We start from the raw sequence: 57671 nt of genomic DNA, 5'->3' as shown, positions 1-57671 counted from the left end.
ACGACGACCGGCTCACCGTCCAGCTCACCGATGGCCACGCACGTCACCACATTCGTATGGCCGGTGAGGACTCCCAGCGCCGCGCCCGAGAACGGATCCCACAGTCGGACGGTGGTGTCGGCACCGCCCGTCGCCGCGATCACCCGGCCGCCGCTCGTATGGAGCGCGACGGCCTGGACCGAGCCGGAGTGGCCTTCCATGGGAGGCCCGGCCTGATGGCGCGTACGGAGATCCCAGAACCGGGCGGTACCGTCCTCCGCTCCCGTGATCAGCAGCGGACGGCCCCGGACATCGCAGTACGCCATCTCGACCACCTCGCGGATATGCCCTTCCTCCGGCTGCTCCGTGGTGAGATCCCAGATACGGGCGGTACGGTCCCCGCTGACAGTCACCGCCAGGGAGGCATCCGCCCGGTCGACGAGCGCGGCGGCCATGATGTGCTCGACATGGCCGCGCAGCGGCTGTCCGATCTGCTGAAGGCTGTTCAGGTCCCACAGCCGGACATCCTCGGAGCCGCAGGTCAGCGCCACCGCCCGGGCCTTGAACCGGCCGGTGACCACCGAATGGACGCCACTGGCCGTATAGGAGTTGTGGGCCACGACCGGCTCACCGAGCTGACGCCGGTCCAGCAGGTCCCAGCAGCTCAGCAGACCGGTCGAGTCACCGACGAGCGCCACCGTCCGGTCGCCGCGCCGCGCCACGCTCACCGCGGTGACAGCGCCCGCGGAGCCGAGCAGCGGGCTGCCGTCGACGCGCGCGTCACCTCCGTCGAGCAACCCGCTCAAGTCCCATACGTACACGGCCTGGTCGTCGCCGCCGGTGATCGCGACCGGACGTCCGTCCAGCTCGCCGAGGTCCGCGTCGTTGACCGTACGCCGGTGTGCGCTGAGCGGCTTCCCGAGCTGTCTCCGGCTGCCGAGGTCCCAGATACGGGCCGTGCCGTCCGCGCTCGCCGTCAGCACCACCGGATGGTCGCCGAGCGTGCCGACGGCGATGCTCTCGACCCGGTTGGTGTGACCGGTGAGCGGGCGGCCGTACTCCTGGCCCGCGGAGAGGTCCCAGATCCTGACGCTGCCGTCCTCGCCGCCGGTGAGGACGACCGTATAGTCGCCGAGGTCACCGATGGCAATGGCGCTCACCGCGACGCCCACCGGCAACGCCTCGCCGATCTTCCGCTGCGAGACGAGGTCCCACACCAGCGCCGTTCCGTCGACACTGCCGGTCACGGCGACGGGCCGGCCGTCGAGCTCGCCGACCGCCGTGCACTGGATCCAGTTGGTGTGGCCGCTGAGCAGCCGGTGCACTCCGCTGGTGGACCACCATGCCCAGCTCGCCGACCAGGGCATGGCGACACCGAGTTCACCGATGCGGTCGGCCAGTTGGTTCGCCTCGCACCGCCGCGCGGACAGTTGCAGATCGGCGGCCCGTTCCCCGAGCGGGCGATCGGCCGTGAGCCGGTGCGCGACCTGCTCGTACGCACCGCGGATACGCCGTGCCTCCGCGCCCTCGGCGGACGCGAAGGCCCGCAGCAGTGCCAGCGGTTCACAGGCGAGCAGGAATCCGGGATCCGCCATCAGCCCGGAGAGCATCCCGGCCGCGGCGGCGTGCGTGGCCAGATGCTGGCGTACGTACGGCGCCGCCGCGAACCAGTCCGGGCGACCGCCCGCGGATACGGGTACGAGCGAGACGAGGGCCTCGACCACCGAGCGCTGGATGTCCTCCGAGGGACGGTCCGCGGTCGCGCGCAGATGCTCGGCGAGCGCCTTGTGGTAGAGCCGGTAGGCCAACCTCCGGTCGTCGTCGATGACTTCGGCGATATACGCCTCGGCCACATCGAGTGCCCAGGAGACGTCCGCCTCCGTACAAGGCACACCCGAGATCACCGAGCTCAGCTCTGTCCAGACCCGGCCGCGAGGCAGGCCTTTGCCCTCGGAGAAGGCCAGGGCGAGCAGCATGCGGCGGACTCTCGGCTCGTCCGTACCGAAGCGTTCGAGGTAGTCGTCAAAAGCGCCGCCGATCTCGCTCGGTAACTTCTCCGCCCAGCCGGGACTGCGCACATCCACCGGCGCGAGGTCCGAACGCAGAGTCCGCGCGGTGGTCCTGGCGTAGAGATAGACGCCCGCGGCCTGGCCGCGACTCCTCGGGCGACCGTGCGGGCCAGGTCGGGCAGTCCGCGGTAGGGAGTGCGTATCTCGGGCTCCTCGGCCGCGAGCAGCACCCGGGTGACATAGCCCGTCACATCGTCATCGCCCGCGCGGTACTCAGGCCGGTCGAGGTCCATCCGGCTGAAGGTGGGACCGAGAGGCCCGACGAGTTCATGGCGCGTGCCCACGAGAAGCCGTACGCCCTGGATCTCCGACATGGGACGCAGCAGTTCACGGCTGATACGGCGCGGCTCGCCGTGACCGCCGGCGTCCGCCGCGGTGTCCGATCCCGCCTCGTCCACGGCGTCCACGACGATCACCAGCGGCGGTCCCTGGCGGCTGCGCCGGGTCAGTTCCTGGAGGAGTGCCGCCGCGCCGTCCGCCGGTGCGCCGAGAGCGGAGCCGATCCGTTCCACGACTTCTTCGAGCCGCTTGTGCCGCGCGTGCACGGCAGCCGCGACGCATCCTTCGGGCACGACGGTCGCCGGATCGACACCGGAGAGATCGAGCCTCGACCGGTAGCGGCCGTCCGAGAGGGCCACGATCCTGCCGAGGACGGCAGATTTACCGCAGCCCGGACTTCCGGTGACGATACGGCCTCGCCCGTCGCCGTCCTCCGCCGTCAGCCAGTCGACCAGCTCGGTGAGTACGGTGACGCGCCCGCTGAAGTACAGGCCCTGCTCCGACTCGAACTCCACACCGCGCGAGCGTGGCCCGAAGTGCTCGGTGAGATCGCGCTCGGCGACCCGGCGCTGGATTTCGAGATCGGTGCCGATCGGCGGCAGTTCGGGGTGGTAGCCGGCATTGCGCAGGAAGGGCGCCAGTCCTGTGACCAGACCGCTGGCGAGTTCGGCGCGCTGTCCCCGGCCGTCCGCCTCGAAGCGCTCGTTGACCGCCTTCACCAGTTCGGTGAGGTCGAGATACTGCTGGCGCTGCCCAGTGCGTTCCGTCGTCGTCGCCACCGCCTCGCCGAGCGCGGTCACGAAGCTGCCGTCCTCGGCGATGTCCTTGCGGCGGGCGGAGGCCAGAAACCACAGTCCGGCTCCGGCGGAGGCCGCGCCGCCGGGACTGCGGTAGGCGAGCCGCTGGAGGGCGACCACGGCCGCCTCCGCGCTGCCCGCGCCGCCCGCACAGGTGTCGAGGATCAGCAGCAGATGTCTCAGCTCGCCCTTGCCCAGGATGCGGACCAGGTCCTCGGTGGCCAGGGCCGTGGCGGCGAGATCGTCGGGAGCCGAGTCCCAGCAGAACAGATAGTGCCGGTCGTGCGCTTCCACGGCGCCGTGGCCGGCGAAGTACAGGACGACCACGTCGTCACCGGTGAGCGCGGTGTCCGCCGACCAGTGCCGCAGCTTCTGCCGGATCTGGTCGGCTCCGTCGTACTCACCGAGTCCCGGGAGCACCGGCTGGTATCCGAAGGCGGCGAACAGCTCCGTCATCACGCGTATGTCGCCGGGCACGGAGCCCAGTTGCTCGTCCTCAGGAAGGTGACAGTACCGGCCACTCCCCAGCGCGATGAAGAATCGCCGTCCCACGAAACCGCCCCACCGCTACGTAACACGCGTACCGGACGACTGTAGCGACACGGTCGCTCACCGCACCGGTCAAACCGTAAAACGGGATGTCATGCGAGGCGTGCGAGAACCGTTGACAAACCGGTGACATGATTGGAACCTTTGACTCGCAAAAAGCTGGATAACTAGCTCAATTTTTTTGCGCTCTTCGTGCAACTTCACAGCAGGGCCTCTCACCGGCCTGCTGCGATCCGTCACCGCACCGCGTCCCACGTACCTCCTGCACCAGGCACCAGGCACGCCACGCACCTCACGCACCCGCTAGACGCGTGACGCGGGTCCCGCGCGTCGCACGGCCGGTCCGGATCCGCGGGCCGCCGCTCTCTCGTTCCGCCGATCCGACGAACAGAGGACACCATGAAACGGAAACAGCTCCGCTGGCGGCTGATCATCGGCGCGGTCATAGCCGCCATGATCTCCGTCGGGCTCCTGCCCGTCTCCGCCTCCGCGGCCGACCGTCCCAATCTCTCCCTCGGCAGGTCCGCCTCGGCGAGCGGATCCGAGGGAAGCCATCCCGCCTCCAATGTCACCGACGGCAATCAGGCGACGTACTGGGAGGGACCGAACAACGCGTTCCCGGCGTGGATCCGCGTCGACCTGGGCGAGGACACCGATGTCGACCGGGTGGTGCTCAAGCTGCCGACGACATGGGAAGCCCGTACACAGGCCCTCAGCGTGCAGGGCAGCACCGACGGGATCACCTTCGGCACGCTCTCGGCGTCGGCGGGACGTGGCTTCGCTCCGGCCGCGGGCAACACCGTCACCATCGACTTCACCGTCGCGAGCGTCCGTTACGTACGGCTGAACATCACCGGTAACACGGGCTGGCCCGCCGGGCAGGTCTCCGAGTTCGAGATCTACGGTCCGGAGAGTGACGGCGGAGGCGACGGCGGAGACGGCGGCGGTGGCGAGGAGCCCACCGGCACCAACCTCGCCCGTGGCAAGGCCATCGAGGCCTCGTCCTCGGTCTTCAACTTCGTCGCCACCAACGCCAACGACGACAACACCGGCACCTACTGGGAGTCCGCCGGCCATCCGTCGAACCTGACGGTGAAGCTCGGCGCCAACGCCGACATCACCGGAGTCGTGGTCAAGCTCAATCCCGACGCGGTCTGGGGCACCCGTACCCAGAGCATCCAGGTGCTCGGCCGTGACCAGGCCGCCACCGGCTTCACCTCGCTGGCGGCCCGCGCCAACTACACCTTCAACCCGGCGACGAACCAGAACTCGGTGACCATCCCGGTCACCGGACGCGCCGCCGACGTCCAGCTCCAGATCTTCAGCAACACCGGCGCGAGCGGCGGCCAGGTCGCCGAGCTCCAGGTCATCGGAACACCCGCGCCCAACCCGGACCTGACCGTCTCGGCACTCTCGTGGAGCCCCGCCTCGCCCGTGGAGAGCGACACGATCAGGGTGAACGCGACCGTACGGAACGCCGGAACGGCAGCCTCCGGTGCGACCACCGTCAATGTCAGCCTCGGCGGAGTCGTGGCCGGCAGCGCTCCGGTGGGCGCGCTCGCCGCGGGCGCCTCGACCACGGTCGCGGTCGAGACCGGCAGGCGTGCGATGGGCAGTTACCGGGTCACCGCGGTGGTGGACCCGACCGACACGATCATCGAGCAGGACAACGACAACAACAGCTTCACCGCGACCTCGGAGCTGGTGGTCGCGCAGAGCCCCGGCCCCGACCTCCAGGTGTTCGGCATCGAGTCCAGCCCGCAGAATCCGGCCGTGGGCGCGGCGGTCCGCTTCACCGTGGCGGTGAAGAACCGCGGCACCACCGCGACCGGCGCCACCACGGTCACCCGGGTGGCGGTGGGCGGCACCACGCTCAACACCGACACGCCGTCGATCGCCGCCGGCGCGACGGCCAATGTGAGCATCAACGGCACCTGGACCGCCACCAACGGCGGAGCCACCATCGTCGCCACCGCCGACGCGACCAACACCGTCGCCGAGACCAACGAGACCAACAACACGTTCTCGCACTCGATCGTGGTCGGGCGCGGCGCGGCGGTCCCGTACACCGAGTACGAGGCCGAGTCGGGCCGGTACCAGGGCACACTGCTGGAGGCCGACCCGCTGCGCACCTTCGGGCACACCAACTTCGCCTCCGAGTCCTCCGGGCGTAAGTCGGTTCGGCTGGGCAGCACAGGCCAGTTCGTGGAGTTCACCTCGACCAACCCGGCGAACTCGATCGTGGTGCGCAACTCCATCCCCGACGCCCCGAACGGCGGCGGTACGGAAGCCACCATCAGCCTCTACGCCAATGACACCTTCGTCAGAAAGCTGACGCTCTCGTCCAAGCACAGCTGGCTGTACGGCGACACCGACGGTCCCGAGGCCCTGACCAACACGCCTCAGGCCGACGCCAGGCGGCTGTTCGACGAGTCGCACGCGCTGCTGTCGACCACGTACCCGGTCGGTACGAAGTTCCGGTTGCAGCGTGACGCGAACGACTCGGCGTCCTTCTACATCATCGATCTGATCGATCTGGAGCAGGTGGCGCCGCCCGCGAGCAAGCCGGCCGAGTGCACCTCGATCACGGCGTACGGCGCGGTGCCCGACGACGGCAACGACGACACGGAAGCCATCCAGCGCGCGGTGACCGCCGACCAGGAAGGCGCCATCTCCTGCGTGTGGATCCCGGCGGGCCAGTGGCGCCAGGAGAAGAAGATCCTCACCGACGACCCGCTGAACCGCGGGCAGTACAACCAGGTGGGCATCAGCAATGTCACGATCCGCGGCGCGGGCATGTGGCACTCCCAGCTCTACACACTGACCGAGCCGCACCAGGCCGTCGGCAGCATCAACCATCCGCACGAGGGCAACTTCGGCTTCGACATCGACAACAACACCCAGATATCCGACATCGCCATCTTCGGCTCCGGCACCATCCGCGGCGGCCCGGGCGGCGCCGAGGGCGGAGTCGGCCTCAACGGGCGCTTCGGCAAGAACACCAAGATCGCCAACGTCTGGATCGAGCACGCCAACGTCGGTGTCTGGGTCGGCCGTGACTACGACAACATCCCCGACCTCTGGGGTCCCGGCGACGGGCTGGAGTTCAGCGGGATGCGTATCCGCAACACCTACGCCGACGGCATCAACTTCACCAACGGCACGAGCAACTCGCGGGTGTTCAACTCCTCGTTCCGCACCACCGGTGACGACTCGCTGGCCGTCTGGGCCAACCGGTATGTGAAGGATCCGTCGGTCAACATCGCGCACGACAACCAGTTCATCAACAACACCGTGCAATTGCCCTGGCGTGCGACCGGTATCGCGGTCTACGGCGGCTACGGCAACAAGATCGAGAACAATCTGATCTACGACACGGCGAACTACCCGGGCATCATGCTGGCGACCGACCACGATCCGCTGCCCTTCTCCGGGCAGACCCTGATCGCCAACAACGCCCTCCACCGCACCGGCGGCGCCTTCTGGAACGAGGATCAGGAGTTCGGCGCCATCACACTGTTCCCGCAGGCCAGAGATATCCCAGGCGTCACGATCCGGGACACCGACATCTACGACTCGACGTACGACGGCATCCAGTTCAAGACGGGCGGCGGCAATATGCCGAACGTCGTGATCAGCAATGTGAAGATCGACAAGTCCAACAACGGCGCCGGAATCCTGGCCATGAGCGGCGCGCGCGGCAACGCGACGCTGTCCAACGTGACCATCACGAACTCGGCCGACGGCAATATCGTCACCCAGCCGGGATCGACCTTCGTGATCACGGGCGGAGCCGCCGCGGCGGCACGTAACCGCAGGTGAGCGACTGACCGGCACCATCTCCGCACCACGGCCGGTGCGACGGCTCCACTCCTTGACGGAGGGAGCCGCCGTACCGGCTTTGTCAGTCTCTCGATGGCAGGATCAACGGCGTGAGAAATCTCGTCATAGGTGCGACAGGAACGATCGGCAGCGCGGTCGTCGGCGCGTTGAGCAACGCTCCTCACGAGGTGATCGGCGTGTCGCGGAGCAGCCGGATACGGGCGGATCTGGAAGTATCCGTCTTCCTTGGACGCGCTGTTCGATGCGGTCGGGGATCTTGACGCGGTGGTGTGCTGCGCCGCCAACGGCCCGCTCGTGGACTTGAATTCGGGCACCGACGAGGAGATGGCGACCGGGACGCGCGGCAAACCGCTGGGTCAGGTGGCCCTGGCCGGACGTGCCGTACAACATCTGCGCGACGGCGGCTCCATCACACTGACAGGAGGCACCTTCGCCGCCCCGCTGCCGGGCGGTTCACCGGGCGCCCTGATCAACTTCGGGCTGGAGGGCTTCGTCCGCAACGCGGCGAGCGAACTCCCTCGCGGTCTGCGTGTCGAACGGAGTGAGCGCGACGGTGGTGCTCCGGAGGTAACGGCATGAAGTGCCACAAACACAAGTGCTGGACTGCGACGTCAGCAGCCCAGCACCCCGGTGGTTCCGGTCAGACACTCACCATCTGCATCATCTCTGTCGCCCGCACTATGTACGGCATGCAAACAAGTGTTATCGCGGCGAGCACTCCACCCTCAGCGAAACGCATCTTGGCGAAGCTGCTGGAGCCAGAACCTTTTGAATCGTTACGCGGCACGCTTGATACCCCTGGATTATCGACCATTGGGAGTGGACAGGAGGACATGACCGAATTCCGCAGAGATGCGGAAACGTCACCGTCCGGCCAGAAGGAATGTTAGCCTGCCGCAGCACCCCGCACGCCCAGGGCTCTGCCCGTCATGACGCCCAGAGATCGCCGAACCCAGCCCAGGACAGGCACACCATCAATTGAACATGCCCGCAACGGCATCGACGCCCGAACGACAGGTCGCTAGCCCTTGCCCCTCAGCTGTCGGAGTTGCGTCAGCGCCCGCAAAGCCCGAGCCTCTTCGGAGCGAGCTCCTAGCCGTCGGCTGATGGCCAGGCTCTCCTCCAGGTGCGCCGCAGCCTGATCCAATCGCCCCGTGTCCTGCTCGGCCTGGGCCAAATCGTAGAGGACACCAGCCTCCTCACCTGCGGCTTGGATCCGTCGCATCACCGCGAGGGCAGCAACGTGCTGAGACAAGGCCTGCTCACTGCGGCCAGCCATCCGATAGGCCTTGCCGGTCCCGTTGAGGGCGATTCCTTCTCCTCGCATATCGCCGACGCTACGCAGGGTCGGCAGGGAATTCCCATAGAGAACGAGGGCTTCATCCGTTTTTTGGAGAGAAGTCAGCAAGCTCGCGAGATTCATTTGAAGGGTGGCGTGATCGCCCTTGCTGCCCATTGTATTTGAGACATCTATCGCTTCTCGATAAGCCCGCTCTGCCGCTTCAAGATTGCCAATTTCTTGATACACCTCGGCAAGGTTGTTCAGGGCGCGATATCTACCCCTGTCATCAGAGGAATCGGCGAAGCCGGCGAGCGCTTGCAGGAAACATTCGATTGCCTCCTGATTCCGACCCAGGTGAAGATGGGTTATACCGAGTAAATTATAGCTACGGGCTATCTGTAAGCGATCAGGAAATCTTAATCGCAAAGCCAAGGACCGTTCCTGAAGAGTCTGAGCCAGTACGTACTGCCCGGTATGCCACAACGGAATCGACAACTGGTGAATGGATTCGTTCTCCAGCTCAGAATCCTTCAGGGATCGAGCAATGCCCAGAGCTTCACTCGCTGTCGAGTGCCCCTCTTCGTACTGACCGCTGTGGGCACAGACCGCGCTCAGGTCGAGCAGGGCCCGCGCCCGCGCCGCATCGTCGCCGACAGCGCGCCAGTGGGCAACGGCGCGGCGCAGAAACGGTTCGGCCGTGACCAGATAGCCCTCCACGTCCAGAAACCCCGCCAACACGTGCGTATACAGGGCTAGTTGGCCCTCGGAACCATGGCGTCGGATCCAGTCCAGCGCCGCAAGCAAATTGGCACCCTCGGTGATCAGCCATTGCTCGGCTGCATGTGCGTCGGCAATCTCCGGCCTCGGCATGACGTGGGGATCTTCGGCGTCGACAGCGATGCGCGAGCGGAATGGATAGGCCAGCCGGTCGGCACGATCGGCGACACGCAAGTAATGATCCACCAGACGCTGGAGTGCCTGCCTGGAGTCGTCTGCGGCGTCCAGGTCGGCTTCGACTCCCAGTTCGCCGACGACCTCAGAAGTGGAACCGGAATCGGAAATGTTGTCGATCAACGTACGGGCGTACGCACGCAGAAGATCATGAATGGTGAACCGATGCGGAGACGGCTCGGAAATGAGGTGGTGGGCCAGAAGCTCTTCCAATGCCCGTTCGGTCACCTCGAAAGAGAGTCCGGTCAGCGCCGCGACCGCATACGGCCCGAACTCCGACCCGAAGTGCAGGCCGATGCGGCGGAAGACGAACCGCTGCAGGGGAGTCAGCGCGCGATAAGAAAGCGAGAAAACATGTGACACTGTTCGCTCGCCATCACGCAACTCGGACAGCTTTCCGCTACCTCCGTTCAATTGTTTGAGCAGGTCGGACGTCGTCCACGAAGGTCGGGCCAGCAAACGACTCGCCACGAGCTCGATGGCCAGCGGCAGATATCCGCAAATATGGACGATCTTTGCTATATCCGACTCTCGGAGAGCGCGTCTCCCGCCGAGTCGCTGATTGAAAAGAGCAACGGCGTCCTCGCGCGGCAGCACATCAAGGGAGACGGGCCGCACACCCGGCAGGCCGGGAAGCCGCTGGCGGCTGGTCACGATGACCGCCGTCGGGGAGGCGCCGGGGAGCAGAGGCCGGACCTGGCCGGGGCCAGCGGCGTCGTCCAGGATCACCAACATGCGGCGATCCCGCACGGTGGTGCGCCAGAGAGAGACCAACTCGTCCAGACTCTGGGGCAGTTCCTTGGGCGGCTTGTCGACCAGGCGCAACAGCTCGGTGAGTGCATGGGCCGCTGTCAGGGGCGCCCGGTCCGCGGCGTGCCCACGCAAATGCAGATATATCCGGCCATCTGGAAACCGATCACGCAATTGATGTGCGAGATGCACGGCCATCGCGGTCTTGCCGATGCCGCCCATGCCATCGATGGCCTCGATGGTGACGACCGGAGCGGACTCACCACTCGCTTCCGAGAGAGCCTCCGTAAGACGCCGCAGCTCATCACCCCGCCCGACCCACGGAATATCGCGCGGTAAATTGTCCGGAATTCGCCCTGCCGGTCGGGCAACGGTTCGCTTACCGATACCGGCCTGCTCAAGCAGCGCTGCCGCAGGCGTCCCCGCGAGAATTCCCTGATGAACGCGGTGCAGCCGACGGCCCGCGTCGAGGCCTATGTCACGAACAACGCGCTGTCGCGTTCTCTGCAACAGCTTCGTGGCCTCGGCAGCCCGGCTGCTGCCGTAAAGGGCGAGAGCAAGCTGTTCGGCCAGGGCTTCATGAACGGGACGCTCCTCGACCAGAGGGAGCAGTACGGTAACGGCTTCCCCGAACTTCCCCGCTCCCATGAGGATTTCGGCTCGCAGCATGGCGGCGGCGAGACTTCTCTCGCCGATGGTGTCACGCAGGTGACCGGCCCAGTAGGCCGTGATCCCGGCCAGGGGCTCTCCACGCCAGAGGCTCGCAGCGTGGTCCAGCAGGCGGATGGCTTCGCCCTCGTCGTCGCTGTCCTTCAGGGAACGGGCCCGGTCGACGCAGCTTGTGTAGCGGCGCAGGTCGACCCGATCAGGATCGATGTTCATCATGTATGAGTTCGTGCGGCTGACAACCGCAGGCGCGTCACCCCCCGCGATCCGCAAAGCTTTGCGGATACGCGAAACGTGCGTGTGCAGCGCTTCTCTGGCTTTGGCCGGCGGATTCTCGTCCCAGATCCGGTGAATCAGCGTATCAACGCTCACTGTGCGACTGGCATCCCAAGCCAGAGCAGCGAGTGCCAGACGCGTTTTGGTGGAACCGAGATCGTTGCGTCGGCCGGCGGCCCGTACTTCGACTGATCCTGAAAGTCGAATCTCGAACTCCACCAGCGTCCTCCCGCCGGTCCGGCCCTCCACTGGCCGGGTATCCAAGGGTGTCATGAAGTAGCGCCATGTGGCTATGCAGGCATCCTCGAAGTCCGAAACTGACTCATGAATGAACGATTCTGTTCATCCGCGGTGTGGAGTGGGGAAGGACTCTATAGCCGGCTGATGACGAGGAATTCCTGATGCATATGCTGATGGCATGATCCAGGCGCTGGCGAAGGGGGGTACAGACGTGGCAATTCAGGAATCCGGCCGAGCGGAAGCGCTGTTGTCGGCCATGTTCGCATGCGGCACTGACCCGGAATCTCCGGCATGGCGGGAATTGGCCCACATCGTGGAGGCGGCGGCTCCAGTGGATCACGCGGTGGCCCGACTGTGGCCCATGGTGGAGGCAGGAACGGCTATCCCCGCTGAACCGGCGAGTACGGCGGGTGCCACCCGGACGATGAGGCAACTGGCGGTAGCGCTCGACACGTCGGCCTTACGCGACCCGGCCATGGATGCCGTCCTGACCGACTGGTTACGACGCCACTCGCCGCCTACGGAACGCCCGACGCACACGAACTCGATCGGTGGAGCAGCCATTCTTCACGGCCCGAGCGTGCAGGCCCGCGACATCCACGGCGGCATCCACATCTACCAGCCGCCCCGCCAGGACAGCCCCCGGCCCCCGGTGCCGCGTCAGCTTCCTCCGGTGCGGACACAATTGGTGGACCGTGACAGAGACATGCGAGCCTTGGACATCCTCCGTGAGCAGGGCACCACGCACGCACCCCAGCTGCTTGTGGTCACCGGATTCGCGGGGGTCGGAAAGACAACACTCGTCTCGCACTGGCTCCACAAGAACGCGAGCAACTTTCCCGACGGTCAGTTGTACGCCGATCTGGGCGGACATTCCGCCGCCGGGGAGGGTAGTCCCGTACGCGCCGCCGCCGTCCTGGAAGGATTCCTCTACGCACTCGGAGCGCCCTCCGTGCCGGTGGACACCACACAACGGATAGCCCTGTGGCGCTCGTTGACGTCAGGGCTGCGGCTGGCCGTATTCCTGGACAACGCGTACACCGCAGCGCAAGTGCGGCCGCTACTGCTCGGTACACCGACCGGGCTAACTGTAGTGACCAGCAGAAATCACCTCACCGGGCTGCTCGTCGACGGTGCGGCCGTACACCGGCTGAGCGCCCTCACGCCGGAGTCGGCCGTCGAACTCCTGACTCTCGGCGGTGGTGGGAAGCGCGTCGCGCAGGACCCGGAAGCAGCGCGCGAAGTAGTCACCTTGTGCGCCTGTCTGCCCCTCGCGGTCTGTCTGGCAGCTGCCCAACTCGCCGTCCGCCCGCACCGTTCCTTATCCGCCCTCGCCGAGAGCCTGGCCCAAGGACAAGGGTCACTCGACGCCTTACGTGTTGACGGAGAAGCCGTTGTGCGTACGGCGTTGGACGTGTCGTACGGTCTGCTCCCGCGCGATAGCGCGAAGCTCTACCGACAGATGGGGTTGGTGCCCACGGATCGCTACGACCTTTTCATGCTGACCGCAATCGGTGGCGGCGGAACGACCGACACGGACGCCGTCGACAGGGCCGTCGACAACCTCATAAATGCAAATCTTCTGGAGGAGACAGGTCCGGAGACCTACCGCTTCCACGATCTCGTACGCCCCCATGCGCGCCGACTGGGCGAGGCGAAGGAGAGTGCTTCGCAGCGCGAACGCACACTCCGCCGCTTTGTCGACTGGTGCCTGTCCACCGCGACGACGGCGGAAAGTATCCTCACCCCCAGCCATCGCATGCCGATGCGTGACTCCGCCTCACCGGCCGTCGTACCCACTCCGCTCGCGGGCCCGGCCGAGGCACTGGACTGGCTCGACACACACCGCAACGGTCTGATGGGCGCTGTACGGCACTGTGCCCACGCGGGATGGCATGATTCCTGTTGGCAGCTGGTGGATGCCATGTGGCCGCTGTTCTTGCGCTTGCGTCCATCAGGCATGTGGATCGAGGCACACTACACAGGCCTGTCGGCAGCGCGCACGAGCGGATCCAGGGTCGGCGCGGGCCGCATGTTGACCTCGGGAGCGATCGGCCTGCGCGACGCCGGTCGTTATGCGGAGGCTGCCGACTGGTACGTCCAGGCTCTGGAGCAGGCCACGTCCGATGGCGACGTACGGCAGCAAGCACAGGCCGTCAACGGGCTCGGGCATATCAGTCTGTTGACCTCGCGGCTCGACGAGGCTCGTGAGCACTTCGAACACGCTCTGCGATTGCGGGAGTCGATCGGCTACCGGCGCGGCGCCGCGCTCTCCCGCAGACGTCTCGGCGAAACCGCCTTTGCGACCGGCGACTACCGTACGGCGGCCCGGCACTTGGCACAGGCGTATGCCGAGCTGGAGGTGCATGGGGAAGCCTACGAGGCGGCCCGTACCCTGGCCCTCCTCGGCCATGTCCTGGCATGCGACGGAGATCACGAAGGGGGCACGAGGCGGCTGCGCGAGGCGCTGGGGATGTTCCGGGCGCCAGGTGCGCGGTCCGAGCACTGGGAGGCACGTTCTCTGGAATGGCTCGGACAGGCTGCACAGCGACAGGGGGACACAGAGCATGCAGGTCGCTGGTACGAAGCCGCCCGGGATCTCTTCCGACGGCTGAACCCCACCGACACGCAGCGCCTCGACGACCGACTGCGGCAGCTGTGAGCTCTGCCGCAGCCGGTCATTCGCCCCGTGACCATCTTTGATCAGCAGCAACCGCCAGGCCGGTGCAGGCGGACGGACCGGAGGGATTCCAACGAACCTCCGGCCACCAGCCAGGTGTGCACCACCGAAGCCACGGCCTGTGGTGGAGCCGGGCAGCAGGACTTGCCCGCTCCCAGCCACGCCGACAGGGTGCCGTTCCCGCTGCCCCGTACTGCGAGTACGCACCCATTCTCGGAGTCCGGTACGGCCACGACGAGGGCCCCCGGATAACGCGCGATCAGTTCGTCCGCGCTGCGGCGGGCCGCCGCCGGCGGCAGCGGTGCGTGAGCCACGAGCACATCGGCGTGCTCCGCCCGGCCCACGGCGCTCGGAGCGTCCGGATCCACCCATAGATGCACATCACACACGCGATGGTCTGACAGATACGGACAGTCCCCGGCACTCGCGGGCGTCGCGTCGAGCCTTACGGAAACCAGACTGCGCCCGGTCTCCGACCACCAAATAATGCAGGCGAGGACAGAGACCAGTTCGGCGCGGGAATCCGAGCGGCTGTCGACGACGGTACGCCAGGCCACGAACCGCACTGTGCACCAAGCAGCTTCCGGTACCAATACCTGCATCCCGCACGACATGGATCCCTCAGTCCCCGTCGTCGCGACAGGCCGACTCATCACTGTGCCTTCCCCAGATCTGCGGCCTCCCACTGCTCCAGCGGCGGAGGCAGTGGCAGGGGTGAGACGACGGGTGCACTCGCCGGTTCGCCCAGCTTCAGCAGACCGTAGATGACAGCACGCATCCGCCGGTGGAACTGGCCCGGCACCGACGACAGCAGGGCTGCCACTTGGTCGTACTGCCCCGGACGATACTGTTCCGCGGCGTAGCGCAACTGCTCGTCGAGTGGATACGCGGGAGAAACCACAGGCGCAACGGTGGCCAGGAGGGCCGCCGGGGAGTAGGGAGAGATCTCACGTCTGGGTCCGGGTGTGAGCAGCATGGTAGCCCCGGTGAGGGTGCCGTACGCGCTCAGCGATCCGTGGTCGCCGATAATCCAGTCGGCGGCGATCAGTGGTGCCTGCCAGTCCGCTTCCGGGGGCACTAGCGCGATCCCCCGGCCTCGGCAGCCGGCCAGCCAACTCTGTACCTGCCAAGCTCCATGGCCGGCAAAGACATTCGGATGGACCAGCAGAGCCACCCGGTAGCCGCACCCGGGAAGCTGGCTCAGAAGCTGCGGCAGCAAGGCGTCGAGCCGTCCGAAGGTGGAGGTGGGTCCCCAGGTCGAGGTGACTATCACCAGCCGTTGCCCCGCTTCGATACCCAGTGCCCTGCGGTACTGCTCGCGCCGGGACCTGCCGGCCATGATGCGGTCGACGCAGGGATCCCCCACCACGTGGGCCACGGGAAGTGCTTCGGGGCAGGAGCGCGCCAGTTCCTCCAGATCGCGCTCATGGGCGTAAACGATCGCCGCCGGACCGACCCGTCCCTCATGCAAAAGATGCTGACGGCTCAACATCCCAGGCGACCTCTTCTCCCCCGGTGCCAGGGATGTGGTGTCGGTCAGCAGTTTGATGTGGCCGGCTCCGTGCGAGATACGCACGACCGGAGCACGTAACTCGTGCACCCCGCGAGATCCGGCGACGAGCGCCAAGTCGAAGTCGGCTCGCAGGGCCTCTTCCCAGGGCACGGTGAGGATGCCGAGACTCTGCAGATACTGCGAGACGCCGCTGCCGAAAGCATGCGGCGCAACGGTGAAGACCACCTGGATACGGAGATCAGCCTCCAGCAGGCTGAAGGCTTCACGCAGGCGCTGAGCGAACGTAACAGTATGGCTGACGACGAGCACCCGCTTGCAGTCCTGTACGGTCAGCCACTGACCTTGTTCGATCAGCGCCGGTTTCGTGGTTTTGACAGACACAACGATCCCCCATGTTCGTCGGCTGCGTACAGCAGTCGATGGAGGGAGTTCCCGACGCGTACGGCGCTTTCCTTGCAGTCGCCTTGCAGCTACCTTGTCCAGCCGTATCTGAAAGCGATCAAGAGCCTCTACGGCCGCCAAATCCTCGGGTGTCCACGTTTCCGCTTCCAGCCGGCCCGCCTCGTCCAAGCGCTCCAGAAGCGCCAGCCCAGCCCGCAGCCTCAATCGTTCGGTGGGGCCGCGGGATGGCTCCGGGGCGGGCGGTGGGGATCAGTCGGCGAAGCCGACGGACTTCACCGTCGTGAATCCGATGGCCGCGAGGTCGGGGACATCGCCCTCGACGGTCAGCGACTTGCCGGTGCAGTCCGGGCCGTCCCAGATCTTGGCGAAGCCGCTCATCTGGAGCGAGCCGGAGAAGCGGACGTTCTGGCACCCGGGCGCGGCGACGCCCTGGGCGGGATCGGCGAAGTTCGCACCGTCGAAGAAGGTGGCGCTCCTCGCGGGCGGGGACGTCGGATCGGCGCCCGCCGCAGGCTGGTCGCCGGTCCCGTCGGCGGCCTGGCCGGCCTTCCCTCCGTCGGGCCGGACGCCGAACCAAGTGCCGCCCACGCCCTGGCCGTTGGTGTCTCCGGCCTTGATGTCCTTGCTGAACAGATAGACCGGCCAGCCGCCGATCGTGACCTGGAACGCGCCGTCGCGCTCGATGAAGCCGATCGCCGACTTGTCCACACCGTCGATGAACACCCGCCCACCCGGAGCGACGAGGTACGGCGGCCAGGTCGTGGCGCAGTCACCGGTGCAGTTGGACACCGACGGGTCCGCGGTGTCCTTGTCGAACCGGTACAGGGTGAATCCGGCGCCGTTGATCACCACAGGATCCAGCGCCCCGGCCCTGCCCGCCGACAACTGCACCCACTTGCGGACCACCGGCTTCTTCGCCCTGGCCGCCGGCACGGGCGCGGCCTCGGCCGCCAGATCACCGGCGCTCATGTCCGCGTTGTTCTGCTTGGCGGTACCGGACAGGAACGAGAAGCCACTCGCGGCGGAATCGGCGGCGATGTCTTCGCCGTTGCAGGCGGATAGCAGCAGCACTCCCACTGCCGCGAGAGAGGCGAGCGCGGTGGCACGTGTACGGAACATGGAGAACAACCCCCGAAGAACGGTACGCACGCTCCGGCGACTCCGAAGCGTTCACACCACGAGCTACGGCCCTGCTCCCAGCCCTGTTCGACCCGTACCGTCCAAGGACACGACCGTGACAATGTCCCGGTCTTCCCAGGTGAACACGGGTCTGCACGCGGGTCTGAACGCGCGGCTCAGGCGGCCGAGTCGAGGGCCGACCAGGTGGTGGCGGGGAGGTCGTGGGCTGTCCAGTGGGCGGCTGAGGTGGCTTCTTGGGGGGTGCGGAAGCCGGCTACGACGGTGGGGACGGTGGGGGTGCGGAGTGGGAAGCGGAGGGCGGCGTGGGGGAGGGTGGTGTGGTGGGCGGTGCAGATGTCGGCAAGGTGGCGGGCTTGGCGGAGCAGGGCGGCGGGGGCCGGGCCGTAGTCGAAGGAGGCGTCGTCGGGTGGGTACGGGCGGCTGAGGAGGCCGGAGTTGAACGGGGCCGCCGCGACCACCGCGACACCGCGCTCCGCGCACGCGTCCAGCAGTGGGCGGGCCGTACGGTCGATCAAGGTCCAGCGGCCGGCCACCATCACGGCGTCCACGTCCGCCTCGGCGACGATCCGTAGCAGAGGCGCGACGGTGTTCATGCCGACGCCGACGGCGCCGATGACGCCCTGGTCGCGCAGGGCCGCCAGGGCGGGAAGTGCCTGGTCGAGGGCGGTGTCGAGATGGTCGTCGGGATCGTGGACGTAGACGATGTCCACGCGGTCCAGGCCCAGCCTGGTCAGGCTGCCCTCCAGGCTGCGCAGGACGCCGTCACGTGAGTAGTCGGGACGGCGGATCAGCGTGTCCGGTACGGCGAAGCCGCCTGCGGCCAGGTCGGATCCGGTGGGTGCGGGATGGGGTTCCAGCAGTCGGCCGACCTTGGTGGAGACGGTGAACTCCGACCGTGGCCGGTGGGCGAGTGCCGCGCCGAGCCGGCGTTCGGAGAGTCCGAGGCCGTAGTGCGGAGCGGTGTCGTAGTAGCGGACTCCGGCGTCCCAGGCGGCCTCGACCGTGGCCCGCGCCTGGTCGTCGCCGAGTGGCGCGTAGAGATTGCCGAGGGGAGCACCGCCGAATCCCAGGGCGCTGACACGGACATCCGTACGGCCGAGCCGGCGGTTACGGCCGAGCCTGCGGCCCGTCACGCGGCGATCCCGTACCAGCGCGCGGCCGTCGTGCCGAAGACCGCCTCGCGCTCGTCGGCGCCGAGCTGGTCCGTGAGCGTCTCGGCGACGGCCAGGACGTCGTCGTAATCGGCCGCGAGCAGACAGACCGGCCAGTCGGAGCCGTACATAAGGCGGTCAGGGCCCACCGTCGCGAGCAGTACGTCCGCGTATGGGCGCAGCGCGCGGGCGGGATCGGCGTTGGCGCCGGTCCTGGTGACCAGGCCGGACAGTTTCACGGCGGCATTGGGGCAGTCGGCGAGCTCGGTCAGCAGCGTGGTCCATGGCGCCAGGCCGTCCGCGCCGACGACCGGATTGCCCGCGTGGTCCAGGACGAAGCGGACGTCCGGCAGCTCGCGTACGGTCCGTACGGCGGCGGGCAGTTGGTCGGGCCGTACGAGCAGCTCGTACACAAGGCCCGCCGCACCGACCGCCTCGATACCGCGACGGACCTCGGGACGCGCCGTCCAGTCCGGATCGGTCTCGTCCTGGATGCCGTGCCGGATACCGACGAGTGCGGAGCCTCCGGGCCGTTCGCGCAGTTCCGCGAGGCGGTCGGCGACACCGGGATCGGTCAGGCTCGTCCAGCCGACGACCGCTCGGACGTGCGGGTCCTCGGCCGCCAGGGCGAGCAGTTCCGGTGTCTCCTCCGGTACGGCGATGGTCTGGACGACGACGGTGGCGTCGATGGCGTTCCGGTCGAGCGCGGGCCGCAGTTCGGCGGCGGTGAAGGTCCGGCGCAGGGCGGGCACGGCATGGGTCCACGGCTGGTCGCGCACTCCGAGGTCCCACAGATGGTGATGAGCGTCGATGCGCACCGTTCTTCGATCCTTCGGTCGGTCGGCAAGGCTTCGAGGTGGCAAGGCTTTGGGGCGATAGCGCTTCGGGGCGGTGAGGTGGAAGAGCCGCTCACAGCACCCGGCGCGGCCTCAGTCCAGGTGGAAGATCTCCTCTGCCGAGGCCCACCACTCCCCCTCGGCCACCCCGTCCAGCGGCTGCTGGCACGGATCGGTCAGCGCCCACCACTCCCGGGAGACCGGATCGGCGGCGATCGCCGCGGTGTCGGCGGCGTAGTCGGTCCCGGTGTATTCCAGATAGCTGAACAGCAGGCCGTCCCGCAGGAAGATCGAGTAGTTGCCGATGTTGGCCCGCTTGAGGGCCGCGAGCACGCCCGGCCACGCGGCGGCGTGCAGTGCGCGGTACTCCGGCTCCTTCTCGGGCCGCAGCCGGATCACGGCGGCGAAGCGCTGCACGGCTCAGCCCTCCGTCCGCGGTCGCAGCCGCAGTCCGTCCATGCCGCCGTCGACGGCCAGGGCGGCGCCCGTCGTGGAGGCGGCGGCCGGAGAGGCGAGATACGCGACGGCGGCGGCGATCTCGTCGGCGCCGACCAGTCGGCCGTGCGGCTGCCGGGCCGCGAGTGCCGCGTACTCGGCCGCCGGATCGTCGGCCCGGTCCAGCAGCCGGCTCACCCACGGTGTGTCGGCGGTGCCGGGATTGACGGCGTTGACGCGGATGCCCTCCGGCAGCAGATCGGCGGCCATCGCCCGGGTCAGCGACAGCACCGCGCCCTTGCTCGCCGAGTACAGCGCGCGCTGCGGCAGCCCGGCCGTCGCCGCGATCGAGCCGATGTTGACGATTGACGCGTGGGCGGAGGCGCGCAGCGCGGGCAGCGCGGCCCGGGTGACACGCACCAGCCCGAGGATGTTGATGTCGAGCACGCGGTGCCACTCGTCGTCGCCGTTGTCCTCGATACCGCCCTGGGCGCCGATCCCGGCGTTGTTGACCAGTACGTCCAGCCCGCCGAGGGCCGCGACGGCCTCCGCGACACCGGCCACGACCGAGGCGTCGTCGCCGATGTCGGCACGGACATGGACGGCGAATCCCTCGGCCGCGGCCTCGTCAGGCGCCTCCGCCCGGTCGAGTACGGCCACCCGCGCGCCCTCGGCGGCAAGCAGCCGGGCGGTGGCCAGGCCGATACCGGAAGCACCGCCGGTGACCAGGGCTCCGAGTCCGTCGAACGCGCCTATATGACGAGCACTCATGTCAGGCCTCCCCGAAGGTCCGCAGCCGCCGGCGGCTGCCCAGTTTCATCACGCGCTCCCCCACGGGTATGCGATCGATCTGCTTCATCCGACAGGCAGGACCTTAAGGATCTGATCCCTTGCACGCAATAGTTATGGCTGAGACATCCCTTTTGATGCGATAAGTACCAGATCAGAGGGCCGATGAACGAAGTTTCTCCCGGACTCTTCTCAATGCGTAACGTGGATGTCATAGTTACCCCCGCCGATGAACCTGATTAATCCAAACATGGAAAACGGGGGTTACACCATGGCAGCTCCATCCCAGCTCCCTGGCGGAGAGGATGACGACGCGTCGCGTCCGTACCGGCCCGGGTACGAGCTGGTCGCCGAGCAGCTCCTGAACTACATCGCCGAGCAGAATCTGCGCTCCGGCGACCGGCTGCCCACCGAACAGGGCCTGGCCCAGATCCTGGGCGCCTCCCGCAATGTCACCCGCGAGGCGGTGAAGGTCCTGGCCGCCATCGGCCGGCTGAGTGTGCGGCGCGGCGCGGGAATCTTCGTCGCCGACTCGGGCGGCGGGCTGGTGGACGACCATCTCTCGCACTTCCGGCCGACGAGCATGGAAGACGTCCTGATGCTCCTCGACTACCGGACGGTGATCGAGTCGGAGACGGCGCGCCGCGCCGCCGCCCTCGCCACACCGATCGAGGTCAGGACCGTACGGGAGTGTGCCGAGACCTCGCTGGTGGCGGCCAGGGCGGCCGACGGCTACGGCTTCGCCAAGGCCGACTCGGCGTTCCACGACGCGGTGGGCGCCGCCGCGCACAACGTGTTTCTCCGATCGAGCGTCGCCGGTGTGCGGCGCCTGGCGTCACAGTCCGATGTGCTGCTCTTCCACGGTGACGCTCCCGGGTCGCTGGAGGTCGCCGCACGACAGCATCTCGCCATAGCCGAGGCGGTCGCCGCGGGGGAGGCCGATCTCGCCGGTGAGCTGATGGTGGAGCACATCGCCACCACACAGAGCCAGTTCGAACGGAAGATCCGCGACCGGCTGTTCAACCTGGACGGCCGATCCGCGACCGGCACCCCTGGGGCGCCTCCGAGGAGCACCGGCTCCGGGGACGAGCCCCTGTCCCCGGAGACGTCCGCCTCGTAAACCGGCAGCCACCACGCCGAACCAGCACCACACCTCCTCACCCAGCACCCACACCAGCAACACACCACCACGGCTCGCGGACCGAGCCGCCCAACGCCGGGGGGACCCGGAGGACGACCGGGTCTCCCCACTGTCACTTCCTTCAGGCGATTGGATTTCCGTGTCTGTACCGTCTGCTCGCAGGAGCGCCTTCATACCGCTCCGAAGAACACTGATAGCCGCCCTCTCCCTCGCCGCCGCCGCTGCGCCCTTGGTCGCCGCACCGGCCCAGGCATCCCCGCGCGCGTCGGGCCTGGACGTCTATGTCTCGCCGTCCGGCCGGGACTCCGGCTCCGGCACCGCCGCGCATCCGTTCAAGACGCTGGAACACGCGCGGGACCATGTACGCGAGGCCAAGAAAAAGGTCCGCGGCGATGTCCACGTACGGCTGATGTCCGGTACGTACCAGCTCAGCCGTACCTTCAGCCTCACCGCCCAGGACTCCGGCAAGGACGGCCAGCGGATCGTTTACGAGGCCGCGCCCGGCGCGCAGCCGGTGATCAGCGGCGGCAAGCGGATCACCGGCTGGACTCCGGCCGACGCGTCCGGGAAGGTCTACAAGGCGTCCGTCGGCGATCTCGACACCCGTCAGCTCTATGTGAACGGCGAGCTCCAGACCCGGGCGCGCGGCGAGAAGAACCCGCCCGGCTTCAACAAGACCTCGACCGGCTACACCTTCACCGACACCAGCCTCAGCGGGTACAAGAACCCCAAGGACCTGGAAGTCGTCAGTGGCTGGGGCTGGAAGCTGATGCGCTGCCCCGTGGAGTCGATCTCCGGCAACGCGATGACCATGCGGCAGCCGTGCTGGCGCAACGCCCACCTCCAGCAGGGCCAGGAGATCCAGAACCCGACCTGGCTGGAGAACGCCCGCGAACTGCTGGACTCGCCCGGTGAGTGGTACCTCGACAAGGCCAAGGGCGAGGTCTACTACATGCCGAAGGACGGTCAGGACCTGTCCGCCGCCACCGTCACGGTGCCGCTCGTACAGGACCTGGTCGATCTGAACGGCACCACGGCCAAGCCGGTCACCGACATCTCCTTCGAGGGCATCACCTTCTCCTACTCCACCTGGCTCGCCCCCAGTTCGTCCGAGGGCCTCATCGAGGGCCAGGCCGGCTTCCGGATGGTCGGTGAGAACAACCCCGACTTCGACTCCACCCGGCTGCACTGGCTGAAGACCCCCGGCGCCGTCAACGTGAGCCACGGCCACGACATCGGCTTCCGGGGCAACACCTTCACCCACCTCGGCGCGGTCGGTCTCAACCTGAACACCGGCACCCAGGGCACCGACATCACGGGCAACGTCTTCCGCCAGATCGCCGCCACCGGCATCCAGGTCGGCGGCACCGACATCGTGGACCACCATCCCGACGACCCGCGGGACATCACCAAGAACACCACGATCGCCAACAACCTGGTCACCAAGGTCGCCGACCAGTACAACGGCTCGGTGGGCATCCTGGTCAGCTACACCGACAACACGGTGATCAGCCACAACAAGGTCTACGACCTGCCCTACAGCGGTATCTCCGTCGGCTGGGGCTGGGGCCTCACCGACAAGGGCGGGGACACCAACTACCCCGGCAACTCCGGCGTACCGGTCTGGGACACCGACACCACCAGCCGGAACAGCAGGATCACCGACAACGAGATCTTCGACTTCATGAAGTCGCAGGCCGACGGCGGCGGCATCTACACCCTCAGCACCAACCCCGGCGGCGTCGTCTCCGGCAACTACATCCACGGCGTTCCCTCGCCGGCCTACGGTGCCATCTACCACGACGAGGGCAGCCGGTACTGGCAGAACACCGGCAACGCCCTGTGCGACGTGTCGTACCAGTGGATGCTGATGAACCACGGCCTGGACATCACCGCCACGGGCAACTTCACCACCCAGCCCGCGTTCACCACCCAGGCCAACAGCATCGGCAACAACGTGAGCGGCAACATCACCGTCGGCTCCTGCGACCAGCTCCCGGCCTCGATCGTGACCAATGCCGGTCTCCAGCCGGCCTACCGGCACCTCGACCCGGGTCCCGACGTCACCGACCGGACCGCCCCGAGCGCCCCCGGTACCCCCGCCGCGGTCACCGACTTCCCGACCGTCGCGGACCTCACCTGGGCGGCGTCCACCGACGCCAAGGGCGTCACGGGCTACTCCGTCTACCGCGACGGCAAGCTCGTCAACGCCACCGGTACGAACTCGGTGCGTATCCCGGGCCTGACGGCGGGCACGACGTACACCTTCCGGATCACCGCACGCGACGCGGCGGGCAACGAGTCCCGGCCGAGCCGTGAGGTGAAGGTCACCACGCCCACCGGCGGCGACCTGGCGCTGAAGAAGCCCGTCACCTACTCCTCGTACTCGGAGGAGAACACGCCCGAGAAGGCCGTGGACGGCGATCTCTCCACCCGCTGGGCCCAGGGCCTCGGACTGCCCGACCCGTCCTGGATCCAGGTGGACCTCGGCGCCCAGTACGACGTGAACGGCGCGATCACCACCTTCGAGAAGAGCAGCGGCTACAAGTACCGCGTCGAGGTGTCGTCGGACGAGATCAACTGGAAGACGCTGGAGGACCACACCGCCGCGGACACCTCGGCGATGACCAACTACTTCCACACCGCCTCACCGGTCGCCGGCCGCTTCGTACGGCTGACGGTCACCGGTTCGCGCGGCAACGGCGGCAGCATCTTCGACTTCCAGGTCTACGGCACGCCCAGGGCGCCCAGTTCGGACCGTACGCCTCCCACGGCGCCCGGACAGCCGAGCGTCACACCGCTGCTGCCCGGCCTGGCGGACCTCGACTGGCCCGCCGCGACCGATGACACCGGCGTGACCGGCTATGTCGTCTACCAGGACGGCAAGCGGATCGCCGTCACCGACGCCACGACGCTACGGGTCTCCGGGCTGACTCCGGAGACGAAGTACTCCTTCACCGTCGTGGCCCGCGACGCCGTGCTGAACACTTCCCAGCCCAGTGCGGCGGCCGTCGTCACCATGCCCGCCGACAACGATCTGGCGCTGCGCAAGCCCGTCACCGCCTCGTCGTACTCGGAGGACAACACACCCGAGAAGGCGGTCGACGGCGATCTCTCCACCCGCTGGGCCCAGGGCCTCGGACTGCCCGACCCATCCTGGATCCAGGTGGATCTGGGCAGGGACACCGAGGTCTCCAGCGTGGTGACCACCTTCGAGAAGTCCAGCGGCTACCAGTACCGGCTGGAGTACTCGACCGACGGGAGCGCGTGGTCCACGTTCGAGGACCACACCTCCGCGAACACCGTCTCGGCGGCCAACTACTCGATCGCCGACCAGCCCGTCACCGCCCGCTATCTGCGGCTGACCGTCACCGGCTCCAGCTGGAACGGCGGCAGCATCTACGGGCTCCAGGTGTACGGCGAGTTCTGATCCGTACGGCGAGTCCTGACCCGTAACCCGTACGCCCGCCCAGGGCCGTACAGGCCCCCACCGGGCCGGCACGCTCACACAGAAACGAAAGCCAGGATGAAGATCACCCATGTCGAAGTACACCGGATCGACGTTCCGGCGGCCAGTCCGCCCTTCCGCTGGAGGGACGGGCTGAGCGGAAGCGCTCCGGTGGGCGACGGCGCGGTGCTGCGCATCGGCACCGACGAGGGAGCCGAGGGGGTGGCTCTCTTCGCCCGGCCGGGAGCCTTCACCACCCTGCGGAGCCTGGTTGATCTGGTCTTCCGTGACGAACTGGTCGGAGCCGATCCGTTCCAGCGGGAGTGGCTGTGGCACCGGGTGTGGGAGCTGGACCGTATCCATGAACTCCCGCTCCCCACCCTGGGCCTGATCGACACCGCCCTGTGGGACCTGGCCGGCCGCTACCACGGCCAGCCGGTCTGGCGCCTGCTCGGCGGCTTCCGGGAGTCGATTCCCGCCTACGCCTCCACCTCGACGTTCTCCAGCGTCGCGGAGTTCCTCGATGTGGCGGACCAGTGCCTCGAACTGGGGTACAGGGGCATCAAACTGCACGCCTGGGGCGATGCCCGCAGGGACGCCGAGCTGTGCCTGGCGCTGCGCGAGCATGTCGGTCCCTCGGTGCCGCTGATGTACGACGGGTCGGCGGGCTTCGACCTGCCCGACGCGATCCGGCTCGGGCGCGCGCTGTCCGAGGCGGACTACCTCTGGTACGAGGAGCCGATGCGGGAGTTCAGCATCTCCGCGTACCAGCGGCTGGCGGCGGCCGTGGACGTACCGCTGCTGGTCGCCGAGACCTCCGACGGAGCGCACATGAACTCCGCGGACTTCATCCGGGCCGGCGCCGCCACCTTCGGCGTACGGGCCGGCACCACTCTCCGGGGCGGGATCACCGGTGCCATGCGCACCGCGCATCTCGCCGACGCCTACCGGCTCCGTGCCGAGGTGCACGGTTCGGACATCCCGAACCACCACCTGTGCATGGCCATCTCCAACACCACCTACTACGAGTCCCTGGTGACCGCGGCGAAGGTCGTCCGCGAGCGCCATGTGGACGCTCAGGGCCTGGTCCACGCCCCCACGGGGCCCGGCATAGCCCTCCCGCTCGACTTCGGCTACGGAAGTGAACTCCAGCGCTTCGTCGAGCAGCCGCGCTGACCGGGCGGCGGCCGGGCGGCGACCGTCCGCCCGGCCACCGCACCCGGCGCCCCCATCCGGCGCGTTCCCTGTCCCACGCGTGAACAAGCGCGAGCGGAAAACACGCACAAGTACGTACAAGAAAGGCAAGACGATGAGGTCTTCCGGATCTCCGAGAGCCGGCCGGCGCCGTACCGCGATACGCACCGCCGCCGCAGCGCTCTCGCTGGCCACCGCGGCCGTGCTGGCGGGCTGTGCCAGCGCCGACACCTCCACCGAACCGTCCTCCTCCTCGGGGACGGAGTTCAAGCCGGCCGCGCAGAAGGACGGTTCCAAGATCACGGTGTGGGCCGACTCCACCCGGCTGCCGTCGGTGCAGGCGTACCAGAAGTCGCACCCGGACGTGCAGATGGAGATCGTCACCTACGACGGCGGCGCCGACGGCTCCACCTATCTCCAGTCGAAGGTGCAGCTCTTCGACCGGACCGGCAGCGGCTGGCCGGACGTGGTGTTCGGCTCGCCCACCGATATGACCTGGGCGTCCGAGCCCACCAAGCCCGGCGCGCAGCCCTTCGCCGCGCCGCTGGACGACAAGCTCGTGCCCAAGAGCACACTGGACGGCTTCGCCAAGGGCTCCCTCGCGCCCTGCCAGTTCAACGGCCACACCTACTGCGTGCGCAACGACATCGCGCAGGTGGTCCTCTGGTACAACAAGTCGCTCATGGACAAGTGGGGCTACGAGGTGCCCACCACCTGGGAGCAGTACGAGGCCCTGGGCAAGCGGATCGCCAAGGAGCACCCGGGCTATCTGGTCGGCTCGGTCGGCGACACCAACTCCCACGAGTCGTACTTCTGGTCCGGTCAGTGCCCGGCGTTCAATCTGGTGAAGCCGGACACACTGCGCAGCGATCTGAAGGACGAGAAGTGTGTCCGGATGGCGACGCTGCTGGACGGGCTGATCTCCGCGAAGGCCGTGACCACCAAGGGTTTCTTCAGCCAGGGCTTCGCGAAGGACAGCGGCGGCAAGGTGGCGATGGCGTACGGCCCGTCCTGGTACGGCCAGTACCTGTTCAAGACCGCCTTCAAGACACCGGCCAAGCAGATCGCCGTGGCATCGCCGCTGACCTGGGAAGGTGAGACCACGGCGAGCACCGGCAATGTCGGCGGCGGAGTGTGGATGGTGTCCTCGCACAGCGCCAACCTCAAGGCGTCGACGGATCTGGCCACCTGGCTGACCACCTCCGACGAGAACCAGGCGTCCGCGCCCACCTACCCGGCCTACACCAAGGCCGCGCAGGCGTGGCTGGCCAATCCGGTCAACAGCGACTACTTCGCCAATGATGTGAGCAAGCCGTTCCAGGAGGCCGCGGACGAGGTGTGGACCGGCTGGTCGAACACCAAGTTCTCGGACGCCACCGCCTGGTCCAGCGTCGTCCTGCCCGCCCTGACCTCGGGCAAGAGCCTGGTCGCGACTCTGCCGGCCTGGCAGGAGGAGATCAGCAACCAGGCGAAGGCCGAGGGATATCAGGTGGTCGACGAATGACACTGCTGGAGACCGAGCGCGTCGCCGTCTCCGCCCTCCGCCGCGGCACCGTGCCGCGGCGGAGGGGCCCCGGCCTCGCGGGCTACCTCTTCGTCGCGGGCTATGCGGTGCTGCTGCTCGCTTTCGGTGTCTTTCCGACCGGCTACTCGTTCTATCTGGCGCTCACCAACGACCAGGGCCAGTTCACCGGGCTCAACCAGTTCGTGAAGGTCGCCCAGGACTACCGTTTCGTCCCGGCCTTCACCCATATGCTGATCTATCTGGTCATGTGGCTGGTCGTGCTCGTCGTGCTCGTCGTACTCGTCGCGGTGGTCCTGCGCAGCCGCGTGCGGCCGGGCACCTCGGCGCTCTTCCGCTTCCTGTACTACATTCCCGGCGCGCTCGCCGGCGTCGCCAGCGTCCTGGTCTGGCTGTTCATGCTGGATCCGGACGTCAGTCCGGTGTCCTGGCTGCTCAACAGCATGGGAATGCACAGCTTCGCGGCCGTGCTCGCGCCCGGCAATCTGCCGCTGATCCTGATGCTGATCGCCTTCTGGACCGGCGCGGGCGGCTGGATGGTCGTGATGTACGGAGCGCTGAACAACATCCCGGACGAGGTGCTGGAAGCCGCGCGGATGGACGGCGCGGGGCCCTGGCGTACCGCCTGGCACATCCAGATCCCGATGATCCGGCAGTGGATCGTCTATATGACAATCATGGCCTTCGCCACCGGCACCCAGCTCTTCGTCGAGCCGCAGCTCCTCCAGACCGCGAGCCTCGGCCGGGTGAGTCCCAGCTGGTCGCCGAACCAGCTCGCGTACGTCTACGCCTTCCAGCAGGGCGACTTCAACGGCTCCGCCGCCATCTCCGTCTTCCTGCTGGCTCTCGGGCTGATCGCCGCGGGTCTGCTGGTCGCCCGGTCGAACCTGTTCACGTTGGACGAGAAATGACACAACTGCCTCTGTCCCATCCCGTAGCGGCTGCCGGCCGGCGCTTCCGGCCCTCCCGGGCCGTCTCCTTCCTGATCGTGGGCCTGCTGCTGGCCGTGCTGCTGGTGTTCTTCGTACTGCCGGTGGTCTGGCTGCTGCTCGCGCCGTCGAAGACCGCGGGCCAGGTGGTGCACGACAATCCGCTGTCCTTCGGCTCGTTCGCGCAGATCGGCACCGCCTGGCAGCATCTGTTCGGCTTCCAGGACGGCGCGATGGCCACCTGGCTGCGCAACTCGGCGGTCTACTCCGGTGGTTCGCTCATCCTGACGCTGGCCGTCAGTGTGCCCGCCGGATACGCGCTGGCGCTGACGAAGTTCCGTGGCCGCAAGACACTGCTGACCATCACCCTGGTCACGATGATCATGCCGCAGGCCACGCTGGTGCTGCCGGTCTTCCTGGAGCTCAACCGCTTCCATCTGATCGGCACCGTCTGGTCGGTGATCCTGCCCTTCTCCTTCTATCCGTTCGGCGTGTACCTGGTCTATATCTACTTCGGCAGCAGCCTGCCCAGGGATCTGCTGTCGGCCGCGCGGATCGACGGCTGTACGGAGTGGCAGCTCTTCTCCCGTATCGCGCTGCCGCTGGCGAAGCCGGTGGTCGGGCTGGTCGCGTTCTTCAGCTTCGTGGGCAACTGGAACAACTTCTTCCTGCCGTATCTCGTGCTGCCGAGCAGCGACCAGTTCCCGGTCCAGGTGGGTCTGAACCAGCTGCTGACCTCGACTCCGGCGTTCAATCCGGTGGCCGGTGCCGGACTGAACATCACCATTCCGGAGCTGTCCCTGGCGATTCTCGTCGCGATCCTGCCCGTTCTGGTGCTCTTCCTGTTCTCACAGCGCACGCTGGTGTCCGGGATGCTCTCCGGAGCGACCAAGGAATGACCGCGGAATGGCCCGAGGAACAGCCCGAGGAACGGCCCGAGGAACGGCCCGAGGAATGACCGCCATGCGCGTCGCCCTGTTTCCCACCTGCGTCAACGACGCCGTCCATCCGGCCACGGCGATCGCCACCGTCACCGTCCTCGAACGGCTCGGCGTCCAGGTGGACTTCCCGTACGAGCAGACCTGCTGCGGCCAGCCGCAGTACAACACCGGCTACCGCCGGGAGACCGAGCCGCTGGTGCGCCGGATGGCCGAGGCCTTCGACGGATACGAGTATGTGGTGGCGCCGTCGGGCTCCTGTGTGGCCATGGTCCGTGACAACTATCCACGGCTCGGAGCGCGCGCCGCCGCCGAGGGACGCGGCAACGGCCTTGCCGAGCAGGCGAGTTCGCTGGCCGGCCGGGTCCACGAGTTCACCGAGTTCCTGGTCGATGTGATGGGCGTGACCGATGTCGGCGCGTACTTCCCGTACACCGTCACCTACCACGCGTCCTGCCATGGACTGCGGACGCTGGGCCTGGGCGACCGGCCACGGCGGCTGCTGGAGGCGGTCGAGGGCCTGGAGCTGATCGAACTTCCCGGTGTGGAGGAGTGCTGCGGCTTCGGCGGCACCTTCGCGATCAAGAATCCCGATGTCTCGGCGGCCATGGGCGCCGACAAGATCCGTAACGCCGAGTCCACCGGCGCGCGCGTGCTCTGCGGCGCGGACAACTCCTGTCTGCTGCATCTGAACGGGATGCTGCGCAGACAGGGCAGCGATCTGCGCCCGCTGCACCTCGCCGACATACTCGCCTCCACCCGGACGGAACCGCTGCGATGACCGGAGCCCTGCGATGAGAAGCCCTGCGATGACCGGAACCTTGCGATGACCGGCACCTATCTGGGCATGCCCGCCTTTCCGCGCGCGGCGGCCGAGGCCACCCGCGACACCCGGCTCCGGGCGAATCTGACGCGGGCCACCGGCACCATCCGCGCCAAGCGCGCGCAGGCCGTCGCCGAGCTGGACGACTGGGCCGAGCTGCGCGCCGCGGGAGCGGCGATCAAGGACCGTACGCTGCGCCATCTCGACCACTATCTGGAGCAGTTGGAGACGGCGGTCACCCGGGCCGGCGGTGTGGTGCACTGGGCGGCCGACGCCGCCGAGGCCAACCGGATCGTCGCCGAGCTGGTAAGAGCCACCGGTGAGACCGAGGTCGTGAAGGTCAAGTCCATGGCCACCCAGGAGATCGGTCTCAACGAGGCGCTGGCCGCCGAGGGCATCACCGCCTACGAGACCGATCTCGCCGAGCTGATCGTGCAGTTGGGCGAGGACCGTCCTTCCCACATCCTGGTCCCGGCGATCCACAAGAACCGCGCCGAGATCCGTGACATCTTCCGCGAGACGATGGGCAGATGGGGACGCCCGGCGCCCGAGGGACTGACCGACGAGCCCGCCGAGCTGGCGGAGGCGGCGCGGCTGCATCTGCGGGAGAAGTTCCTGACCGCCAAAGTGGCCGTCTCCGGCGGGAACTTCATGGTCGCGGAGACGGGCACGCTGGTGGTCGTGGAGTCCGAGGGCAACGGCCGGATGTGTCTGACGCTGCCCGAGACGCTGATCTCCGTGGTGGGCATCGAGAAGGTCGTGCCCACCTGGCGCGATCTGGAGGTCTTCCTCCAGACCTTGCCGCGCTCCTCCACCGCCGAGCGGATGAATCCGTACACCTCGATGTGGACCGGCACCACCGACGGCGACGGGCCCGGCGCGTTCCACCTGGTCCTGCTCGACAACGGCCGTACGGACACGCTGGCCGACACCGTCGGGCGCCAGGCGCTGCGCTGTATCCGCTGCTCGGCGTGTCTCAATGTCTGCCCGGTGTACGAGCGGGCCGGCGGCCATGCGTACGGCTCGCCCTACCCAGGTCCCATCGGCGCCATCCTCACTCCGCAACTCCGGGGCACCGGCACCGCACTGGACGCGTCCCTGCCGTACGCCTCCTCGCTGTGCGGCGCCTGTTACGAGGTCTGCCCGGTGGCCATCGACATCCCCGAGGTCCTGGTCCATCTACGGGAACGGGTGGCGGAACAGGGCGGCGCGGGCCATCGGCTGGAGAAGGCGGCCATGCGCGCTGCGGGCTGGATCCTCGACCGTCCCGCCGTACTCGCGGCGGCCGAGCGCACCGCGTCGCGCACCAGACGGCTGCATCCCAGGCGGCTGCCGGGGCCGGGCGCCGGTGCGTGGAGCGAGTCCCGGGATCTGCCGCGTATGCCGGCCGAGCCGTTCCGGGACTGGTGGCGTGCGAACCGTACGGACGATCGTGCGGACACCCGTACGAATGGTCGTATCGATGAGGAGCGGTCATGAGCAGCCGGAAGGTAGTGTTCGGCCGTATCCGGGCCGCCCTGAGCGATGTCCCGGGCGAGGAGCGGCCGGAGGATGTGCCGGTCAACCGCGACTACCGGACCGCGGACGCCCATGCTGCCCATGCTCCGGACGATCCGGGTGCGCTGCTGGATCTGCTCCAGGACCGGCTCACCGAATACCGCGCCACCGTGCACCGCTGCCGGCCCGCCGAACTGCCCGCGACGGTGGCCGCGGTGCTGGCCCGGCGCGGCGCGCGTACGGTGATCGTCCCCGAGGGACTGCCGGCGGAGTGGCTCACCGAGACGGCGGTCGGCCGCCTCACCGACTCGCCGCCGCTGAGCCCTCGGGCCTGCGAGGAGGCGGACAGTGTGGTGACCGGCTGCGCGCTGGCCGTCGCCGAGACGGGCACGATCGTGCTGGACGGCGGACCGGGCCAGGGCCGCCGCGCGCTGAGCCTGGTCCCGGACCATCACCTGTGCGTGGTACGCGCGCCGGAACAACTCGTCGCGTCGGTGCCGGACGCTGTGGCAAGGCTCGTACCGACGCGTCCGCTGACCTGGATCTCGGGCCCTTCGGCGACCAGCGACATCGAACTGGAACGGGTGGAGGGCGTGCACGGCCCGAGGAGGCTGGACGTAGTACTGGTCGAGCCCTGAGCCTTGACAATCTCCTCATCCATCGAGACCTGGAGCAGCCGTGGAATCCGAAACTGGTCCGATCACCTGGCCGCCGCCCGAGCTGGCCGTCGCGCCGGTACAACTGCCGCCGACCGCGCCCGCCGTCGGCGAGGACGGTGTGCGCCGGTACGACGGGCTGAGCTACGCCACCAACTCCGGTTACCGGCCGCGTCTGCTCGATCTGTCCGTGCCCGCGGGAGCCGAAGCGGGAGCCGAACCGCCCGCCGTGGTGGTGTGGATCCATGGCGGCGCCTGGATGGAGGGCGACCGGCGCTATCCGCCACCGACCGTGAGCGCGGATCTTCTCTTCGGCTCGCTGCTGCGGGCCGGACTGGCCGTCGCCACCATCGACTACCGCCATGCCCGCGAAGCGCCCTTCCCGGCCCAGCTCCACGACGTCAAGGCGGCCATCCGCTATCTGCGCCACTACGCCGGGACGCTCGGGATCGACGGGACGCGGATCGGCCTCTGGGGCGAGTCGGCCGGCGGTCATCTGGCCGCGCTGGCAGGGCTGACCGGCACGGCCGATCCCGAGCTCGAAGGAACGGAAGGGATCGCGGAGGGCGACACGACGGTCGCGGCCGTCGTGGACTGGTACGGAGTCGCCGATGTGGCGGCGCTGCTGACGGAGTGGTCCTCCGAGCCCGACAATCCGCTCACGACCTTCCTGGGCACCGACCCGACCGCCCGACCGCGCCTCGCGGCAACGGCCGGCCCGGTCACCTACGCACACACCTCGGCGCCGCCCTTCCTCCTGATCCACGGCACCGACGACACCGTCGTCCCATTCGCCCACAGCGAGCGCCTGGCCGACCTCCTCCAGGCCGCCGGCAACCACGCGGAACTCGTCCCCGTACCGGGCGCCGAACACATCTTCCTCAACGCCGACATCGCTCCTCTGGTCACCCGCAGCGTCGCCTTCCTGACCTACCATCTGCACCGATCGCGGCAACAAGGAGTTCGTTGAAATGCTCATCCAGCGCCAACTGGAGCGGGAACGGCTGCGCGAACTGATCGAGAACGCCGAAGCCGAGCACGGACCGGTCGACCAGGCAGCGGTCGGGGCCAAACGCGCCCTGCTGCGCGGTGACGCGGCCGGCTCGGCGGACACCGCGTGAGCGGCACGCTCGTCATCGTCCCGCCGACCGAAGCCGTCGCCCGCGACACGAGCAAACTCCTCGCTTCGGTCGGCCTTCAGTCTTCAGTCCAGGACGACGAGAGTCTCCCGCTGAAGAGGAGCTGTGGGCACCCGAGGAGCCTCGACCTCGACTAGCCAGATGCCCGGCGGTGGCGAGAACGCGCCACGGTAGGTGCCTTCGCCGTCCGGGAGCAGGCGGCGGCGCTCCAGGATCTCGCCCGTCGCGGGTGACATCAGACGGCCTTCCAGGAGCAGCCCGGTCTCCTCCGACACGGCCGTCACCTCCACCGGTTCGCCCGCACCGACGGCCTCCGGTACGTCGACGCCGAAGCCGACGCCCAGTGACTGGTAGGGACGGTGTTCCAACGCGTCGTAACGGTCGTGCAGTTGGCGGTGGAGCAGCGCGTCGTTGGGCAGCGCCGTATGCCCGAGCCTGAACCAGTCGACGCGCGCGCCGCTCTCCCACTCCGGCGGTGTCGCCGACGCGCAGGCGACGGTGCCGTCGCCCAGCCAGCGGCGGTCGCCCTCGAAGCGGTCGGCGTACTGAACGGTGTCCGCCGACAGACTCAGCCGTACCGCCGTCGGCTCACCGCGCCCGCCGACCGGGAAGAGCTGATACGCCTCGCTCCGGCCGGCCGCCCGGTCGGCCTCGGCGTTCTTGCGGGTGTGCTCGTCCAGCTCGCCGCGGAAGGCGAACGCCTCGCGCACCATGGCGGAGTCCAGATCCGGTACGGAGACCGCGTCGAGCCGTGTGCCGTCCGGATGGTCCGACACACACTGGTACGTGGGCAGCAGCTGGTGCACCGACGGCATGCTGCGCGCGGCCGTGACCAGTCGTGCGCGCAGGCGCTCGGGCACTTTCAGCAGCTTTCCTCGCGGAGAGGTGCCGGTCAGGGCTTGTACGGCCTTGACCGCACCGGCATAGGGCGTGCCCAGCGTCACCACCGAGCGGGCCACCTCGCGTCCGCCGAGCACCTCCAGGTAGTACCGCGTGACCAGTCCGCCCATGGAGTGGCAGACGAAGACGACCTTCGGCTCCTCGGGATCGCCGAGGGCCCTGCGCCGCTCCCGCCAGCGTCCCAGCTCCCGTTCCACGAAGATCTGGAGCCTGCGCGCGGAGTACCGGTTCGAGAGCCGCCAGTCGTACGGGAAGACCGCGACCCGGCCTTCGAGCAGCCCGTCCAGATGCGCGGCGAGCTTCTTGTACGCGATGTGCGGCATCAGGCCGGGCCAGATGCGCGGCTCCCGCAGCAGATCGGCGGGCACCAGGGCGGACGGGCCTTCGGGCGCCTCGTGCCCGGCTCCTGGCGGCAGCGTCAACTGCTCGAAGTAGCTCTCCATGCCGAACAGGACACGGCCGGCGACTCCGGGCGCCAGATTCCATACGTCCCTCCCGTCCTGTCCGCGCAACACGCTGCCCAGCACACCGGGTACGAAGACCACCAGGTCGTGCGCCATGTCCGCTCGCTCCTCACTTCTTCGGGTCATGCCTGTCGGGCCATCAACCACGGCGCTCTTCGAGCCGCAGCAGATCCATCCGTTCGAGGCCCACCGCGGCCACGAGCAGACCCGACTCGTCGGGCGCGGCCAGCACTCCGTACACCTCGTAGCCCCGGTCGGTGACGGCCCGGTCCTGCGCCGGCCTGTCCACGGCCCGCTCGCCGAGGGCCCGGTCGTGAACGGCCCGCTCGCCGACCGCCCGCTCGTGGACCACCCACTCGTGGACGACCCGCGAACGGCAGGCCGCAAGGACGACGAGCTGCCCCGACGCCGTCGCGCGGAACGCCAGCGAATGAACATCCGTCACGGTCTCGGAGAGCGGGCGCAGCTTCCGCCGGCCGTCCTCGCCGACAGGCTCGTCCAGCGACCCGGTGAAGACTCCGGTGGAGGTCGCGACGGCGATACGGCGACCACCGTGGGCGTCGTGCGCTCCGGCCACGGCGCGCGCCGGGCCACCGCCGGGCAGCCGCAGCCGCAGCGGCGTACCGGGCTCGGCGTCCTCCCACGCCCACACCGAGTTCCCGGCGGTGGCCAGCAGAAACGGCGCGGCGCCTGCCGTCTCGGCGACCGCGAGATGCTCGACCGTCCCGGTCGTCACATGGCATGCCGCGAGCGGTTGTCCGGTGCCGACGTCCCAGCGGCGTACGTAACGGTCGTCTGCGGCGAGGACGCGGACCGCGCCTCCGCCGGTGGTCAGGGCCACCGCGCCCACGGTGCTGTCGCGCTGCGGGTCCAGGCGCAAGGTCACCTCCCGCCCGTCCGGCAGTCTCCTGACGCGTACGCACGGTCCGTACTCACGGTGCCTGCCGCCCACGGCGAGCCAGCCGGTCCCGTCGGGCGCGGTACGCAGATCCACCGAGGAGATGTGCGCCAGTCCGGTCTCGTCCAGGAGATGACGTCCCGTCAGATCCCAGAGCCGGGCGGTGTCTCCGGCGGCGAGCACCACCACTCCCTGCCCCGGCGCCGTGGCAGTCATGGCGCCGACGTGCTCGCTGCCGGGACTCGGCAGCCCGCGCCGCGCTCCGGCGGTCCCGGTGCGTACCGCCGCGGACGTCTGCTCCCACACCCTGATCCGCGGCCCGTCCGCCACGACCACCGTGCCCGTGTCGTCGGGCAGAAACGCGAGCGACGTGGGCCGGGAGCGGTGCCCGGTCAGGGCGGGCAGTTCGACGTCGTCACGTACCCGCCACAGACGTACGGTCCCGCCGTCGACGGCCGACACCAGCAGGTCACCGCCGCGCCGCCCGAGCGCGACGGACGAACCCGACGGGCTGCGCAGCCCGGCCGCGAGGATCCGCTCGGCGCGCGGGCGCGGGCCGCCCGCGATACGCCACACCCGTAACTGCGGCGAAGTGGATCCGACGATCGCGATATGCGGATCCCAGCCCGGGGCCGTGACCGCGAGGGCCTCGGCGCGCCCGCCGTCGCCGCCGAAGGAGAGCATCCGCTCGCCGGTGCCCGCGTCCCAGACGACCGCTCCGCCGTCGCCCGCCGCGACGACATACAGCCCGCCGTCCGGTCCACCGTCCAGCGCCTCGTCCAGCTCGGCGACCGCCACGCCGTACACCTGGCCGTGGTGCGGCCACTCCCAGAAACCGCGATGGCGCGGGCGGCCGTCGAGGCACTCCCATACGGCGACGGTCCTGCCGCTCGTCGCCGCCACGATCTCGGTATGGCCACGGCCGCCCACCGCGACATCTCCGACGGCCGCGCCCCAGCCGAACTCGCGTGGGCTGTGGTCGCTGTCGTCGGGCCAGATCAGGACGCGCTCGGCGTCGGCGGCCACGGCGGCGACGGACAGTTTCCGGGGAGCCGCGGCGAGGGCGTGCAGCCGGTTGGGGCCGAGGCGGCTCTCGGCCGGGACATAGCGGCGCAGGATCTCGGGCTTGCCGCCCGGCAGCGGCCAGCGCCACAACTGCTCACCGGCGGCGAGCAGTTCTCCGGCGCTGGTAACGGCACCGGAGCCTTCGCGGGTGCTGTTACGGGTGTCGCCACCGGTGCCGTCACGGGTGCTGTTACGGGTGCCAGCACCGGTGCCGTCACGGGTGTCGCCACCGGTGCCGTCGCCGGCGTCGCCCGCAGGGCCGGTCGCGGAGACGCCCGCGGGGCCGGCCGCCGGCCCGACCGCGACCGCCCGTACATCGCCGTAGGGAACGCGCAGCGTACGCGTCGGCGCCGAGCGTTCCGCCGTGGTCCACCGGTCCTGCCACGGCAGCGAGCCGGCCGCCCGCGCCCAGGCGCGCAGCTCCGGCCGCTGGCACAGCGCCGTGGCCTGAAGAAGCGCGGCCCGCTCGGCCGGGCTCTTGCCGGTCAGCTCCTCCGCGACTCCGCGGTACAGCGTCGCCTCGGCGACGGCTCCGTCCCGGGGCCCGTCCAGCAGGACGATCAGCCGCTCGGGATCGGCGTTGACGAGGAACTCGCCGTCCACGACCAGCTCGTCCAGCCTCTCGGCCGCCGCGGCGTGGGCGGTGGCGTAGCGCGCGATATACGGATTGGTGCCGCCGCGGCCCCGGTGACGGGTGCGATGGATGCGCAGGAGTACGTCCGTCATCGCGCCGTGCAGTTCGCCGGCCGCGCCGGCGCTCTCCACCAGATGCTCGGCCATGGCCTCGTGCCCGAGCCGGTACACCGGCTGCCCGCCCTCGCCGTGTTCCACGATGTGCGCGCCCGCCACCCGCAGCACCGCACGCAGATCGTCGGGCGTGTAGCGGATGCCCTGGCCGATGTCTTGGCGAATGTCCTGGCGAATGTCCTGGCGAATGTCCTGGCCGATGTCCTGGCCGCGCAGATCCGCCAGCTCCTGGGCGGCGGCCTGCCAGATACCGCTGTCCAGCGGCAGGCCCGCGCCGTACGACAGCGCCAGCGGCAGCAGCAGCCCGCGCGCCCAGCCCGAGCCGGCCCGGACTCCCGGCACCAGAGCCGCCTCGGCGACGCGGTCCAGCTCGGTCACCTCCCGGTCCAGGGCCTCCTCCAGCCCGGACATCAGAAGCCGCCGGAACGCCTCGTCGCCCGGTGGCAGGGCCCGCTCCAGCCGGGCGAGAGCCGCGCAGTGGAGCTGCGCCACCAGGAAGACGCCCTGGCTCTGCTCCACCAGCACGCGCGTGGCGGCCTCGCGCAGCTCGGGGCTGTGGGCGTACGGGCAGCCGGGCGCGCCGAGCCGTTCCCGTACGTACTCGGCGATGTCGCGGTCCTTGTCCGGGTCCTTGTCGAGGTCGACATGGGCCGCGCCGTCGAGCATCAGCAGGCTGCCGCTGATCGTGGGCCGGGTGCCGACGAGAATCCGTACGGACGGTTCCTGGGCCAGCGGGCGCAGGACATCGGCGATCACGGCGTCGACATGGGCGGGCCCCGCCTCGTCCAGCCCGTCGACCAGGAACGCGGCCTCTCCTCGCCGCCGGCACGCCTCGATGACGGCCCGGACCGCCTCGGGCGCGTCCGTCCAGCCGGTGCCCGGCTCCTTGACGTCCAGTCCGGCGGCCAGTTCGCGGGCGCACTCCAGGGCGCTGCGGCCACGGCACTGGATGCCCGCTACCAGCGCTCCCTCCAGCAGACCGCGCTGATCGGGCGTCAGCTCCTCGTACTGCGGAGTGGACCGGACCGTCATCAGCGCGGTCTGCGCCAGAAGCGCCGACTTGCCACTGCCCGGCGCGCCGGTGACGACCATGACACCGCTGCGTCCCGGGGAGGAGAGCCAGTGGGTGATACGCGTCAGGGAGTGCCGCCGGCCGACGAAGGCGGCGTCCTCCTCCTCCAGCCGCAGACCGGTGAACCTGCTCTTGAGCAGGTGCTGGATCTGTTCGTCCAGCAGCGCGTCCCGGCGCTCGGGCGCGGTGGCCGAGGCGGGACGGGCGAAGGGATCGAAGTGACGGTTGACGAAGAAGCCCTCCAGCCGTCCGCCGCCCTTGAACCACGGTTCGACGCTGGTCTCGCGGAGCGCCTGATGGACGGCGTTCGACAGCATCTCGGCGCTCACCGCCTTCGCGTGTCTGTTCCACACGTACTGACCGCGATAGGTGAAATCCGGTGATCCGCAGACCGACTTCAGGGCGGTCAGCCACTGGCCGACCTGTGCGAGGGCGTCACCGCCGACCGTACCGAGGCAGCCGATACCGCGGCCGGGCCCGGCCGGGCCGTCGGGGCCGAGCGGAATGCCGCCGTATCTCTCCTCCTTGTCCTCGCACAGCGACTGCGCCTCCCGGGCGAAGTCCGTGGCATGGCAGGTGTCGACAATCAGTACGACATCGCCGGTCAGGCCCGTGAGGAACAGCCCGATCTCCTGCGCGGAGAACAGCCCTCGCCGGCCGCCGTGGCGGTAGTCACGGCAGGGCAGCACCACCGTGTTCGCGCCGATCTTCACTCCGTGCCCGACCCAGTAGATGAGCTTGCGCTGGGCGGTGGACATCTCGATCCGGCCCAGACCGTCGTCGATCTCCTGCTTGGTGCCCGAGATCACGGGCGCGTCGGCCGTGAAGCCGAGTCCGCGTGCCAGTCCGCGGAAGTCCTCGGCGGCCCGGCGGGCGGGCGCCAGCCGCGCGCCGGCCTCGTGGTCGTACTCGTCCACGCACACCGCGAATGCCTCGCCGTGCTCCCCCGCGGTCCCCACACGCGCCTCCCCTGGCCCTGCTCATGGATGTTGCCGCCATGTCCGGGCGTGTGCAACTGTCCTGTGGAACCAGCGTGTTGAACGGGGAGAAGGACAAATCTTGTCGTACCGCGATCACTTCCGGATCGGGCCGTTGCGTACGGTCTGCCATGTCTACGAGGGCGACGGGACGCGGCCCATCGCCGAGGAGAATCTGAGGATCTACTTCGACGCCGACGAGCCCGTCTTCGTGCCCGAGGATGTACGGCGCTGGCGCCAGGAGATCGAGGACGACCAGCGGACGCGCGCGGTCCAGGGCGCCGACCGGCGCTGGAACCATCCGCGGTTCGCCGTCGAGACGGTGGCGGTGACCCGTACGAACGACCGCGAGGACCCGATCGTCGAGATCCGGTTCTCGCCCACGGACTACTTCACCTTCCTCGCCGCGCAGCAGCTGGACCGCAGACTGGAGGAGGGCGAGGGCGCCGGGCACACGCTCCGCGAGCACTATCTCGCGGGCAAGGACCCGATCACCGTGAACGGCTTCCTCTCCAGCAGCTTCGGCGCGAATGTGGCCGTGGTGACCGGCAAGGACAACCGGATGCTGTTCTCCCGGCGCAGCGCCACGGTCGGCGGGAACACCGGACGCTGGAACTCCTCGGCGAACGAAGGCCTTTCGGGGACGCACGATCTGAAGGACGGTGTCCCCGACCTCTTCGGCGCCGCCCACCGGGCGCTGCGCGAGGAACTCGCCGTCCACGCGGACGACGAGTGCACGATGGAGCTGCTCTCCTTCGCCATGGACACCGACCGCCATCAGTGGGCGGCCTGCTTCCTGGCCGTACTGCCCGGTCTGAGCGAGGAGGAACTGCGCGAGCGCTGGAGCCGCGGTGTGGACGACAAGTGGGAGCACAGCGAGTTCCGCTTCGTACCCGCCGAGCCGGACGCGGTACTGGACTTCCTGCTCGACCCGGCGAACAGGGACGAGTGGACGGCCTGCGGCCCGGCCCTCTTCTTCCACGCCATCGTCCGCACGATGACTCAGCGCCTCGGCGACCCAGGCGAAGGCCGCCTCAGCGTGGAACGAGCCATCGCCCCAGCGGTACGGAGGGCCGAGAAGCGCGCGGCCGAAGAGCACGGAGCCAAGGAGCGCGCCTGAGGCGGGCGCGCTCCTTGAGCACTTCTGAGCGCTTCTCAGTGGGCGCTATCGCACGTCGACGTAGTCACCCGTGACCGAGGCGGGCGCGGTGGTCATGGTGCCGGGGAAGTAGTAGCGCCAGTAGCCGTCGGCCGTGGCCTTGACGGTGGTCTTGAGCGCACCGGTGGACGACGACGTGACCGTCTTGACCGTGGTGTAGGTGCTGCTGTCCTTCTTACGGAACTGGAGCTTCACCGACTGGCCGCCGAAGCCGGCGTAGGCGCCCGCGTCGGACTGCCAGTCCGCGTGGGTCAGGGCGCCGGTGACCGTCAGAGTCGCGTTCTTCTTCACCGGCTCGGGCGTGGCGTTGACCGTCAGACGGGAGTGGCGCAGCACCGGCACGGTGCGCGCGGCGGTCCGGTCGGTGTAGCTCGTACCGTCCTTGGACCAGGCCCAGGCGGCGGCCGTCCACGTGCCCGCGAGGGCGTTACGGCCGAGGTTCGTGCGCGGCTCGATGTACGCGAACGTCGACTCGCAGACCGAGGTGGTGGCGGACTGCGCGGTGCAGGTCGCGGGATAGGAGCCGAAGAGAGTGCCGTCGGGCTCGCCGTACGGGCCGTGGTACAGGTAGAGATCGCCCTCGGCTATGCCGGCCGGGTCGGTGGCGGTGAAGGTCGCCGTGAAGGTCTGGAGCGTTTCGTTGGTGAGTACGACGGGCTTGCCGCCGTTGACCACCAGATTCGAGATCTTCGTCGTACCGACCTGCTCGTCGCCCTTGGCCGTGGCTCCGGCGAAGGCCCGTATCACGGTGCGCCGGACGCTGCCGCCCTCGTCGTTCACCGCCGTGGCGCGCAGCGAGACGAACCGCGCGGCGGCGGGGACGGTGAGCGGCGCGGAGCCCTGGGCGCCCGCGCCCGTGGTGGTGAGCGGGAGACTCAGCCAGGTGGCGCCGTCGTCCGTCGAGTATTCGAGGGCGGTGACCGTCTCCGCCGCCTCGGAGCCGCGCGTGGCGGCCGTGACGCCCACGGTCACCGGGGCCGCGCCCACCGCGTTGCGGGCGTCGAGACCGGAGACGGTGAAGGCGGTGTCGATCAGCGGCAGCGTCCGGGACGAGCTCGTACCGGAAGAGATGAACGCCCATTCGCCGCGGACCAGTGTGGACAGCCGGGAGTGGCCGGCCCTGCGGGTGACGGTGTGCTCCAGCTCGTAGGAGCCGGTGCCGCTCGGGACGGTCGCGGAGAGCTCGTCGTACGGCGTCAGGCCGTCGGCCGACGCGAGGATCCGTCCGCCGGAGGTGAGCCGGAAGGACGCCTTCGCGCGGTCGTCGAGACCGCTGTGGCCCACCGCGTCGCTCGCGGTCCTCGGCTCGTACAGGCTGATCGTCGTGGCGCGGCGGGTGGAGCCGCCCGTCCCGGGACCGGGACCGAAGGGCGCCACGCCCACGGAAGAGCCGCTGGTGGTGCCGGCTGCCAGCGCCCGGTCGGGCAGGGAGAGACGCTGGGAGCCGTAACTGAGCAGACGGGAGTAGCTGATTCCCGGGGTGACGTACTCGGTGGTCGTCGTCGCGGTCTTCACCCAGCCGCCGATATAGACACCGGTCCACTCGCCCAGGCCGGGCACCGTCTCCAGGACGGCCGGTATCCGGACGCCCTGGGCGCGGATCGGGGTGGTGGTCTTCGCGAGGCTCGCCGTACGCACGGTGGCGACGGGAGAGGACGGAGCGCCGCCCTGGAACGAGTGGGTCAGGTCGTAACGGACAGGGCTGGGAGCGGACGCCGACGAGCCTTTCTTGGTCAGGATCTCGTGGACGCGCAGTGAGGCCCCGGCGACCGAGAAGGGCGTCGCGTAGACCTTGTCACGGCCTCTGCCCGCGAATCCCGCCAGACCGCCGCCGGGCACCGAGATCCACACCGCCGACGCCTCGCGGGCGACGGTGGTGTCATCGGTCCTGATGGCCGTCTCCTTGGCCAGACGCTCGTCGAAGGTCACCGTCAGACCCGAATTGGTCACGGTGAAAGTGCGGGCGAGCAGATAGCTGGGCCGGGCCCAGTCGCTGTGCAGAGCGACGGCGAAGTAGCTCCCGGGCGACAGCTTGGCGCTGGCGTTCGGGCCGAAATCCTCGTTCTGCACCTCGATGGGAGCCCAGGTCTTGCTGTTCCAGAGGCTGACCAACTTGGTGGTGACATTGGCGTTGGTGATCGTGAACTTCACCGGGTACATGGCGTTCGGCGCGGCGAGCGTCATGGGCGAGAACGCCCGTGCCGCCGGGCCCACGGCAACCTCCGTCGCAGCCACGGGCCGCCGCTGGTCCACGGGACGGACGCTGAGGCCGCCGTCCATGGAGGTGATGGCGTACCGTCCCGCGCTCCGACCCTCCCGTGGGACGACACCGACGTTCTTGCCGTCAACCAGCTCCAGCCGCTCCCCCGTGGCGAGTTCCGCGGTGCCCGCCGTGTCCACAGTGTGCTCGACGGCACCGACCACAGGCCGCTCCGCCGCCACACTCGCCCCGGACACAAAGAGCAACGACCCAGCCAGCACCATCCCTGCCAGCGCCATGCTCCCAAAGCCCCGGACCACCGGTCTCCCGTATCCACCCCACACAGGCCGCATCCGCACCACTCCCCCTCCACCGGCCCCAACCCCTACGCCGCAAACCCTACGACGCCCCACTGACAACGGACATCACGGACCGATTCCCACGCAGAACCACTCCAGCTCCCGTGCGCCGAACGGACCGCAATCGTTACCGCCGCCTCGGGTCCCGGCTCCATCTACAACAAGGTCCGGAAGTACCTGTCGCGCAACTAGGAAGTTCAAGAAAGGACCGAAGACCGACATGGCCGAACCACCGAAGGTCTACTTGCTCTGGCATGTCCACCACCGAGCTGTGGAAGGCGCGGAGGTCAGGCACTTCGTGGAGCCCGATGACTTCTGGGCCGATGAAGAGGCCGGAGACGACGTGAAACTGCTCGGTACCTACTCAAGCCGGGAGGCCGCCCGGGACCGTATCGAACGAGCCCGGAAACTGTCCGGCTTCCATGAGGAGCCGAACTGCTTCTACGTAGACGAATCAGTGGTGGACAAGGATGAATGGACTGAAGGCTATGTAACGGACTGATCCGCTGCTCGGTGACGGCCTGCCGGGACTTCCTGGCGGGCCGTCGCCCGGCACCGTCGTGGGCGGGCGGAGGCGGGCAGAGTTCGAGCTGAACCACTTCCGATATCCGCCGAAGCGGGCGGGGTTCACCCTGCGCTGCACCCCGCGCTACACATCGGACAGCCGCGCTGCGGACGGGCGGAGGTAGACGGACCAGGTCAGTAGCGCGCACAGGGCGTATGCCACCAGGAAGCAGAGGTACGCGGCGTTCCCGTTGTGCGTGGTCAGGAACGACTGGCGGAACGCCACGTTCACCAGTACGCCGCCGAACGCGCCCACCGCGCCCGCGATGCCGATCAGCGCGGACGCGCGCCTGCGGGAGTCGCGCTCGGCTGTCTCCGGAACCGTGCCGGAGGCCATCGCGGTGCGCGCCTTGGCGCGGAAGATGGCCGGGATCATCTTGTAGGTGGAGCCGTTGCCGACACCGCTGAAGACGAACAGCGCCACGAATCCGGCGATGAACAGGCCCAGCGAGTCCTGCTGCGAGGCGATCAGCACCACGGCCGCGCCGGCGGCCATCGCCGCAAAGTTCCACAGCGTCACCTTCGCTCCGCCGAGGCGATCCGCGAGCAGCCCGCCGACCGGCCGGATCAGCGAGCCGAGCAGAGGACCGAGGAAGGTGAGATACGCGGCCTTCACCGGGGTGTCGAACTGCGCCTGGAACTGCACCTGGAGCACCTGACCGAAGGCGAAACTGAAACCTATGAAGGAACCGAAGGTGCCGATGTAGAGCAGCGACATCACCCAGGTGTGCGGATCGCGGGAGACCTCGCGCATGGCCCGCTTGTCGTTGCGCATCGCGGTGAGATTGTCCATCTTCCACGCCGCGCCGAGGGCGGCGAGGACGATCAGCGGGATGTACACCAGCGGCAGCAGCCTCGGCTGCGCGGCCCCCGCGGTCGCCAGGATCAGCAGGCCCGCCAGCTGGACCACGGGCACACCCAGATTGCCGCCGCCCGCGTTGATGCCCAGTGCCCAGCCCTTGAGCCGCTGCGGATAGAACGCGTTGATGTTCGCCATCGAGGACGCGAAGTTGCCGCCGCCGACTCCCGCGACGCAGGCCACGGCGAGGAGCGTGCCGTAGGAGACGCCGGGTTCGAGCACGATCCCGGCGAGGACGGTCGGGACCAGGAGCAGCAGCGCGCTGAAGACCGTCCAGTTACGTCCGCCGAACTTCGCCACGGCGAAGGTGTACGGCAGCCGGAGCACCGAACCGAGCGCGGTGGGCAGGGCGGTGAGCAGGAACTTGCCGGCGGGATCGATGTGGTACTCCGGTCCGAGGAAGAGGACGAGCACGGACCACAGGCTCCATACGGAGAAGCCGATGTGCTCGGAGAGGACCGAGAACACCAGGTTCCGCCGGGCGATCCGCGCTCCGGCCTTCTCCCAGAAGCCGACGTCCTCCGGACGCCAGTCGTCGATGGCCCGGACCCGCGCCACAGCCGGGGTCGCGGTGTTCTCGGAGTTGCTGACCGTTGTACTCATGGGCACCTGCCGGAGCGGAGAGGGAGTCTGCTGACGCGACCTGACTCGGTCTGACTGGATCTGACGCGATCCGATGCGATCTGACACGTCTGGCGCTTCGCCACGCAGCAAGGTAGGAAGGCGAGATTTCGGCTGACGGCGCGTGGTGGCTCGGTGATGGAACGTCCTGCGCACGGCGCCTGGCGGGAGGCGTGAGGACCGGCACCCGATCAGCCCCGCGTGCCTCGGGTGCGCGCGTGGCTCCCGCGCGCCTACGTACCTACTTGCCTACCTGCCTACCTGCCTACGGTCGGACTCTCGCGGGCCACACCCTCAGCACCGCCGGCGATCCGTCCGGCGCCGTCTCCTCGTCCAGGCACACGCCCGTACGCAGGTCAAAGGCCTGTTTGTACATGGGTGAGAGCACCACCGGGACCGCTCCCCGGCTGCCCAGCAGTCCCCGCGACAGCACGTACGCGCCGCTGAACGGGTCGCGGTTGTCGACCGCGTACACCTCGCCCGTACGGTCGCGGTACAGCGCGACCTGCGCGCCGCCCACCAGCAGCGCGACTCCGCGTCCCGGCGTCAGCTCCGCGTATCCGCACACCGGAACCCACTCCGCGCCGTCGTGGATCTCCACCCGCACCGCACTCGCCATCCCGCTCACCGCACTCGCCGTCCCGCTCATCGGACGCGTACCTCCAGGTCGGGACCGGCGATCAGGGCCGGCGCTGAAGCCAACGCTGGAGCCGACGCCGACGCCGGGGCCGGTCCCGGGCGGATCTGGTCCCGCTCCGCGACGAAACGGATCGTCGGGTCGGGTACGCCCGGCGCGTTGGTGAACGAGACGAAGCGGCGCAGCCGCTCCGGGTCGGCCAGGGTGGCCGCCCATTCGTCCTCGTAGGTCTCGATATGGCGGGCCATCAGTTCGTCCAGGTCGGCGCAGATGCCGAGGGAGTCGTCCAGGACGACGGCCCGCAGATGGTCCATGCCGCCCTCAAGCCGTTCCAGCCAGGAGGCCGTACGCTCCAGCCGGTCCGCGGTGCGGATGTAGAACATCAGGAACCGGTCGATGGTGCGGATCAGCGTCTCCCGGTCCAGATCGGCCGCCAGCAGATCCGCATGACGCGGCGTCATCCCGCCGTTGCCGCCCACATAGAGGTTCCATCCGGCCGAGGTCGCGATCACTCCGAAGTCCTTGCCCTGCGCCTCCGCGCACTCCCGTGCGCAGCCGGAGACCGCGGACTTCAGTTTGTGCGGGGAGCGCAGCCCTCGGTAGCGCAGCTCCAGTTCGATCGCCAGGCCCACCGAGTCCTGCACGCCGTAGCGGCACCAGGCCTCGCCGACGCACGACTTCACGGTGCGCAGCGCCTTGCCGTAGGCGTGCCCGGACTCGAAGCCGGCGTCGACCAGCCGGCGCCAGATCGGAGGGAGCTGGTCCACGGTCGCGCCGAAGAGGTCGATCCGCTGGCCGCCGGTGATCTTCGTGTAGAGGCCGAAGTCGCGGGCGATCTCGCCGATGACGATCAGGCCCTGGGGAGTGATCTCGCCACCGGGGATCCGCGGCACCACCGAGTAGGAGCCGTTGCGCTGGATGTTGGCCAGGAAGTGGTCGTTGGTGTCCTGGAGGGCGGCCTGCTCGCCGTCCAGGATGTGGCCGTTGCCGAGGCCGGCCAGAATGGAGGCGACCACGGGCTTGCAGATGTCGCAGCCCTCGCCGCCCGGCAGGCTGCCGTGCTCGTCGATCAGCCGGGCGAAGGAGCCGATGCCCTTGACCCGGACGATCTCGTACAGCTCGGCGCGGGTCAGCGTGAAGTGCTCGCACAGGCCCTTGGCGACCTCGACGCCGCTCGCGGACAGTTCCTCAGCCACGATGGCGCCGAGCAGCTTGACGCAACTTCCGCAGCCGGTACCGGCCTTGGTGCACTTCTTGACCTCGGGAACGCTCGCGCAGCCCTGCTCGCGCACGGCGGCCCGGATCTCGCCCTTGCTGACGTGGTGGCAGGAGCAGACGACCGCCTCGTCCGGCAGCGCGATCGGGCCGGAGGCCGCGCCGATCGAGGCGGGCAGGACCAGCTGTTCCGGCGGGGCGGGCAGCGGGGAGCCGCTCAGCGCCAGCGGGCGCAGCAGTGCGTACGAGTCGGCGTCGCCGACCAGGACGCCGCCGAGCAGCGCGCCGTCCGCGCCGATGACGAGCTTCTTGTAGACGCCCGCGCGGCTGTTGGCGTAGAGCACCTCCAGCGCACCCTCGGTGGTGCCGTGCGCGTCGCCGAAGCTGGCCACGTCCACGCCGAGCAGTTTGAGCTTGGTGGAGGTGTCCGCTCCGGTGAAGGAGCCCGTGCCGCCGGTGAGTTCGCGGGCGGCGGCCTCGGCCATCGCGTAACCGGGCGCGACCAGCCCGTAGACCCGGCCGTCGGCGGCCAGCGCGCATTCGCCGATGGCCCGGACCGCGGGATCGGCGGTGCGGCACCGCGCGTCCACGACGATGCCGCCGCGCTCGCCGACCGGCAGGCCGCAGTCGCGGGCGAGCTGGTCGCGCGGGCGCACTCCGGCGGAGAAGACCACCAGGTCGACGGCGAGTTCGGTGCCGTCGGACAGGGCCATGCCGCGTACCCGGCCGTCCTCGTCCATGGTGACCGCCCGCGTGCCGGCGCCGGTGTGCACCAGCACGCCCAGGTCCTCGATCTTGCGGCGCAGCGCCTCGCCGCCGCCCTCGTCCACCTGGATCGCCATCAGCCGTGGGGCGAACTCCACGACATGCGTCTCCAGTCCCATGGCCCGCAGCGCGCCGGCCGCCTCCAGCCCGAGCAGCCCGCCGCCGACCACCGCGCCGACCCGGGCCCCGGCGGCGCCGGCCCGGATCGCCTCCAGGTCCTCGATGGTGCGGTAGACGTGACAGCCCTCGGCGTCGTGCCCGGGGACCGGCGGTACGAACGGGTACGAGCCGGTGGCCAGCACCAGGGTGTCGTAGCGGAGCCGGTGCCCGGACGCGGTGGTGACGATCCGCGCGTCGCGGTCGATCGCGACGGCCGGATCGCCGAGGCGCAGGTCGATGCCGTGCTCGTCGAGGAAGCCGGGCGGGCACAGCGACAGTTCCTCGGCCGAAGTACCGGAGAACCAGGAGGTCAGGTGCACTCGGTCGTAAGCGGGCCGAGATTCCTCGGCGAGTACGGTGATCCGCCGGGCCGGAGCTCCTGTCCCGGCGTCCGGCTGCTCGAACAGCGCCTCCAGGAAGCGCTGGCCGACCATGCCGTGGCCGACCAGGACGAGGTGTTCGCGGTCCGTGTCACCGAGGTGGTCCGTGTCGCCGATGCGGTCCTCGCCGTTCGTACCACCGATGTGGTCCGTGCCGTCCGTGCGCTCCATCAGCGGGCTCCTCGGGTGGTGAGCAGATGCAGGGGGTCCTCGGGCAGCGGCTCGTCCCGCTCGTACGCCCGGGTCAGGGCGCCGACCGTGGCCAGATCGCCCAGCAGGATGCCGCCGACGAGCCGGTCGCCGCGCAGCACGAGCTTCTTGTACGAGCCGCGGGTGGCGTCGACCAGCCGCAGCACATGGTGGTCGGCGTCGGCCAGGTACGTTTCGTCGTCCACCTCGCCGAAGGCGGCGTACTCCAGCGGCCCCGCCGAGAGCCGGGCCAGCGGACGGGAACCGGTGTACTCCCTGTCCGGCTCGGCTCCGGACAGCCTCGAGGCCAGGACGTCGGCCTGCTCCCAGGCCGGGCCGGACAGACCGTGTACGGTGCCGCGGTGCTCGGTGCAGTCGCCGATGGCGAACACGCCGGGATGGGAGGCGCCCAGCCGGTCGTCCACCACCACGCCGGTGCGCACCAGGAGTCCGGCCGCGTGGGCGAGCCCGGTGCGCGGGCGCACTCCGCAGGCCAGCACCACCAGATCGGTGGCCAGCAGATAGCCGTTGGCCAACTCCACTCCGTCGACCCGATCGCCACCGCGCAGCGCCCGGGCCCGGTTGTACGGGTAGGCCTCGACGCCCAGTCCGGCCAGCATGCTCCGTAGCGCCGCGCCTGCCTGTGCGTCGAGTTGGCGCTCGATCAGGTGCGGGCCCTGGTGCACGATCTCCACCGGAAGCCCGAGCGCGGCCAGCGCGCGGGCGGCGCTGACGCCGAGCACTCCGCCGCCGATCACCACGGCGCGCGCGGCTCCGGCCGCGGCCTCGGCCAGGGCGCGGCAGTCGGCGAGGGTGCGCAGTGCGTGTACTCCGGCGAGCAGATTGCCGTCGGGGGCGCGCAGGCTGCGGATCGGTGGCAGTACGGGATTGGCGCCGGTGGCCAGCACCAGTTCGTCGTACGCGGCCCGCTCGCCGCCCGAAAGCCGCAGCGTGCGGGCGGTCAGGTCCAGTGCGACGACCTCGGCGCCGGTACGCAGCAGGGCGGCGCCGGTCGGCAGGGCGATGGCCTCGGGATCATAACGACCGGTGAGTACGTCGGCGAGCAGCACCCGGTTGTAGGGCGCGCGCGGCTCCACGCCGTAGAGCGTCACCTCGGCCTTACCGCCGAGGTCCTGGTACTGCTGGGCGAACCGGGCGGCGGCCATGCCCGCGCCGACCACCGCGATGCGCGCGCTCACACCGTGCTCCCCGTACGCTCGCTGCCCGCCTGCTCGCTCTCCGCCCGCTCGCTGCCTGCCCGCTCGACCCGCACCGCGCAGACCTTGAACTCCGGCATCCGGGAGATCGGGTCCAGGGCCGGATTCGTCAGTGAGTTGGCCCGCCCGGCGCCGCCCCAGTGGAAGGGCATGAACACGGTGTCGGGCCGGATGCTCTCGGTCACCCGGGCCGGCGCGACCGCCCGCCCGCGTCGGCTGGTCACCGCGAGCAGCTCGCCCTCGGCCACTCCGAGCCGGTGTGCGAGCTGCGGGTGGAGTTCCACGAACGGGCCCGGCGCGGCCCGGTTGAGCTCGGGCACACGGCGGGTCTGCGCGCCGCTCTGGTACTGGGAGACCACCCGGCCGGTGGTCAGGAACAGTGGGTAGTCGGCATCCGGCTGCTCCGCCGCCGGACGGTGCGATACGGCGGCGAACCGGGCCCGGCCGTCCGGTGTGGCGAAGCGGTCCAGGAACAGCCGTGGCGTGCCGGGGTGCGGTGTGCCGTTGCCGTTGCTATCGCCGTTTTTGCGGTCGCCGTCCCCGTTACTGCCGCTGTCGGCCGGGCAAGGCCAGAACACCCCGTCCTCGGCCCGGATCCGCTCGTAACTGATGCCCGAGTAGTCCGCCTGGCCGCCCGCCGAGGCCCGCCGCAGCTCCTCGAAGACCTGCTCCGGGTCCTCGGAGAAGCCCTGTTCCACTCCCAGCCGCCGGGCGAGTCCGCTCAGCACGGCCAGGTCGCTGCGCACACCCGGTGGCGCGGAGACCGCCCACTGACGCAGGATCACCCGTCCCTCCAGATTGGTGGTGGTACCGGTCTCCTCGGCCCACTGCGCCGACGGCAGCACGACATCGGCCAGCTCGGCCGTCTCGGACAGCACCAGATCGCTCACCGCGAGGAAGTCGAGGCTCCGCAGCCGCTCGGCGATATGCCCGGCCCGCGGCGCGGAGACCACCGGGTTGGATCCCATCAGCAGCAGCGCCCGTACGCCGCCCTCCTGCCCGAGGCAGTCCAGCAGCTCGTAGGCCGAGCGCCCGGAGCGCGGCAGCTGCTCCGGATCCACTCCCCACACCGCGGCGACATGCGCCCGCGCCGCCGGGTCCTCGATCGAGCGGTATCCGGGGAGCTGGTCGGCCTTCTGCCCGTGCTCCCGGCCGCCCTGCCCGTTGCCCTGGCCGGTCAAGCAGCCGTACCCGGAGTAACGGCGGCCGGCCTTGCCGGTGGCCAGGCACAGATTGATCCAGGCGCCGACCGTGTCGGTGCCCTTGCTCTGCTGCTCAGGGCCGCGGGCGGTGAGCACCATGCCGGTCTCCGCGTCCGCGAACATGCCTGTGGCCTCCCGCAGTTGGGCCACCGGCACGCCGGTCAGCCGCTCCACCCGCTCCGGCCAGTGCGCCATCGCACAGGCGCGGGCCGCCTCGAAGCCGGTGGTGCGCTCCTCGATGAAGTCCTTGTCGAGCCTCCCGTCCGCGACCACCAGATGCAGCAGGCCGAGCGCGAGCGCCAGATCGGTGCCAGGCATCGGCTGGAGGTGCAGGTCGGCCAGCTCGGCGGTACTGGTCCGGCGCGGGTCCACCACGATCAACTGCCCGCCGTTCTCGCGCAGTTCCCGGAAGTAGCGCAGGGCCGGCGGCATGGTCTCGGCGGGATTGGCGCCGACCAGGATCACACAGCCGGTGCGCGAGATGTCCGCCATCGGGAACGGCAGCCCTCGGTCGATCCCGAACGCCTTCCGGTGCGCGGCAGCCGCCGAGGACATGCAGAAACGACCGTTGTAGTCGATGTTCGCGGTACGCAGCGCCACCCGGGCGAACTTGCCCAGCAGATACGCCTTCTCGTTGGTCAGCCCGCCTCCGCCGAAGACTCCCACCGCGTCCCGGCCGTACCGCTCGGCGGCATCCGACAGGCCGGCGGCGACCCGGTCCAGCGCCTCGTCCCACGACGCCTCGCGCAACTCGCCGCCGCGCCGGTCGCGTACCACGCGCCGGTCGCGTACCAGCGGTACGGTCAGCCGGGCGGCCCGGTCGAGCAGCGCGGCGGCGCTACGGCCCTTGCCGCACAGCGCGCCGAGGTTGACCGGAAAGCCCGGCCGCTCCACGACCTCCACCGGCACCGGCGCTCCGGAAGGCGTGGTGCGCAGCCGCATGCCGCACTGCAACGAGCAGTACGGGCAGTGGGTGTCGGTCGTCGTCATGGCACGTCGGTCGTCGTCATGGCACCGAGCGTCATCCGGCCCGGTTACACGGCCGGGTCGCCCGCATTGCGGCCGAGGTACGCGTCCCTCACGGAGCCCCCGGGACAAGGTGGGGGTAACGACATCTTCCGTAACAGCGCATCGTGCTTCGCTAACGCCCGCGTGATGACCGCGCAATGCAACCGAAACCACACGGGCCGAGCCTGCACAGCATGGGAACTGCCAGCACGTCCACCGGCGGCCCTCCGGCCACCGAGCCGGTCGGCCCGCTGGTCGGCTACACGATCGGAGTGACCGCCGCGCGTCGCCGCGACGAGCTCACCGCCCTGCTGCGCCGACGCGGTGCACGCGTGGTCGAAGCGCCCACCATGCGGATCGTCCCGCTGGAGGACGACGCTGCGCTGCGCCATGCCACCGAGCTCTGTCTGACCGCGCCGCTGGATTACGTGGTCGCCACCACCGGAGTCGGCTGGCGCGGCTGGATGAGCGCCGCCGAAGGCTGGGGACAGGGCGGCCGGCTCGCCCAGACCTGCCGGGACGCGGTGGTGCTCAGCCGCGGCCCGAAGGCGACCGGCGCGGTCCGTGCCACCGGACTGGACGAGACCTTCTCACCGCGCTCCGAGGCGAACGACGAGCTGCTGACCTGGCTGCTCGCCAGGAATCTGCGCGGGCGCCGGATCGCGGTGCAGGAACACGGTGCCCCGCTGGACGGCTTCACCGCCGCGCTGCGTGAACGCGGCGCCGAAGTGATCGAGGTCCCGGTCTACCGCTGGGCGCCGCCCGAGGACCCGGAGCCGGTACGCCGACTGGTCCTGCAGACGATACGCCGGGAGGTACACGCCATCGCCTTCACCAGCGCGCCGGCGATCACCGCCTTCCTGGTGGCGGCGGACACACTGGGACTGCGCCCGGAGGTCCTGACCGCGCTGCGCGAGGACGTGCTGCCGGTGTGCGTCGGCCCGGTGTGCGCCCGACCGCTGGAGAACGTCGGCGTACCCGTGGTCTGTCCCGAACGCGGGCGGCTCGGAGCGCTGGTGCGCACCATCACCGAAACGGTCCCGGTGCGCAACCGCCGCGAACTGGCAGCCGGCGGGCGCACCTTGGTGCTGCAAGGCAGCGCGCTCGTCGTCGGCGAGGAGAGTTACTGGCTGCCGCCGGTCTCCGCGGCGGTGCTACGGGCTCTGGCCGAACACCCGGGCTGGGTGGTCAGCCGTGCGAACCTGCTGCGCCGGGTCTGGGCGGGCACGACCACGGACGAGCACGCGGTCGAGGCCGCGGTAGCGCGACTGCGCGGCGCGCTGGGACCGCACGCGGGACTGGTACGGACGGTGCCGAAGCGCGGATACCGGCTGGAGGTCGGCGGGTGACGGGCCCGACTCTCGTCGCCGTCGCCCACGGCACCCGCGACCCGGCCGGCGTCGCCACCGTCGAAGCCCTGCTGGACCTGGTCCGTTCGCTGCGGCCCGGATTGCGGGTCGAGGTCGGCTATCTGGACCTCGTACGGCCCTCGCTGGACGAGACCCTCGCGGCGCTGCGAGGCGAGGCCGTACTCGTCCCACTGCTTCTGGGCGCGGGCTACCACGTCCACACCGACATCCCAACGGCACTGGCCACGGCCCCACACCTGCGGGCGTCCGTCGCCCACGCCCTGGGCCCGGACCCACTGCTCGCCACCGCGCTGTCGGCACGCCTCGCCGAGGCAGGCTGGGCCGGCAGCCCGGTCGTCCTCGCCGCCGCGGGCTCCACGAATCCCGCGGCCAACGCCGACACCGCCCGCATGGCCACAATGCTCCAGGCCCACCTGAACGCGCCCGTCCTCCCCTCCTACCTCTGCGCAGGCTCCCCCACCCCAGCCGAGGCCATCACCCACCTACGCACCAAGGGCCACACCTCCGTAGCCATCGCCGGCTACCTCCTGGCCCCCGGCTCCTTCTCCCGCCGAGCCTCCCACTCAGGCGCAACCCTCACTTCCGCACCACTGGGAACGCACGCGGCAGTGGCAAACCTGATCCTCCACCGCTACGACGAAACACCCAAACAAGCCACCCTGAGCCTCGGATCACCAACGCCACCACAGAGCCCGCACCTCTGACCTACGCATTACGAGGGCTAACAAGATCATGACGGGAGGTGATCAGCGATCGCGCTCAATCCAGTCTTACCTGCTCAGTAACTCATTGACCCTCGACGCCGTGACGCCCCGTCCAACGGGCACCGATCAGTCCGCTCACGCAATCGCGGCCACTTCCGGCAGATTGCACCACTCGACGGGCTCAAATCATGCGAAGTGCCTGTTCCGTAGCTTCGCTCAGGCGAATGACAAGCACACCGGGTGTGGTCCTCGCAGCTGTGCGGGGACCACACCCGGCTGCCCCAACTCCTCCAGGCCCACACCCGATCGCCCCAGGCGCCACCGCGGTCTACAGAGCTCGTTCGACCCGAATGCTCGACCTCGCGTCCCTCGACCGACGACGGAGGCTTGGATTTCCAGACTCTCCGCAGCTCAGGAAAGGCAAATCCTTCGACTGACGACAGTATGGCTCACCGTACGCCGCTGCTCACATGGAGGGCACCACTCTCAATGTCGTCGACGTGGACGATGACGTCCGGAATATCCTTGAAGTGCATGAGGGCCTTGACGGATACCTTGTAGCTCCGTCCCGCCCTCGCCACAGGGAAAGGGAACTGCCCTGCCCTGATGAGTCGATGTGCGGCAGATTCAGCAATCCCCATCACGTCTGCGGCTTTTCGGAGCCCGATGAACGAGGGGTAGAGGTCTGAGGCATAGTAGTAGAGGTTCGGGTTGGAAATCCGGGATCGGGCCAGCCGTGAGGCCTTCACCGCCTGGCTGACTGACCCCGAACGACGACCAGCGCGAAGTTCGTCGTGAAAGCCCCGCACGGCGTCGAAGCAACCCAGCCCCTGAAGCAGCGCCCCGAGCCGCTCGCCCCTGATCTGTTCTGCGACATCTGCGTCACGGATACTGTTGATATCGATGATCGACGACGCCCTCAGTGCGGAGCCCTGGGTGGGTATTTCCGGCTGGATGAATATTTCGATGTCGTCCATCGAATACTCCGACGAGGTAGCATTCCCATGCCGGAAGGCCACCTCGAAGGCCGCCTTCACCATTCGATCCCTGACGTGGCGCGGCGGAACCCCCATGGCAGTGTCTGCCCATACCTCCAATGCGGTTGCCACCATGGCCGACCGAATTTCTTCACGTTCGACTCGGAAATCACGGGAGATTCTCGAGGACAGTGAACGGAAACATGGAACGATGCAGTCGAGGATGACCATCCGCCACGTGTCGTCGCCATCCATGTCACACAGCCTCCCCATGGCAATCATGGACTCCCACAGACGGGAACTCGGAGCTGACCGGACTCCCGCCGAGATCGCCTCGGCACGGAACTTCGGATAAGTGGGATGCCGCTTGATCTCGCACTCCTTGACATCTCCCACATGCACGCAAACCGGCGATTTCCCGAAAATCTTCCGAACATTCCATTCGATGTGATCGAAAACATCTGGCATGATTCGCGCTCCAATCTTCACCGCCCATCCGCGACCGAGTATGACGATCCAGAAAGATCCAAAGACCCTTCCCTAACCGAGTCACCCAATCGTGTGAAGAATGTTTACATTGCACGTCGTGGGCCCAGCCGGGTGGGACAGGGCGAGGATTCAGGCGAAGGCGCGGACGATTCCCTTTACCCAGGGCCAGGTGCGGGGGCCTTCGACGCCCGCGCCAACCGCAAAACCCTCGCCAGCGCCACAGGCATCCCCGGTACGGACTGCCCCGCATCGGGAAGCTCCACTGCCAACTACACCTACGACAGCGCCGACCGTCAGGTCGACAGCAGCTACGCCTACGACGCCTTCAGCCGCACCAGCACCAAGCCGGGCGGCGTCACCCTGGAGTACTACAACAACGACATGATCCGCCGCCAGGAGACCGTCGGCACCAAGCGGCAAACCTGGCAGCTGGACGGGATCCAGCACATCCGCTGCTGGACCAGCGAGACCAAGAGCGGCGGCGACACTCTCTCCGGACTCACGTTGGTGGGCGCACGGGCCTACGACTCCACCACCAGCCGGTTCCTTCAACTGGACCCGGTGGTCGGCGGCGGCGCGAACGCCTATGGCTACCCGCCGGACCCGATCACCATGTTCAACTTGGACGGCAAGGGCTGGTTCTCCTGGGGCCGCGCCTACCGGGTCACTGTGTGTGGGCGCCATTTTGCGGGTCCTCGGCACCGCCTACTTCGCCGCTGCCAAGATCCGCAGAATCTGGCAGGTGATCAGGCGTTGGGGCTGCATTCGGGCCACCGTGACCCGTGTAATGAGTGCACGCACCCGATACCTGCACGGCCAACGCCTGGCAACGATGATGATCACCGCAAGCTCAGCGATCTTGGGTATCGACGCCGTCTACGACAAGTGCATCAAGGCCAAGCTGTAGACGCGGGGCGCCGTCGGCACCGACTCCGACGGCGCCCCTGTCGCATCTGCCACCAGAGTCTCCTCCGGCCGGGAACACCTTCCGGCCGGAGGAGGCCGATAGAAGGATCTTTATGAATTCACCGAGCCCCCTCCTGATCGTCCTGGCGCTGTTGTGGACCGTAGCCGCCGGTACGGCGCTGATCGCATCGATCGCGCTCTCCGTCCGAGGCAAACGGCGGGAGGCAGAATTCGCCGCTTGGAATCCGTTCGGCACGGGCTTCTTGATCGCCGCGTCAGCCGCGATAGCCAGCTACGTGGTCGCCGCGGTCGCCGCGGACCACTTCTCGCCCAGCGGCGCCGCCTTCAGCGTTCTGTGGCCTACCATGGCCGCCACGGCCCTCTCGTACGTGGTGGGAAGGCGCACACCCTCCTGGTCGTGGTGGGCCGGCGCGGTCTTCGCCGCTGTGGGCGCCGGACTGTACGGTTCCCTGCCGATGTGACCCGCCCGTGCCGACGGCGCGGGCGCGTACGGGGCCCCCTCGCTCACCGCGCGCAGCTCTGCCCCGCCACCCGAAGTGACGCTGTTGGTTAATTCGGGGTCTGGCTACTTCGCCCCGCCGGATGCGGCGGGGCGAAGTGCTGCGAAGTGGCTTATGCGGGTGCGGGCTCGGG

Annotated in this window: 40 protein-coding genes (1 of these 40 running past the window's edge); 21 read left to right on the top strand and 19 right to left on the bottom strand. The window is 69.0% G+C overall.

All coding sequences use genetic code 11. From position 1 onward, the window contains the following. Both ACFV6H_RS33565 and ACFV6H_RS33560 read right to left on the bottom strand, forming a co-directional pair. Positions 1-1346 carry the 5' portion of a WD40 repeat domain-containing protein gene (locus ACFV6H_RS33565; protein ID WP_385550136.1) on the bottom strand. 1531 nt of this gene lie to the left of the window's left edge, so 1346 of the gene's 2877 nt are visible here — the first part of the coding sequence; it begins with the start codon at positions 1344-1346; the stop codon falls past the left edge of the window. A 542-nt stretch (positions 1347-1888) separates the two neighbouring features. Beyond that, positions 1889-3580: a caspase family protein gene (locus ACFV6H_RS33560; RefSeq protein ID WP_385549999.1), complete on the bottom strand. Its 1692-nt coding sequence runs from the start codon at positions 3578-3580 to the stop codon at positions 1889-1891. Positions 3581-4072: 492 nt separating this feature from the next. Here ACFV6H_RS33560 and ACFV6H_RS33555 point away from each other — a divergent pair, with 492 nt between their 5' ends. The 3 genes from ACFV6H_RS33555 (at position 4073) to ACFV6H_RS33545 (ending at position 8095) form a co-directional block, all read left to right on the top strand. Then, on the top strand, positions 4073-7495 hold the full coding sequence (locus ACFV6H_RS33555) for a CARDB domain-containing protein (protein ID WP_385549996.1): 3423 nt from the start codon (positions 4073-4075) through the stop codon (positions 7493-7495). 110 nt (positions 7496-7605) lie between these two features. Next, positions 7606-7776 carry an NAD-dependent epimerase/dehydratase family protein gene (locus tag ACFV6H_RS33550; protein ID WP_385549993.1) on the top strand — a complete coding sequence of 57 codons (171 nt, stop codon included), beginning with the start codon at positions 7606-7608 and terminating at the stop codon, positions 7774-7776. Further along, positions 7742-8095, top strand: coding sequence for a hypothetical protein (locus ACFV6H_RS33545; RefSeq protein WP_385549990.1), 354 nt, complete (start codon positions 7742-7744; stop codon positions 8093-8095). Before ACFV6H_RS33550 ends, ACFV6H_RS33545 begins: the two co-directional genes overlap by 35 nt. 442 nt (positions 8096-8537) lie before the next feature. Here the strand turns inward: ACFV6H_RS33545 and ACFV6H_RS33540 are convergent, their stop codons facing one another. After that, a complete protein-coding gene (locus tag ACFV6H_RS33540) occupies positions 8538-11660 on the bottom strand; it encodes a tetratricopeptide repeat protein (RefSeq protein WP_385549987.1) in 3123 nt (1040 codons plus the stop codon). A 199-nt stretch (positions 11661-11859) separates the two neighbouring features. On the opposite strand from ACFV6H_RS33540, the gene ACFV6H_RS33535 reads away from it, so the two are divergent. Continuing rightward, positions 11860-14343, top strand: coding sequence for a tetratricopeptide repeat protein (locus tag ACFV6H_RS33535; protein ID WP_384984011.1), 2484 nt, complete (start codon positions 11860-11862; stop codon positions 14341-14343). Between the two features lie 41 nt (positions 14344-14384). Here the strand turns inward: ACFV6H_RS33535 and ACFV6H_RS33530 are convergent, their stop codons facing one another. From ACFV6H_RS33530 to ACFV6H_RS33500, 7 genes are all read right to left on the bottom strand, one after another. Then, positions 14385-14918 (bottom strand): hypothetical protein, encoded by a 534-nt coding sequence (locus tag ACFV6H_RS33530; protein WP_385549984.1) that lies wholly within the window; start codon positions 14916-14918, stop codon positions 14385-14387. Between the two features lie 95 nt (positions 14919-15013). Further along, the gene (locus tag ACFV6H_RS33525; RefSeq protein WP_384984006.1) at positions 15014-16255 is read right to left on the bottom strand and encodes a hypothetical protein; all 1242 of its coding nucleotides are present in this window, start codon (positions 16253-16255) and stop codon (positions 15014-15016) included. A 270-nt stretch (positions 16256-16525) separates the two neighbouring features. Further along, a complete protein-coding gene (locus tag ACFV6H_RS33520; RefSeq protein ID WP_385549981.1) occupies positions 16526-17395 on the bottom strand; it encodes a hypothetical protein in 870 nt (289 codons plus the stop codon). A 176-nt stretch (positions 17396-17571) separates the two neighbouring features. Continuing rightward, a complete protein-coding gene (locus ACFV6H_RS33515) occupies positions 17572-18549 on the bottom strand; it encodes an aldo/keto reductase (RefSeq protein WP_385549978.1) in 978 nt (325 codons plus the stop codon). Then, positions 18546-19385 (bottom strand): amidohydrolase family protein, encoded by an 840-nt coding sequence (locus ACFV6H_RS33510; protein WP_385549976.1) that lies wholly within the window; start codon positions 19383-19385, stop codon positions 18546-18548. Before ACFV6H_RS33510 ends, ACFV6H_RS33515 begins: the two co-directional genes overlap by 4 nt. Positions 19386-19496: 111 nt before the next feature. Further along, complete coding sequence (locus ACFV6H_RS33505; RefSeq protein ID WP_384783477.1) at positions 19497-19820, bottom strand: L-rhamnose mutarotase; 324 nt, start codon at positions 19818-19820, stop codon at positions 19497-19499. 3 nt (positions 19821-19823) lie between these two features. After that, entirely contained in the window at positions 19824-20609 is a 786-nt protein-coding gene (locus ACFV6H_RS33500) for an SDR family NAD(P)-dependent oxidoreductase (protein WP_385549972.1), read from the bottom strand. 289 nt (positions 20610-20898) lie between these two features. Between ACFV6H_RS33500 and ACFV6H_RS33495 the strand changes: the two genes are divergently transcribed. The 11 genes from ACFV6H_RS33495 to ACFV6H_RS33445 all read left to right on the top strand — a co-directional run bounded on the left by ACFV6H_RS33495 (position 20899) and on the right by ACFV6H_RS33445 (position 33896). Then, positions 20899-21747: a FadR/GntR family transcriptional regulator gene (locus tag ACFV6H_RS33495; RefSeq protein ID WP_385549969.1), complete on the top strand. Its 849-nt coding sequence runs from the start codon at positions 20899-20901 to the stop codon at positions 21745-21747. A 430-nt stretch (positions 21748-22177) separates the two neighbouring features. Continuing rightward, positions 22178-25198, top strand: a complete 3021-nt coding sequence (locus ACFV6H_RS33490) for a discoidin domain-containing protein (RefSeq protein ID WP_385550133.1) — start codon at positions 22178-22180, stop codon at positions 25196-25198. Between the two features lie 96 nt (positions 25199-25294). Next, the gene (locus ACFV6H_RS33485; RefSeq protein ID WP_384983991.1) at positions 25295-26392 is read left to right on the top strand and encodes an enolase C-terminal domain-like protein; all 1098 of its coding nucleotides are present in this window, start codon (positions 25295-25297) and stop codon (positions 26390-26392) included. Between the two features lie 133 nt (positions 26393-26525). Continuing rightward, positions 26526-27914: an ABC transporter substrate-binding protein gene (locus ACFV6H_RS33480; RefSeq protein ID WP_384983988.1), complete on the top strand. Its 1389-nt coding sequence runs from the start codon at positions 26526-26528 to the stop codon at positions 27912-27914. Next, positions 27911-28843: a carbohydrate ABC transporter permease gene (locus ACFV6H_RS33475; protein WP_093589402.1), complete on the top strand. Its 933-nt coding sequence runs from the start codon at positions 27911-27913 to the stop codon at positions 28841-28843. The genes ACFV6H_RS33480 and ACFV6H_RS33475 overlap by 4 nt, the downstream gene beginning before the upstream one ends. Continuing rightward, positions 28840-29760: a carbohydrate ABC transporter permease gene (locus ACFV6H_RS33470; protein ID WP_385549964.1), complete on the top strand. Its 921-nt coding sequence runs from the start codon at positions 28840-28842 to the stop codon at positions 29758-29760. The genes ACFV6H_RS33475 and ACFV6H_RS33470 overlap by 4 nt, the downstream gene beginning before the upstream one ends. Before the next feature lie 64 nt (positions 29761-29824). Further along, positions 29825-30580, top strand: coding sequence for a (Fe-S)-binding protein (locus tag ACFV6H_RS33465; RefSeq protein WP_385550130.1), 756 nt, complete (start codon positions 29825-29827; stop codon positions 30578-30580). Positions 30581-30625: 45 nt separating this feature from the next. After that, positions 30626-32101, top strand: a complete 1476-nt coding sequence (locus ACFV6H_RS33460) for a lactate utilization protein B (protein WP_385549961.1) — start codon at positions 30626-30628, stop codon at positions 32099-32101. Continuing rightward, positions 32098-32757 carry a lactate utilization protein C gene (locus ACFV6H_RS33455; RefSeq protein WP_385549958.1) on the top strand — a complete coding sequence of 220 codons (660 nt, stop codon included), beginning with the start codon at positions 32098-32100 and terminating at the stop codon, positions 32755-32757. Before ACFV6H_RS33460 ends, ACFV6H_RS33455 begins: the two co-directional genes overlap by 4 nt. A gap of 40 nt (positions 32758-32797) precedes the next feature. After that, entirely contained in the window at positions 32798-33745 is a 948-nt protein-coding gene (locus tag ACFV6H_RS33450; protein ID WP_385549955.1) for an alpha/beta hydrolase fold domain-containing protein, read from the top strand. Position 33746: 1 nt separating this feature from the next. Beyond that, on the top strand, positions 33747-33896 hold the full coding sequence (locus ACFV6H_RS33445) for a hypothetical protein (protein ID WP_385549952.1): 150 nt from the start codon (positions 33747-33749) through the stop codon (positions 33894-33896). Between the two features lie 83 nt (positions 33897-33979). Here the strand turns inward: ACFV6H_RS33445 and ACFV6H_RS33440 are convergent, their stop codons facing one another. Together ACFV6H_RS33440 and ACFV6H_RS33435 are read right to left on the bottom strand one after the other, a co-directional pair. Next, on the bottom strand, positions 33980-35374 hold the full coding sequence (locus ACFV6H_RS33440; RefSeq protein ID WP_385549949.1) for an esterase/lipase family protein: 1395 nt from the start codon (positions 35372-35374) through the stop codon (positions 33980-33982). 43 nt (positions 35375-35417) lie between these two features. Further along, on the bottom strand, positions 35418-40019 hold the full coding sequence (locus ACFV6H_RS33435) for an AAA family ATPase (protein WP_385549946.1): 4602 nt from the start codon (positions 40017-40019) through the stop codon (positions 35418-35420). 100 nt (positions 40020-40119) lie between these two features. Between ACFV6H_RS33435 and ACFV6H_RS33430 the strand changes: the two genes are divergently transcribed. Further along, the gene (locus tag ACFV6H_RS33430) at positions 40120-41157 is read left to right on the top strand and encodes a translation initiation factor 2 (RefSeq protein WP_385549943.1); all 1038 of its coding nucleotides are present in this window, start codon (positions 40120-40122) and stop codon (positions 41155-41157) included. A gap of 45 nt (positions 41158-41202) precedes the next feature. Here the strand turns inward: ACFV6H_RS33430 and ACFV6H_RS33425 are convergent, their stop codons facing one another. Further along, positions 41203-43620 carry a hypothetical protein gene (locus ACFV6H_RS33425; RefSeq protein WP_385549940.1) on the bottom strand — a complete coding sequence of 806 codons (2418 nt, stop codon included), beginning with the start codon at positions 43618-43620 and terminating at the stop codon, positions 41203-41205. 355 nt (positions 43621-43975) lie between these two features. Between ACFV6H_RS33425 and ACFV6H_RS33420 the strand changes: the two genes are divergently transcribed. Further along, positions 43976-44257, top strand: coding sequence for a hypothetical protein (locus tag ACFV6H_RS33420; protein WP_385549937.1), 282 nt, complete (start codon positions 43976-43978; stop codon positions 44255-44257). A 147-nt stretch (positions 44258-44404) separates the two neighbouring features. Here ACFV6H_RS33420 and ACFV6H_RS33415 read toward each other — a convergent pair whose 3' ends face one another. The 5 genes from ACFV6H_RS33415 to ACFV6H_RS33395 all read right to left on the bottom strand — a co-directional run bounded on the left by ACFV6H_RS33415 (position 44405) and on the right by ACFV6H_RS33395 (position 52553). Beyond that, on the bottom strand, positions 44405-45781 hold the full coding sequence (locus ACFV6H_RS33415) for a nitrate/nitrite transporter (RefSeq protein WP_385549934.1): 1377 nt from the start codon (positions 45779-45781) through the stop codon (positions 44405-44407). 283 nt (positions 45782-46064) lie between these two features. Then, on the bottom strand, positions 46065-46448 hold the full coding sequence (nirD, locus tag ACFV6H_RS33410; RefSeq protein ID WP_385549931.1) for a nitrite reductase small subunit NirD: 384 nt from the start codon (positions 46446-46448) through the stop codon (positions 46065-46067). Beyond that, positions 46445-49009: a nitrite reductase large subunit NirB gene (gene nirB / locus ACFV6H_RS33405; protein ID WP_385550127.1), complete on the bottom strand. Its 2565-nt coding sequence runs from the start codon at positions 49007-49009 to the stop codon at positions 46445-46447. Before nirB ends, nirD begins: the two co-directional genes overlap by 4 nt. Before the next feature lie 116 nt (positions 49010-49125). Further along, positions 49126-50343, bottom strand: a complete 1218-nt coding sequence (locus ACFV6H_RS33400) for an NAD(P)/FAD-dependent oxidoreductase (protein ID WP_385549928.1) — start codon at positions 50341-50343, stop codon at positions 49126-49128. After that, positions 50340-52553, bottom strand: coding sequence for a molybdopterin oxidoreductase family protein (locus ACFV6H_RS33395; RefSeq protein ID WP_385549925.1), 2214 nt, complete (start codon positions 52551-52553; stop codon positions 50340-50342). The genes ACFV6H_RS33400 and ACFV6H_RS33395 overlap by 4 nt, the downstream gene beginning before the upstream one ends. Positions 52554-52765: 212 nt before the next feature. Between ACFV6H_RS33395 and ACFV6H_RS33390 the strand changes: the two genes are divergently transcribed. Next, complete coding sequence (locus ACFV6H_RS33390) at positions 52766-53920, top strand: uroporphyrinogen-III synthase (protein WP_385549922.1); 1155 nt, start codon at positions 52766-52768, stop codon at positions 53918-53920. After that, positions 53917-54645: a sirohydrochlorin chelatase gene (locus ACFV6H_RS33385; protein ID WP_385549919.1), complete on the top strand. Its 729-nt coding sequence runs from the start codon at positions 53917-53919 to the stop codon at positions 54643-54645. Before ACFV6H_RS33390 ends, ACFV6H_RS33385 begins: the two co-directional genes overlap by 4 nt. Positions 54646-55094: 449 nt before the next feature. Here the strand turns inward: ACFV6H_RS33385 and ACFV6H_RS33380 are convergent, their stop codons facing one another. Continuing rightward, positions 55095-55877, bottom strand: coding sequence for a hypothetical protein (locus tag ACFV6H_RS33380; protein WP_385549917.1), 783 nt, complete (start codon positions 55875-55877; stop codon positions 55095-55097). A 105-nt stretch (positions 55878-55982) separates the two neighbouring features. Between ACFV6H_RS33380 and ACFV6H_RS33375 the strand changes: the two genes are divergently transcribed. Both ACFV6H_RS33375 and ACFV6H_RS33370 read left to right on the top strand, forming a co-directional pair. Further along, positions 55983-57134 (top strand): RHS repeat-associated core domain-containing protein, encoded by a 1152-nt coding sequence (locus tag ACFV6H_RS33375; protein ID WP_385549914.1) that lies wholly within the window; start codon positions 55983-55985, stop codon positions 57132-57134. Next, on the top strand, positions 57131-57499 hold the full coding sequence (locus tag ACFV6H_RS33370) for a hypothetical protein (protein WP_385549913.1): 369 nt from the start codon (positions 57131-57133) through the stop codon (positions 57497-57499). The genes ACFV6H_RS33375 and ACFV6H_RS33370 overlap by 4 nt, the downstream gene beginning before the upstream one ends. Positions 57500-57671 lie beyond the last annotated feature (172 nt).

The sequence above is a fragment of the Streptomyces sp. NPDC059743 genome, assembly GCF_042732975.1.
Classification (GTDB): Bacteria; Actinomycetota; Actinomycetes; order Streptomycetales; family Streptomycetaceae; genus Streptomyces.
Note: the sequence above shows the minus strand (reverse complement) of the source record. Positions and strands in the feature narration are given on the sequence as shown.

What these genes read in the sequence shown, in the direction of transcription:
- ACFV6H_RS33370 (WP_385549913.1), top strand. Translation starts at nt 57,131, where the DNA reads ATGAATTCACCGAGCCCCCTCCTGATCGTCCTGGCGCTGTTGTGGACC.
- ACFV6H_RS33465 (WP_385550130.1), top strand. Translation starts at nt 29,825, where the DNA reads ATGCGCGTCGCCCTGTTTCCCACCTGCGTCAACGACGCCGTCCATCCG.
- ACFV6H_RS33455 (WP_385549958.1), top strand. Translation starts at nt 32,098, where the DNA reads ATGAGCAGCCGGAAGGTAGTGTTCGGCCGTATCCGGGCCGCCCTGAGC.
- ACFV6H_RS33375 (WP_385549914.1), top strand. Translation starts at nt 55,983, where the DNA reads ATGCCGCTTGATCTCGCACTCCTTGACATCTCCCACATGCACGCAAAC.
- ACFV6H_RS33490 (WP_385550133.1), top strand. Translation starts at nt 22,178, where the DNA reads ATGTCCGGTACGTACCAGCTCAGCCGTACCTTCAGCCTCACCGCCCAG.
- ACFV6H_RS33520 (WP_385549981.1), bottom strand. Translation starts at nt 17,395, where the DNA reads ATGTTCCGTACACGTGCCACCGCGCTCGCCTCTCTCGCGGCAGTGGGA.
- ACFV6H_RS33560 (WP_385549999.1), bottom strand. Translation starts at nt 3,580, where the DNA reads ATGACGGAGCTGTTCGCCGCCTTCGGATACCAGCCGGTGCTCCCGGGA.
- ACFV6H_RS33440 (WP_385549949.1), bottom strand. Translation starts at nt 35,374, where the DNA reads ATGGCGCACGACCTGGTGGTCTTCGTACCCGGTGTGCTGGGCAGCGTG.
- ACFV6H_RS33445 (WP_385549952.1), top strand. Translation starts at nt 33,747, where the DNA reads ATGCTCATCCAGCGCCAACTGGAGCGGGAACGGCTGCGCGAACTGATC.
- ACFV6H_RS33500 (WP_385549972.1), bottom strand. Translation starts at nt 20,609, where the DNA reads ATGAGTGCTCGTCATATAGGCGCGTTCGACGGACTCGGAGCCCTGGTC.
- ACFV6H_RS33535 (WP_384984011.1), top strand. Translation starts at nt 11,860, where the DNA reads ATGATCCAGGCGCTGGCGAAGGGGGGTACAGACGTGGCAATTCAGGAA.
- ACFV6H_RS33460 (WP_385549961.1), top strand. Translation starts at nt 30,626, where the DNA reads ATGACCGGCACCTATCTGGGCATGCCCGCCTTTCCGCGCGCGGCGGCC.
- ACFV6H_RS33470 (WP_385549964.1), top strand. Translation starts at nt 28,840, where the DNA reads ATGACACAACTGCCTCTGTCCCATCCCGTAGCGGCTGCCGGCCGGCGC.
- ACFV6H_RS33415 (WP_385549934.1), bottom strand. Translation starts at nt 45,781, where the DNA reads ATGAGTACAACGGTCAGCAACTCCGAGAACACCGCGACCCCGGCTGTG.
- ACFV6H_RS33475 (WP_093589402.1), top strand. Translation starts at nt 27,911, where the DNA reads ATGACACTGCTGGAGACCGAGCGCGTCGCCGTCTCCGCCCTCCGCCGC.
- ACFV6H_RS33390 (WP_385549922.1), top strand. Translation starts at nt 52,766, where the DNA reads ATGGGAACTGCCAGCACGTCCACCGGCGGCCCTCCGGCCACCGAGCCG.
- nirB (WP_385550127.1), bottom strand. Translation starts at nt 49,009, where the DNA reads ATGGTCGGCCAGCGCTTCCTGGAGGCGCTGTTCGAGCAGCCGGACGCC.
- ACFV6H_RS33420 (WP_385549937.1), top strand. Translation starts at nt 43,976, where the DNA reads ATGGCCGAACCACCGAAGGTCTACTTGCTCTGGCATGTCCACCACCGA.
- ACFV6H_RS33485 (WP_384983991.1), top strand. Translation starts at nt 25,295, where the DNA reads ATGAAGATCACCCATGTCGAAGTACACCGGATCGACGTTCCGGCGGCC.
- ACFV6H_RS33555 (WP_385549996.1), top strand. Translation starts at nt 4,073, where the DNA reads ATGAAACGGAAACAGCTCCGCTGGCGGCTGATCATCGGCGCGGTCATA.
- ACFV6H_RS33395 (WP_385549925.1), bottom strand. Translation starts at nt 52,553, where the DNA reads ATGACGACGACCGACACCCACTGCCCGTACTGCTCGTTGCAGTGCGGC.
- nirD (WP_385549931.1), bottom strand. Translation starts at nt 46,448, where the DNA reads ATGAGCGGGACGGCGAGTGCGGTGAGCGGGATGGCGAGTGCGGTGCGG.
- ACFV6H_RS33495 (WP_385549969.1), top strand. Translation starts at nt 20,899, where the DNA reads ATGGCAGCTCCATCCCAGCTCCCTGGCGGAGAGGATGACGACGCGTCG.
- ACFV6H_RS33480 (WP_384983988.1), top strand. Translation starts at nt 26,526, where the DNA reads ATGAGGTCTTCCGGATCTCCGAGAGCCGGCCGGCGCCGTACCGCGATA.
- ACFV6H_RS33380 (WP_385549917.1), bottom strand. Translation starts at nt 55,877, where the DNA reads ATGGATGGCGACGACACGTGGCGGATGGTCATCCTCGACTGCATCGTT.